General features: G+C 67.0%; 39 protein-coding genes and 2 pseudogenes. 14 read left to right on the top strand and 27 right to left on the bottom strand.

The genetic code is table 11. The annotated features are described in order from the left end of the window. Positions 1-427: 427 nt before the first annotated feature. Both Q0741_RS21565 and Q0741_RS21560 read left to right on the top strand, forming a co-directional pair. Entirely contained in the window at positions 428-1,018 is a 591-nt protein-coding gene (locus Q0741_RS21565; RefSeq protein ID WP_298235242.1) for a TRAP transporter small permease, read from the top strand. After that, complete coding sequence (locus Q0741_RS21560) at positions 1,015-2,295, top strand: TRAP transporter large permease subunit (RefSeq protein WP_298235241.1); 1,281 nt, start codon at positions 1,015-1,017, stop codon at positions 2,293-2,295. The genes Q0741_RS21565 and Q0741_RS21560 overlap by 4 nt, the downstream gene beginning before the upstream one ends. Positions 2,296-2,469: 174 nt before the next feature. Here the strand turns inward: Q0741_RS21560 and Q0741_RS21555 are convergent, their stop codons facing one another. Further along, positions 2,470-3,345 (bottom strand): LysR family transcriptional regulator, encoded by an 876-nt coding sequence (locus Q0741_RS21555; RefSeq protein ID WP_298235240.1) that lies wholly within the window; start codon positions 3,343-3,345, stop codon positions 2,470-2,472. 399 nt (positions 3,346-3,744) lie between these two features. On the opposite strand from Q0741_RS21555, the gene ilvB reads away from it, so the two are divergent. The 4 genes from ilvB (at position 3,745) to Q0741_RS21535 (ending at position 13,183) form a co-directional block, all read left to right on the top strand. Next, positions 3,745-5,517 (top strand): biosynthetic-type acetolactate synthase large subunit, encoded by a 1,773-nt coding sequence (ilvB, locus tag Q0741_RS21550; RefSeq protein WP_298235246.1) that lies wholly within the window; start codon positions 3,745-3,747, stop codon positions 5,515-5,517. 118 nt (positions 5,518-5,635) lie between these two features. Further along, entirely contained in the window at positions 5,636-9,148 is a 3,513-nt protein-coding gene (locus tag Q0741_RS21545; RefSeq protein WP_298235239.1) for an indolepyruvate ferredoxin oxidoreductase family protein, read from the top strand. A 264-nt stretch (positions 9,149-9,412) separates the two neighbouring features. Continuing rightward, a complete protein-coding gene (icmF, locus tag Q0741_RS21540) occupies positions 9,413-12,712 on the top strand; it encodes a fused isobutyryl-CoA mutase/GTPase IcmF (protein WP_298235238.1) in 3,300 nt (1,099 codons plus the stop codon). Between the two features lie 12 nt (positions 12,713-12,724). Beyond that, a complete protein-coding gene (locus Q0741_RS21535; RefSeq protein WP_298235237.1) occupies positions 12,725-13,183 on the top strand; it encodes a hypothetical protein in 459 nt (152 codons plus the stop codon). A 21-nt stretch (positions 13,184-13,204) separates the two neighbouring features. Here the strand turns inward: Q0741_RS21535 and Q0741_RS21530 are convergent, their stop codons facing one another. Together Q0741_RS21530 and Q0741_RS21525 are read right to left on the bottom strand one after the other, a co-directional pair. Further along, the gene (locus tag Q0741_RS21530) at positions 13,205-13,465 is read right to left on the bottom strand and encodes a hypothetical protein (protein WP_298235236.1); all 261 of its coding nucleotides are present in this window, start codon (positions 13,463-13,465) and stop codon (positions 13,205-13,207) included. Positions 13,466-13,752: 287 nt separating this feature from the next. Next, entirely contained in the window at positions 13,753-15,042 is a 1,290-nt protein-coding gene (locus Q0741_RS21525) for a replication initiation protein (protein WP_298235235.1), read from the bottom strand. Positions 15,043-15,581: 539 nt separating this feature from the next. Between Q0741_RS21525 and Q0741_RS21520 the strand changes: the two genes are divergently transcribed. Then, entirely contained in the window at positions 15,582-16,778 is a 1,197-nt protein-coding gene (locus Q0741_RS21520) for a ParA family protein (protein WP_298235234.1), read from the top strand. Then, positions 16,775-17,803, top strand: a complete 1,029-nt coding sequence (locus Q0741_RS21515) for a ParB/RepB/Spo0J family partition protein (RefSeq protein ID WP_298235233.1) — start codon at positions 16,775-16,777, stop codon at positions 17,801-17,803. The genes Q0741_RS21520 and Q0741_RS21515 overlap by 4 nt, the downstream gene beginning before the upstream one ends. A 1,390-nt stretch (positions 17,804-19,193) precedes the next feature. Here the strand turns inward: Q0741_RS21515 and Q0741_RS21510 are convergent. After that, entirely contained in the window at positions 19,194-20,363 is a 1,170-nt protein-coding gene (locus Q0741_RS21510) for a diguanylate cyclase (RefSeq protein WP_298235232.1), read from the bottom strand. A 254-nt stretch (positions 20,364-20,617) separates the two neighbouring features. On the opposite strand from Q0741_RS21510, the pseudogene Q0741_RS21505 reads away from it, so the two are divergent. Continuing rightward, a pseudogene (locus tag Q0741_RS21505) lies at positions 20,618-20,854 on the top strand (helix-turn-helix domain-containing protein); the annotation flags it as partial. Between the two features lie 286 nt (positions 20,855-21,140). Here the strand turns inward: Q0741_RS21505 and Q0741_RS21500 are convergent. Both Q0741_RS21500 and Q0741_RS21495 read right to left on the bottom strand, forming a co-directional pair. Then, a complete protein-coding gene (locus Q0741_RS21500) occupies positions 21,141-22,328 on the bottom strand; it encodes a hypothetical protein (RefSeq protein WP_298235231.1) in 1,188 nt (395 codons plus the stop codon). Positions 22,329-22,340: 12 nt separating this feature from the next. Continuing rightward, on the bottom strand, positions 22,341-23,378 hold the full coding sequence (locus Q0741_RS21495) for a tripartite tricarboxylate transporter substrate binding protein (protein ID WP_298235230.1): 1,038 nt from the start codon (positions 23,376-23,378) through the stop codon (positions 22,341-22,343). A 149-nt stretch (positions 23,379-23,527) separates the two neighbouring features. Between Q0741_RS21495 and Q0741_RS21490 the strand changes: the two are divergent. Then, positions 23,528-23,867 (top strand): annotated as a pseudogene (locus tag Q0741_RS21490) (hypothetical protein); the annotation flags it as partial. Positions 23,868-23,952: 85 nt separating this feature from the next. On the opposite strand, the gene Q0741_RS21485 reads toward Q0741_RS21490, so the two are convergent. The 9 genes from Q0741_RS21485 to Q0741_RS21445 form a co-directional block, all read right to left on the bottom strand. Further along, positions 23,953-24,681: a GntR family transcriptional regulator gene (locus tag Q0741_RS21485; protein WP_298235229.1), complete on the bottom strand. Its 729-nt coding sequence runs from the start codon at positions 24,679-24,681 to the stop codon at positions 23,953-23,955. 129 nt (positions 24,682-24,810) lie between these two features. Beyond that, a complete protein-coding gene (locus Q0741_RS21480) occupies positions 24,811-25,317 on the bottom strand; it encodes a MarR family transcriptional regulator (RefSeq protein ID WP_298235245.1) in 507 nt (168 codons plus the stop codon). 29 nt (positions 25,318-25,346) lie between these two features. Beyond that, positions 25,347-26,549: a Gfo/Idh/MocA family oxidoreductase gene (locus Q0741_RS21475; RefSeq protein WP_298235228.1), complete on the bottom strand. Its 1,203-nt coding sequence runs from the start codon at positions 26,547-26,549 to the stop codon at positions 25,347-25,349. Continuing rightward, positions 26,546-27,520: a PDR/VanB family oxidoreductase gene (locus Q0741_RS21470; protein ID WP_298235227.1), complete on the bottom strand. Its 975-nt coding sequence runs from the start codon at positions 27,518-27,520 to the stop codon at positions 26,546-26,548. The genes Q0741_RS21475 and Q0741_RS21470 overlap by 4 nt, the downstream gene beginning before the upstream one ends. A gap of 18 nt (positions 27,521-27,538) precedes the next feature. Beyond that, positions 27,539-28,402, bottom strand: coding sequence for a carboxylating nicotinate-nucleotide diphosphorylase (gene nadC / locus Q0741_RS21465; RefSeq protein ID WP_298235226.1), 864 nt, complete (start codon positions 28,400-28,402; stop codon positions 27,539-27,541). Between the two features lie 10 nt (positions 28,403-28,412). Then, positions 28,413-29,141, bottom strand: a complete 729-nt coding sequence (locus Q0741_RS21460; RefSeq protein ID WP_298235225.1) for a sulfite exporter TauE/SafE family protein — start codon at positions 29,139-29,141, stop codon at positions 28,413-28,415. A gap of 25 nt (positions 29,142-29,166) precedes the next feature. Next, on the bottom strand, positions 29,167-30,147 hold the full coding sequence (locus Q0741_RS21455) for a tripartite tricarboxylate transporter substrate binding protein (RefSeq protein ID WP_298235224.1): 981 nt from the start codon (positions 30,145-30,147) through the stop codon (positions 29,167-29,169). 84 nt (positions 30,148-30,231) lie between these two features. Then, entirely contained in the window at positions 30,232-31,224 is a 993-nt protein-coding gene (locus tag Q0741_RS21450; RefSeq protein ID WP_298235223.1) for an ABC transporter substrate-binding protein, read from the bottom strand. Between the two features lie 90 nt (positions 31,225-31,314). After that, the gene (locus Q0741_RS21445) at positions 31,315-32,634 is read right to left on the bottom strand and encodes a Rieske 2Fe-2S domain-containing protein (protein ID WP_298235222.1); all 1,320 of its coding nucleotides are present in this window, start codon (positions 32,632-32,634) and stop codon (positions 31,315-31,317) included. 264 nt (positions 32,635-32,898) lie between these two features. Between Q0741_RS21445 and Q0741_RS21440 the strand changes: the two genes are divergently transcribed. Beyond that, positions 32,899-33,387, top strand: coding sequence for a hemerythrin domain-containing protein (locus tag Q0741_RS21440; protein ID WP_298235221.1), 489 nt, complete (start codon positions 32,899-32,901; stop codon positions 33,385-33,387). Positions 33,388-33,402: 15 nt separating this feature from the next. Here Q0741_RS21440 and Q0741_RS21435 read toward each other — a convergent pair whose 3' ends face one another. The 6 genes from Q0741_RS21435 to Q0741_RS21410 form a co-directional block, all read right to left on the bottom strand. Further along, positions 33,403-33,627, bottom strand: coding sequence for a DUF2798 domain-containing protein (locus Q0741_RS21435; protein WP_298235220.1), 225 nt, complete (start codon positions 33,625-33,627; stop codon positions 33,403-33,405). A 350-nt stretch (positions 33,628-33,977) separates the two neighbouring features. Then, the gene (locus Q0741_RS21430; protein WP_298235219.1) at positions 33,978-34,556 is read right to left on the bottom strand and encodes a peroxidase-related enzyme; all 579 of its coding nucleotides are present in this window, start codon (positions 34,554-34,556) and stop codon (positions 33,978-33,980) included. A 143-nt stretch (positions 34,557-34,699) separates the two neighbouring features. Continuing rightward, positions 34,700-36,052: an MFS transporter gene (locus Q0741_RS21425; RefSeq protein ID WP_298235218.1), complete on the bottom strand. Its 1,353-nt coding sequence runs from the start codon at positions 36,050-36,052 to the stop codon at positions 34,700-34,702. A gap of 33 nt (positions 36,053-36,085) precedes the next feature. Continuing rightward, positions 36,086-36,232, bottom strand: coding sequence for a hypothetical protein (locus Q0741_RS21420; RefSeq protein ID WP_298235217.1), 147 nt, complete (start codon positions 36,230-36,232; stop codon positions 36,086-36,088). A gap of 138 nt (positions 36,233-36,370) precedes the next feature. Beyond that, positions 36,371-36,805, bottom strand: coding sequence for a DoxX family protein (locus Q0741_RS21415; RefSeq protein ID WP_298235216.1), 435 nt, complete (start codon positions 36,803-36,805; stop codon positions 36,371-36,373). A 59-nt stretch (positions 36,806-36,864) separates the two neighbouring features. Continuing rightward, complete coding sequence (locus tag Q0741_RS21410; protein WP_298235215.1) at positions 36,865-37,584, bottom strand: pirin family protein; 720 nt, start codon at positions 37,582-37,584, stop codon at positions 36,865-36,867. 141 nt (positions 37,585-37,725) lie between these two features. On the opposite strand from Q0741_RS21410, the gene Q0741_RS21405 reads away from it, so the two are divergent. Then, positions 37,726-38,673 carry a LysR family transcriptional regulator gene (locus Q0741_RS21405; protein WP_298235214.1) on the top strand — a complete coding sequence of 316 codons (948 nt, stop codon included), beginning with the start codon at positions 37,726-37,728 and terminating at the stop codon, positions 38,671-38,673. A gap of 292 nt (positions 38,674-38,965) precedes the next feature. On the opposite strand, the gene ald is transcribed toward Q0741_RS21405, so the two are convergent. The 6 genes from ald to Q0741_RS21375 all read right to left on the bottom strand — a co-directional run bounded on the left by ald (position 38,966) and on the right by Q0741_RS21375 (position 46,107). Further along, positions 38,966-40,081 (bottom strand): alanine dehydrogenase, encoded by a 1,116-nt coding sequence (gene ald / locus Q0741_RS21400; RefSeq protein ID WP_298235213.1) that lies wholly within the window; start codon positions 40,079-40,081, stop codon positions 38,966-38,968. A gap of 166 nt (positions 40,082-40,247) precedes the next feature. Next, positions 40,248-40,472, bottom strand: a complete 225-nt coding sequence (locus tag Q0741_RS21395; protein ID WP_298235212.1) for a formate dehydrogenase subunit delta — start codon at positions 40,470-40,472, stop codon at positions 40,248-40,250. After that, positions 40,469-41,302, bottom strand: coding sequence for a formate dehydrogenase accessory sulfurtransferase FdhD (gene fdhD / locus Q0741_RS21390; RefSeq protein WP_298235211.1), 834 nt, complete (start codon positions 41,300-41,302; stop codon positions 40,469-40,471). Before fdhD ends, Q0741_RS21395 begins: the two co-directional genes overlap by 4 nt. Before the next feature lie 2 nt (positions 41,303-41,304). Beyond that, the gene (gene fdhF / locus Q0741_RS21385) at positions 41,305-44,172 is read right to left on the bottom strand and encodes a formate dehydrogenase subunit alpha (protein ID WP_298235210.1); all 2,868 of its coding nucleotides are present in this window, start codon (positions 44,170-44,172) and stop codon (positions 41,305-41,307) included. A gap of 28 nt (positions 44,173-44,200) precedes the next feature. Then, entirely contained in the window at positions 44,201-45,742 is a 1,542-nt protein-coding gene (locus Q0741_RS21380; protein ID WP_298235209.1) for an NADH-quinone oxidoreductase subunit NuoF, read from the bottom strand. Beyond that, the gene (locus Q0741_RS21375) at positions 45,739-46,107 is read right to left on the bottom strand and encodes an NAD(P)H-dependent oxidoreductase subunit E (RefSeq protein WP_298235244.1); all 369 of its coding nucleotides are present in this window, start codon (positions 46,105-46,107) and stop codon (positions 45,739-45,741) included. Before Q0741_RS21375 ends, Q0741_RS21380 begins: the two co-directional genes overlap by 4 nt. A 518-nt stretch (positions 46,108-46,625) precedes the next feature. Here Q0741_RS21375 and oxlT point away from each other — a divergent pair. Together oxlT and oxc are read left to right on the top strand one after the other, a co-directional pair. Then, on the top strand, positions 46,626-47,912 hold the full coding sequence (gene oxlT / locus Q0741_RS21370) for an oxalate/formate MFS antiporter (RefSeq protein WP_298235243.1): 1,287 nt from the start codon (positions 46,626-46,628) through the stop codon (positions 47,910-47,912). A 262-nt stretch (positions 47,913-48,174) separates the two neighbouring features. Then, positions 48,175-49,558 (top strand): oxalyl-CoA decarboxylase (gene oxc / locus Q0741_RS21365; RefSeq protein ID WP_298235208.1); only part of this gene is annotated, 1,384 nt, incomplete at its 3' end.

Here is a 49,558-nt window from a genome sequence, read left to right as displayed (position 1 = left end):
CGGGACACTCTACAAAATGGCATTTTGAGTTAAATAATTTATTGTGGATGACTTAGCCTGGAAACCACTGTCCAGGGAAGCCCAGCGCGCTGGCGGCTGATGCGCATGCCCAGCAAAAACACGACGCCATGCTGCTTTGCCAGCACATTGAAACCGGACGGTTCATGGGCGCCTGATTCCAAGTCGCGCTTGTTAATGAAGTATTCCGTTCGTCCTGACCCTTCGATACCTCAGGGCAGGGTCCGGCCGGTGGCCGGATCGAAGGATGAACGGCCCCTGTCGGGATGCGGCCATCACAGCCTGTCGGATTCGTACTTCGATGCGCCGTAGGCGCACCCTGCCCTGAGGTATCGAAGGGTCAGTACGAACGGGTCATTTCACGACCGAAATGAACTTGGAATGACAGCTATTAATCAAGGAGACATGAATGAAATGGCTGCTCGACGGTTACTGCCGTCTGCTCAATGGGCTCATCGCACTGGCCCTGGCGGTGATGGTGGTCCTCGTGTTTGGCAACGTGGTGCTGCGTTACGCCTTCAATTCCGGCATCACCGTGAGCGAGGAAGTCTCGCGCTGGCTGTTCGTGTGGCTGACCTTCCTGGGCGCCATCGTGGCGCTGCACCAGCGTGACCACCTGGGCTCGGACATGCTGGTGTCGCGCCTGGGGCCCACGGGCAGGAAGGCGTGCCTGGTGGGCGGCCAGTTGCTGATGCTCTACATCGCCTGGCTGCTGTTCCAGGGCAGCCTCGCGCAAGCGCTGATCAACGCCGACGTGCAGGCACCGGTGACCGGCGCCTCGGTGGCCCTCCTCTACGCCTCGGGCGTGGTGTTCGCCGTCTCGGCAGGCCTGATCATCCTGGACGACCTCTTGCGCGTGCTCATGGGCCGCATGAGCGACGAGGACCTGGCGATGGTGAAGGAGAGCGAGGAAGCGGCGGAGCTCCAAGCGCTGCAGGCCGAGATCAAGTGCGAAAACGAGTTGTTCGGCCAGCACGCCGCGCAGGGGGCCAGCAAATGACCGTCGCCATCTTTCTGGGATCGCTCTTGGGCTCCATGGCGCTGGGCATTCCCATCGCCTTCGCGCTGCTGGCCTGCGGGCTGGCGCTGATGCTGCACCTGGACATGTTCGACGCGCAGATCCTGGCGCAGAACGTGATCAACGGCGCCGACAGTTTTCCATTGCTGGCCGTGCCCTTTTTCATGCTCGCCGGCGAGATCATGAACGTGGGCGGGCTCTCGAAGCGCATCGTGGACCTGGCGCTGGCCTGCGTGGGTCACATCAAGGGCGGGCTGGGCTACGTCACCATCATGGCCGCCATCCTGCTGTCGGCCCTCTCGGGCTCGGCGGTGGCCGATGCCGCGGCGCTCACCGCGCTGCTGCTGCCCATGATGGTCAAAGCCGGCCACGACAAGGCGCGCTCGGGCGGCCTGATTGCCGCCAGCGGCATCATCGGCCCGATCATTCCGCCCTCCATCGGCTTCGTGATCTTCGGCGTGTCGGCCAACGTCTCGATCTCCAAGCTGTTCATGGCCGGCATCTTCCCCGGCATCCTCATCGGCGCGGCGCTGTGGATCACATGGTGGTGGCTGGGCCGGCGCGAACATCTCACGCCCCCGCCGCGCAAGAGCACTGCCGAGATCCTGAAGGCGCTGCGCGACTCGGCCTGGGCGCTGATGCTTCCCGTGATCATCCTGGTGGGGCTGCGCATGGGCGTGTTCACGCCTACCGAGGCCGCCGTGGTGGCCGCGGTGTACGCGCTCTTCGTTGCCACCGTCATCTACCGCGAGCTCAAGTTCAGCCAGCTCACCGCCATCTTCGTGACGGCGGCCAAGACCACCGCGGTGGTGATGTTCCTGGTGGCCGCCGCCATGGTCAGCGCCTGGCTCATCACGGTGGCCGACCTGCCCAGCAAGGTCATCGGCATGCTGGAGCCCTTCATGGACAACCCCACGCTGCTGATGATCGCCATCATGCTGCTGTGCATGGCCGTGGGCACCGCCATGGACATGACGCCCACGATCCTGATCCTCACCCCGGTGCTCATGCCCGTGGTCAAGGCCGCCGGAATCGACCCGGTCTACTTCGGCGTGCTGTTCATCATCAACAACTCCATCGGGCTGATCACGCCGCCCGTGGGCACGGTGCTCAACGTCGTGGCCGGCGTGGGGCGCATCAGGATGGACGCGGTCGCCAAGGGCGTTCTGCCTTTCATGATCGCCGAGTTCATCGTCATGTTCCTGATGGTGTTGTTCCCGCAACTGGTCACCGTCCCGGCCAAGTGGCTGGGAGGCTGATTCATGGCTGCCTATGGCCTGCCCACAGGCAGCCAACGCGTGCGCCCATCGGTGTCGCGCTGTTCCTGGGCCCCGCTGCCGCGCTCCTGTACCCGTGACTGATCGCTCGATCATGGAAAGGCACTCATGACTCATGCCGCCCGCCATCCGCAAGGAAAGGGGCCGCATTGCAAGTCACTTTCTGCTCAGGAACTCCACGAAACGGGCGGCTGGCGCCGGAAGGGGGCCTGCCTTGAGGCAGACGTACATCTGCCGGGTAGCCCACTCATCGCTCAGGTCGATGAGCCGGAGCTTCATGGCTTTCCTGAACGTGTCTACCGACCCTCTGGGCAATATGCCTATGCCCTGGCCCGCGGCAACCAGCCTGCAAACCGCCTCAAAAGACTGAACCTGCACGCGAAGGCGAAGGAATTTCCCGGCAGCCTCGGCGGTTCGCTTCATCGTTCGCGTGATCATCGCCGAGTCATCGAGTCCGACGAAGTCATGGTCAAGCAGATCGACAAAGGCGATGCTGCGCGAGCGCAAGGCGTGATGAACAGGTACGACGACGCAAAGCCGGTCGCTGCCGTAAGGCAAAAACTTCAGATCCGGCTCCGGCGGCGCGGTGACCACGCCGACATCGGCAAGCCCGTTGCGTATGGCATCAATGATGTTCCGGCTCCGGGCTTCCTGGACCTCCAGCTTGATTCCGGGATTGAGCACCGACCACTCCTCCAGTTTCTCGGGAAGGTCCTGGCTCATGGCGGAGATATTGGCCTGCAGCCGTACTCTTCCAACCCCGCCGCCGGCGTAGTCAGATAGATCGGCAAGCATCGCTTCGACGTCAAGCATGAGCACTTTTGCGTGGCGCACCAGCGCTTCGCCTGCAGGCGTAGGCACCACGCCGCTGTGGCGCCGGTCGAACACCGGTGTTCCCAGTTGATCTTCGAGGCCAGTCAGTCTGCGGCTGGCAGCGGACAAGGACATGTGGCACGCGTCCGCAGCCTTGGACAAGCTGCCATAACTTGCCGTTGCCAGAAAGAGCTTGATTGATAAAAGGTCGGGAAGCATGGGGCCGCCTATTGCACATGGAGCACAGCGGCAAATTGCGCTTCCGCATGTTCTGTTCCATGACGGGTCAAAACAGAGGAATCAGGGCCGCAGCGCATGCATTGTCTGAGACCCCATGGGGGTTGCAAGAAGCGCAAGTCCCGCTTGGCAAATTTGCACTTCTGGTGCTGGCCGTCCGTGCCTAGACTGAAAGCAATTTCAGGGATTGCCAGTGGACAGCAAGGCCAGCGTGCTTATCACGATGACGCTTGCGTGCGCCATGCGCCTTGTCCAGCTTCAGCATGGCGAACTGGCCAAACCAACGACAAATCAGAGGCATGCAGAGATTCTTTGGATTCTGCGTGTTGGCTTGCCGAGATCCAGAACCTTTTCTGCACCATGAACTGGAAGGTAGCGGGCATGGAGACATTGCTTGAACAACCCACCCGGCACGCCGAGGCGACCCAGGCTCCTGCCGCACCCGTGACCGGCGCAGCGGTGGTGATCCGCACCCTGATCGAGTTGGGCGTGGACACCGTATTCGGCTACCCCGGCGGGGCCGTATTGCCTCTGTACGATGCGCTGCACGCCGAGCCGCGGCTGCGCCATGTGCTGGTGCGCCATGAGCAAGCCGCCGTGCATGCGGCACAGGGCTATGCGCGCAGCACCGGGCGCACGGGCGTGGTGTTCGTCACCTCCGGTCCGGGCATGAGCAACACCACGACCGGACTGCTGGATGCGTACTGCGACTCGGTGCCGGTGGTCTGCATCAGCGGCCAGGTGGCGACCAGTGCCATCGGCACGGACGCCTTCCAGGAGTGCGACGCGCTGGCCATCTCGCGTTCGGTGACCCGCTGGAACGTGCAGGTGCGAGATCCCGAAGCGCTGCCAGCCACGTTGCGCGAGGCTTTTCGCATCGCCGCAGGCGGGCGCCCCGGCCCGGTGCTGGTGGACCTGCCCAAGGACGTCCAGGCCGCACCGGTGCGACACGGCCTCTCGGCCTTGCCCACCCTCGCGCCCCAGGCGGCGCGGCCACTCCCGGCGGCGGCGCTGGGCGAGGCCGCCGCACTGATTGCCGCGGCGCGCCGGCCGGTGTTCTACGGCGGTGGTGGACTCGTCAACTCGGGGCCGGCAGCCTGCACGGCGTTTACCGAGCTGGTCAGGCACACCGGCGCGCCGTGCACGCTGACGCTGATGGGCCTGGGTGCCTTCCCCGCCTCGGACCCCCAGTGGCTGGGCATGCTCGGAATGCACGGCACGCTGGAAGCCAACCTGGCCATGCACCACGCCGATCTCGTCGTGTGCGTCGGAGCGCGCTTCGACGACCGGGTCACGGGGCATCTGTCGAATTTCTGCCCCGGCGCGAAGTTCATCCACATCGACGTAGACCCGAGCTCGGTCAACAAGGTGGTGCGCGCCGACGTGGCACTGGTGGGCGATGCCCGGACGCTGCTCGAACGGCTGCTGCCGCGGGTGCGGGCAGCCGGGTCACGCCCGCAAGCGCTGGTTGACTGGTGGGCTCGCATCGAAGGCTGGCGCGCACAGCGGTGCTTGGGTTTCAACGACACGCCCGACGCCATCGCGCCGCAAGCACTGATGCGCCGGCTGCAGGCACAACTTGCCGAACGGGACGCCATCGTCTCCACCGACGTCGGGCAGCACCAGATGTGGGCCGCGCAGCACCTGCGCTTCGAGCAGCCGCGGCGCTGGCTGACTTCCGGCGGCGCGGGCACCATGGGCTATGGCTTGCCGGCCGCGATCGGCGCGCAACTCGCGCACCCGGACAAGACCGTGGTGTGCATCAGCGGCGACGCCTCGATCCTGATGAACATCCAGGAGCTCGCCACCGCGCGCCAGCACCGGGCTCCGGTCAAGGTGGTGCTGTGCAACAACGGCTGGATGGGCATGGTGCGGCAGTGGCAGGAACTGGTTCACGGTGGTCGCTACAGCCAAAGCTATAACGAGTCACAGCCTGATTTCGTGGCTCTTGCCACTGCCTTCGGCTGGTCGGCCGCCCGTGTGCAGGAGCGTGCGCAACTGGATGCAGCGCTGCAAATCTGCTTGTCGTCAGAGGGACCGTACTTTCTTGATGTCACGGTCGTGGCAGATGAAAACTGCTTCCCCATGATGCCCGCCGGAAAACCGCACAACGAGATCTGGCTGGGCGCCGGCCGGTGCCATCAAGAACCCTGATGCCCTGACAACGGGTCGGGACAACGCTTCGCGGCCAAAAGCCGCATTTCCGAGGATCCGTGAATGCCTGTTACCGCGGGCCGTGGGACCTCATCTGCCTCCTACGAGGAGACTCTCAATGAGCACCCAAGTAACTTTGGAAGACAAGTACACCGCCACCCATGGACGCGTCTATTTGAGCGGCATCCAGGCGCTTGTCAGGCTGCCCTTGATGCAGCGCCTGCGCGATCAGGCGCAAGGACTGAACACCGCCGGGTTCATCTCCGGTTATCGAGGCTCGCCACTGGGCGGGCTGGATGAGGCCTATTGGAAGGCCGAAAAGCACCTGGCAAGAAGCCACGTCAAGTTCGTCCCGGGAGTCAACGAGGACCTGGCACTGACTGCCGTTTGGGGCAGCCAGCAAGTTCACCTGACCGGAGAAAGCAAGTACGACGGCGTGTTCGGCCTCTGGTATGCGAAAGGCCCAGGGGTTGACCGGTCTGCGGACGTCATGAAACACCTCAGCCACTCCGGCACCTCGCGCCATGGCGGCGTGCTGCTGGTGGCAGGCGATGACCATGGCGCCTATTCCTCCACGCTGCCCCACCAGAGCGACCACATCTTCGCAGCCGCGATGGTTCCCCTGCTCTACCCCTGCAACGTGCAGGAGTACATCGAGCTCGGACTGCATGGCTGGGCGATGTCGCGTTTCTCCGGCTGTGCCGTGGGCTTCAAGGCCTTGGCGGATACGGTGGAATCGTCGGCTTCGATCGAGGCGGATCCCTTTGCGGTCCGGATCAGGCTGCCAAAGGACTTCGTCATGCCGGAGGGAGGACTGAACAACCGGTCGTTCACCGACACCCTTGGCGTGCAGGCGCGCAAGCAGGAAGCGCTGATGCAGGATTACAAGATCTATGCAGCGCTCGCGTATGCACGGGAGAACAAGCTCAACCGGCTGGTCATCGACTCTCCCAATCCGCGGCTGGGCATCGTCGCCTCGGGCAAGAGCTACCTCGACGTGCTGGAGGCGCTTGAGGAACTGGGCATTGACGAAAAGTATGCGGCCGAGCTCGGCATCCGCCTCTTCAAGGTATCCATGCCCTGGCCGCTGGAGCCGGACGGTATCCGTGAGTTCGCAACGGGCCTGGATGAAATCCTGGTCGTCGAGGAAAAGCGCCAGTTGGTCGAGTACCAGTTGAAGGAGCAACTCTACAACTGGCGTGACGATGTGCGCCCCCGGGTGATCGGCAAGTTCGATGAGAAGGGCGAATGGGTTCATCCGCGTGGCGAATGGTTGCTCACGTCCAAGGCGGACTTCTCCGTAGCCCAGATCGCCAGGGTCATCGCTGCGCGTATCGCCCGCTTCCATACGAGCGATCTCATCAAGGCGCGCTTGTCCTTCCTGGAGGCGAAGGAGGCCGTCCTGAATCGGGCCGTCAGCACGCCGACTCGTCCTCCCTACTACTGCTCGGGATGTCCGCACAACTCGTCCACGAAGGTGCCCGAAGGCAGCCTTGCCCTGGCCGGCATTGGCTGCCACGTCATGGCCACTGCCATCTATCCGGAGCACAACAAGACCACGACCCACATGGGGGGCGAGGGAGCGCCATGGATCGGCCAGGCGGCTTTTTCCAAGCGCCCGCACGTGTTCGCCAACCTCGGGGACGGAACGTACTTCCATTCCGGGTATCTGGCCATCCGCGCATCGATCTCGGCGAAGGTCAACATCACCTACAAGATCCTCTACAACGATGCCGTCGCCATGACCGGAGGGCAGCCCGTCGATGGCACAACGAGCGTGTGGATGATCGCCCGCCAGATGGCCGCCGAAGGCGTCAAGCGCATCGCCCTCGTGACCGAAGACCTCTCGCGCTACCGAGACCGGTCGCAGCTGCCGCGGGAAGTGACGCTGCACGACCGCTCCGAGATGGACGCGGTACAAAGGGAATTGCGTGACTTGCCTGGAACGACGGTGCTGATCTACGACCAGACCTGCGCAGCCGAGAAACGCCGCCGGCGCAAGAAGAAGGAGTTTCCCGACCCTGCGCAGCGCCTGTTCATCAACCCGCTCGTGTGCGAGGGATGCGGCGATTGCGGCGCCCAATCCAACTGCACGTCGCTGCTGCCCCTGGAAACGGAGTTCGGACGCAAGCGCGAGATCGATCAAAGCTCTTGCAACAAGGATTACTCCTGCGTCAAAGGCTTCTGCCCCAGCTTCGTCACGGTCGAGGGTGGCAAGCTGCGCAAGAGTGCGCCAACCCGGAAGGCCGCGGCCGACGTCTCGAAACTCAGGGAGCCGGCTCTCCCGGCTCTGGATCAACCGTTCAACATCCTCATCACGGGCATCGGCGGCACCGGCGTCATCACGATTGGTGCGCTGCTGGGCATGGCAGCCCATCTTGAAGGCAAGGGCGTATCCGTTCTGGACATGACCGGGATGTCACAGAAGAACGGCGCAGTGACGTCCCATGTGCGCATCGCCGGCAAGCCCGAGGACGTGTACGCCCAGCGGATCGCGACGGGCGAAGCGGACCTCATCCTGGGCTGCGACATGCTCACGGCTGCCTCGGCTGATGCCATCGCCAAGACCCGGCCGGGCCGCACCAAGGCGGTCGTCAACGCCCATGAGCAACCGCCTGGCCAGTTCGCCAGGAACCCCGACTGGCAGTTCCCGTCCAACGACATTCGGCAGCTGCTGAATGACGCCGTCGGAGGCAGCCTGGAGTTCGTCGACGCCACCAAACTCGCGACCAGCCTGCTCGGCGATGCCATCGGTGCGAACCTCTTCATGCTCGGCTTCGCCTACCAGCGGGGAGCGGTCCCGCTGAAGGCCGAATCGCTGATGCGCGCGATCGAGCTCAACGGCGTCGGCGTCGAGATGAACAAGGCGGCATTCAACTGGGGACGCCAGGCGGCGGTGGACCTTGCTGCCGTGCAATCCATCGCGACACCGGCGCAGCCGGTGGTGCTGCAACTGCCACGAGGCCTGGACGCCCTGGTGAGGCAGCGTTTCGAGTTCCTCAACGACTACCAGAACCAGGCCTACGCCAGGCAGTACGAAGCGTTCGTGCACAAGGTACGCGACGCGGAGCGCGCGGCGGGCCTGGGCGATGCGATGGCAAAGGAGGTTGCTCGCTCACTGTTCAAGCTCATGGCCTACAAGGACGAGTATGAGGTCGCACGCCTGTACACCGACCCGGAGTTCAGAAAGGGACTGGAAAAGACGTTCGAAGGTGATCTCAAGCTCAGCTTCAATCTCGCTCCGCCGTTCCTGAGCAAGCGTGATGCGAGGGGGCACCTCGTCAAGCGCCAGTTCGGGCCGGCCACCATGACCGTCTTCCGCATGCTGGCCAGGCTGAAGGGCCTGCGTGGCACGCCCTTCGATCCGTTCGGTCGAACCGCGGAGCGGCGCATGGAGCGTTCGTTGATCGACGAATATCGCCAGATGATCGAGCTGCTGCTTCCCCGGCTCAAGAAGAGCAATCATCGGTCGGCAATCGACATCGCGCGGCGTGCCGAGCAGATCCGCGGCTTCGGGCACGTGAAGGAAGCCAGTGTCGAACAGTACCGCGCTGCGATCCCGGCGCTGTTGCGGGCATTCGAAAAGAGCACCCAGCCTGAGGCCGTCAGGCAGCAAGTATTGACCGCATGAAGAGGCACGGCCGAGCCTGACTTCAACGTCCGGCTTGGCCGCGGCATCGCGACGACTGCCTTTGCTCCTGAGCTGGCATTCACGCAGCGTCTGGTGCACTCCCTGTGCTTTTCCATGAAAACGCATCTACTTCAACCCGGTTCTGCGGTCGACTCTCCCGGGCGCACAAGCGCAGGGGGTGGCAAAGCGTCGCCCAGCATGGGCTCATTCGCTCTTTCTGGAAGTGCGGACCGGGCAAGACAACGGCTCACACCGAGACCCACCATGACCGATCTTTCCGCTGAAACCAAGGCATTTGCCGGGTACCGTCCGACCAACAAGGTCCGCTTCGTAACCGCCGCTGCGCTGTTCGATGGCCACGATGCGGCCATCAACATCATGCGCCGCATCCTCATGAGCATGGGCGCGGAGGTCATTCACCTGGGCCACAACCGCTCGGTGGACGAGGTGGTCACGGCCGCGCTGCAGGAGGATGCACAGGGCATCGCCATCAGCTCCTACCAGGGCGGCCACGTGGAGTATTTCAAGTACGCGGTGGACCTGCTGCGCCAGCGCGGCGGCGAGCACATCCAGGTTTTCGGTGGCGGCGGCGGCGTGATCGTGCCGGCGGAGATCCGCGAGTTGCAGGACTACGGCGTGGCGCGCATCTACAGCCCCGAGGACGGCCAACGCATGGGCTTGCAAGGGATGATCGGCGAGATGGTGATGCGCTGCGACCACGACCTCGCGGCGCTGGCCCCCAAGTCCGTGGAGGCGATCACGGGCCACGAGGAGGCCGCCTGGCGCGCCCTGGCGCAGCTGATCACGGCGCTGGAGAACGGCAAGGCCGATCCGGCGCTGGTCACGACGCTGCATGAAAGGGCCGTGAACTGCCGCACGCCCGTCATCGGCATCACGGGCACCGGCGGCGCGGGCAAGAGCAGCCTGACCGACGAGCTGATCCGCCGCATCCGCCTGGACCAGGACGATGCGCTGCGCATCGCCGTCATCTCCATCGATCCCTCGCGGCGCAAGAGCGGCGGGGCGCTGCTGGGCGACCGCATCCGCATGAACGCGATCGGGCCATGGCAGCAGGGCGCGCGCGTCTATGTGCGCTCGCTGGCCACTCGCGAGGCCGGCAGCGAGATCAGTGCCGCGCTGCCGGACGTGCTGGCCGCGGTCAAGGTGGCAGGCTTCAATCTCGTCATCGTCGAAACGTCAGGCATCGGCCAGGGCGACGCCGCGATCGTGCCGATGGTGGACGTGCCGATGTACGTGATGACGCCCGAGTTCGGCGCGGCCAGCCAGCTGGAGAAGATCGACATGCTCGACTTCGCCGAGTTCGTGGCCATCAACAAGTTCGACCGCAAGGGCGCGCAGGACGCACTGCGCGACGTGGCCAAGCAGGTGCAGCGCAACCGCCAAGCCTTCGGCAAGCGGCCTGAAGAAATGCCGGTGTACGGCACCATGGCCAGCCGCTTCAACGACGATGGCGTCACGGCGCTGTACCAGGGACTCAAGGCCCGCCTCTCTGAGCTAGGTCTGCAGCTCGGCGATGGCCGGCTGCCGCGCGTGGACACGCGCCACAGCACCCAGCAGGTGCCCATCGTGCCGGGCACGCGCATGCGCTACCTGGCCGACATCGCCGAGGCAGTGCGCAGCTACAAGCGCCACGCGCTGCAGCAGGCTCACATCGCGCGCGAGGCCCAGCAGCTGAGCTCGTCGCTGCGCATGCTGGCCACCGAGTGCGCGGATGTGGACGCTGGCGTCGTTGACGCATCGCTGCAGCGGCTGCTGCAGGATCGCGAGTCGCGCATGGGCCGCCAGGCCCGCAAGCTCCTGGCGCAGTGGCCCGACTTGCAGCGCGCCTACGCCGGCGACGAGTACGTGGTGAAGATCCGCGACAAGGAAATCCGGACCCAACTCACGCACACGTCGCTGTCGGGCAGCAAGATCCGCAAGGTGGCGCTGCCGCGCTACGAGGACCATGGCGAGCAGCTCAAGTGGCTGATGCTGGAGAACGTGCCCGGCAGCTTCCCCTACACCGCGGGCACCTTCGCCTTCAAGCGCGAGGGGGAGGATCCGACGCGCATGTTCGCCGGCGAGGGCGATGCCTTCCGCACCAACCGCCGCTTCAAGCTGGTCTCCGAGGGCATGCCCGCCAAGCGCCTGTCCACGGCTTTCGACTCGGTCACGCTGTACGGCAACGACCCGGATCTTCGTCCCGACATCTACGGCAAGGTGGGCAACTCCGGTGTCTCGATCGCGACGCTGGAGGACATGAAGGTGCTGTACTCGGGCTTCGACCTGTGCAACCCGAGCACCTCGGTGTCGATGACCATCAACGGCCCGGCGCCGACGATCCTGGCCATGTTCATGAACACGGCCATCGACCAGCAGATCGACAAGTTCGCGGCGGACAACGGCCGCGACGCGACCGACGACGAGCTCCGGAAAATCCGTGAATGGGCACTGGCCAACGTGCGCGGCACGGTGCAGGCCGACATCCTCAAGGAGGACCAGGGGCAGAACACCTGCATCTTCTCCACCGAGTTCAGCCTCAAGGTCATGGGCGACATCGCCTCGTACTTCGTGCACCACCAGGTGCGCAACTTCTACTCGGTATCGATCTCGGGCTACCACATCGCCGAGGCCGGCGCGAACCCCATCAGCCAGCTCGCCTTCACGCTGTCCAACGGCTTCACCTTCGTGGAAGCGTACCTGGCGCGCGGCATGCACATCGACGACTTCGCACCCAACCTGAGCTTCTTCTTCAGCAACGGCATGGACCCGGAGTACACCGTGCTGGGCCGCGTGGCGCGGCGCATCTGGGCCGTGGCCATGCGCGACCGCTACGGCGCCAACGAACGCAGCCAGAAGCTCAAGTACCACGTGCAGACCAGCGGGCGCAGCCTGCACGCGCAGGAGATCGCGTTCAACGACATCCGCACCACGCTGCAGGCGCTGATCGCGATCTACGACAACTGCAACTCGCTGCACACCAACGCCTACGACGAGGCCATCACCACGCCCACCGAGGAGAGCGTGCGCCGCGCGATGGCGATCCAGCTGATCATCAACCGCGAGTGGGGCCTGGCCAAGAACGAGAACCCCAACCAGGGTGCTTTCATCATCGACGAGCTCACCGAGCTTGTCGAGGAGGCGGTGCTCAAGGAGTTCGAGAAGATCTCCGAGCGCGGCGGCGTGCTGGGCGCCATGGAGACGGGCTACCAGCGCAGCCAGATCCAGGAGGAGAGCATGCATTACGAGATGCTCAAGCACACGGGCGAGTACCCGATCATCGGCGTGAACACCTTCCGCAACCCCCATGGCGATGCGGTACCGGAGCAAATCGAGCTGGCGCGTTCCACCGACGCGGAGAAGCAGAGCCAGCTCACGCGGCTGCGCGACTTCCACGAGCAGCATGCCCACGAGTCGGGCCCCATGCTCCAGCGGCTGCAGCAGGCCGTCATGGACAACGGCAACGTCTTCGAGGTGCTGATGGATGCGGTGCGGGTGTGCTCGCTCGGCCAGATCACCGACGCGCTGTTCGAAGTCGGCGGCCAGTACCGTCGCAGCATGTGAGGGAGGGGCTCCATGGCAAGGCAAGCCATCCGCGAGCTGAAGCAAAGCCTCCATGCCGGCATGGCCGCGTGTGCCAGCGAAGAGCAGCGCTCGCATGCCAAGGACGCCTCGCTGTCGCTGCTGGAGCGCAGCGTGCGCATGAGGCACCGCCGGTTGGCCGTCATCCGCCTCCATGCGGCCGTGTCCACGGGGGCGGCCGTGCTCAGCATCCCGGGCTACACCGTGCTCAAGGGCGCTCGGGTCGCGGCTCTGGATGACTGGCTGAGCCGAGCCAATGCCACGCTGCCGCCCACCGTGCAGGCGCTGACGATACTGGAGGGTCCTTCCTTTGACACCGCACCGCTCCTTGACGCCTTTGGCCGCTTCGTGGCTGGCGTAGAAACCCAACAGCGGCCTCAGCCGTTCTCGGCCCAAGCGCAGTCCGCCGCCGGCTCTTCGAGTGCTGCGCCGAAGACCGCCGGGACACTATAGGAGGCCCCAGGACCAGCCCTGTCAGGGTGCCCGGTCGATTCGTCCCGTAGAAGCGCGGGCGGCAGAATCGGTGTGTACCGATGCGTCCTCATCCAGCTTCAAGGCAGGCCGCGGCCAGGACGGGAGCGGTGTCTCGGCCGGCGTGGCGACGCGCGGGGCCTGCGCAGGGCCGAGGTCAACGGTGGCTGTCAATGGCAGTTGCAGCGCCCAACCCGTGCCTGCCGCCGCAGCCACCATCATCAGCGCCAGGCCCAGCGCGCACAGCTTCGCTTTCGTGTCCATGGCCAACTCCTTGAGGCGTTGCAGTGGTCTGGCGATGCGACCGGTGTGACTTGCCGCATCGATCAAGCACGGCTGAGTGGCGACCCGCATCGCAACGGTTCAAGAAAGATGGGCTTCGCTGGCCGCCTGATGGTCACGCGTCCCGGCGCGGCCCTGCCCCGCTGGACGTTCAGCGAGTTGCTCGCCGCCCGAACGACCGAGGCAGCCTGGCGCGAGCCCGGGCCCCCGCATCGAGCACGGCCTTCAGCTTCGTCGCGCTGCAGCGCCGCCGAGGCCCGCCGTCCCCGTCAGCGGTGCGACGCGAAATACTTCTCCAGCCGAGCCAGCACCACGGGCGACTTCCAGTCGCCGTCCGCGATGCGACGCAGCAGCGCGGGGGTGGCCACGCCCTTGTCCACCACCTCGTCGCGCAGCCGCTGCAGCCACTGCTTCTGCTGCTCGGTCGGCAACGCCTCGAAGTCGCGGCGCAACTGCTCGCGCTCCAGCTCCTGGGCCGGATCGGGTACAGGCACGCTGGGCACCGGCGCTGGTGCTGCAGCTGCCTGGGCCGGCGCCGATGAGCGACGCTTGGCAGCCTTGCGGGCGCCCTCCCCTGCCACGCCTTCCAACACCCACTTCAAGTGAGCCAGCGCGTTGGTGCCGGGCTCCTGCCGCAACTGCCTGGCCACCACGTCCAGCGCGCGCAGCACCGGCGCTTCGCCATAGCGGTCCACCAGCGCGTCGTAGTCCAGTTCGCGGATGCCCAGCGCCAGCGCCTGCTCCACCGGCGTCAGGTCCACCGGCTCGATGTCGCCCTGGTCCAGCTTGAAGTCGGGCTTGGGGCGAACCGTGAACTGCAGGTCCACGACCGCCCCGCCCTCACGGTGCTCGATGAGCTCGATCTCGATCTCGGTGTGCTCGTTGATCTGTGCGAGAGCCGGCTTGAGCAGTTCGCTCTTGAACTTGCGGTACTCGCGGTCGCCCGTCACCTCGTGCCCGCGCAGCACCGGAACCCACCAGTTCCACGGCTTGCGCAGCGTGCGCCCCGCTCCCTGGTAGCGCACGCAGACCTCGTACAACGCCACCGCGGCGTGCGTGCCCAGCCGGGCCATGGTCGTGAGGTTGATCTGCGCGTACAGCCGTGGGTTGAGGATCTGCTCCTCGATCGTCGGCGGGTAGAACCAGGTCACCCAGTTCTCGCGCCCGCGCTGGTAGCAGCGGACCTCGGCCAGCAGAGGAAAGATGCGGACCTCGCTGAGCGAAACGTCGTCAGGGTGCTCGCCGGGCAATCCTTCGCCCGCCTTGAGCGGGCGCCACTCGCAGCGCGTGGACATCATCTCGGTGAGGTAGCGGCGCATGATGCCCGCCTCGTTGCTGCCCTTGTCCAGCACCCGCAGCAGCACCTTGAGCTTGGCCTGGTAACCACGCTTGCCCACCTCCCCCTGCCGCTGGGCCACGCGGCCCATCACGTTGTAGAGCTTGCGGCCCCCGGCCGTGAGCCGGCCATTGAGAGGAATCATCGCCAGCGTCGCCACGGGCTTGCGATAGATGTCGCTGCGCTCTTGCGGCGCCTCGGGCAACGGCAGGGGCGTGTCCATGCCGGGCAGTATATGTATGTCCGGAACCTCCCGGACAAGCCGTAAACCCGGGTGGTGCACGCTGCACTGCGGCGTGACGGGTCAAAAGTGCGGACACCTACCAGCCTGCGGCACGCCTTCAGGCAGTGGGCATCCCACGACCAACCGGCCTGCTGTTGCCACTGATAGCCGTTGACTTATCCACAACGGCGGCCTCGTGCAGGTTCGGGGGTGAGTCAAAAGTGCGGACGCGATGAGTCAAAAGTGCGGACGGCGAGAGTCATTTGTGCGGACGCCTTTAGTCAAAAGTGCGGACACCTTGATTTCGTAAGTCGTTGTCATACATTGAGAAAAATGAGTTATCCACAGCCCTAAATGTATTGAATAAGGCTTGAATAAAACTGAAGCTGCGCTTGAAAAAAGTCTGAAATTCTCAAGCCGAAAACACTGCACGCGCAGCTTGCGCTGCGACGCAGACGCCGAATTCATAACAAGACTAGATAAATCACGTCAGCACCTACAATCTTTCGGATCATCAATAAACTCCGAGGAGGTCCAGCTTGAACGCTACGCTGCTTGAACAACCCGGCCTCAGTCTGGAGGACATCGACGTCCAGGCCGAGCGCGTGCAGGCCATCCTGTCGCAGGTACGCAGCACGATGCTGTCGCCGACCTCGCGCAAGGAGGCGCCGCGCTTCACGGCCTCGCAACTGGCCGAGCTCTCGGGACTGGGACGCAACCGGTTCGACGCCAGGATCAAGAAGGGCGATCTGCCTGTGGGCACTCTGTCGCCCAGCGGTGCCCGGCGCGAGTTCTCGCTGGCTGAGGCGCGCCAGTGGGTGCGGGCCACGCGCAGCGGCGACATGCGCCCTCCCCTGGCCACGGCCTGCACGCTGTGCATCGGCAACTTCAAGGGCGGCGTTAGCAAGACGACCACCGCCGCGACGTTGGCGCAGGGTCTCACGCTGGCTGGCCACCGGGTGCTGCTGGTCGACTGCGATCCCCAGGGCAGTCTGACCACTCTCTTCGGCATCCTGCCGGACTCCGAGGTGGCGCCCGAGGACACGTTGCTGCCGCTGTTCAACGGTGACCAGGACGACGTGGGCTATGCGATCCGACCGACGTACTGGGACGGCATCGACCTGATCGCCGCGGCGCCGGTGCTGTTTGGCGCGGAGTTCGCGTTGCCGGCGCGGCAGATGAGCGACCAGGCCTTCGAGTTTTGGCGCGTGATGGACCTGGCGCTGGACAACGCCCGGGACACCTACGACTTCATCATCGTCGACACGCCGCCCTCGCTGTCCTACGTCACGATCAATGCGCTCATGGCGGCCGACGGGATCGTGATGCCGCTGCCGCCTTCGGCTCTGGACTTCGCGAGCTCGGCGCAGTTCTGGAACCTGTTCAGCGACCTCACCGGCACGCTGGTGCGTGCGCGTGGTGGTTCCAAGCGCTTCGCTTTCGTGAACGTGCTGCTGACCAAGGTGGAGAGCACCGACGCCAGCGCGATCCTCGTCAAGAAGTGGCTCAGCGCGGCCTACGCCGACAAGCTGCTGCAGATCGAGATTCCCAAGACTGCTGCGGCCATCGCCAGCTCGGCCGAGTTCGGCACGGTCTACGACCAGCTCAAGAACACGCCCTCGGCCCGCACCTTGAAACGCGCCACGGATGCCTTTGACCGCTTGGTGGACCTCATCGAGGACCAAGCGCAGATGTTCTGGTCGAACCAAACCGAGCGGCTGGGGAGCGCGCAATGAGCACGAAGCGGCGCGAGAAGGTGGGCGAGAACATCGCCTTCGTCATTCCCGAGGCGCGGCCAAAGACGGCCGAGGCGGCTCCGGAGCCGGCGGCGCCGCAGCCCGCGGCCAAGACCGGCGTGGGCTACACCACCGCGGCGATCTTCAACACGAATGCGTTGCGCGGGAAGGCCGACGAGCTCCAGCGCGAGGTGGACTCCCTCAAGGCCCGCACGCAGGAGCTGGAGAGCGACCGCGGCGCGCAGCTGTTGGATGCGGCGCGCATCGTGCCGAGCCGCTGGGCCAACCGCGCCGACGCGTCGTTCTCGGACCAGGAGTTCCTGGCACTCAAGGCCGAGATCCAGGACGCCGGTGGCAACGTGCAGCCGATCATGGTGCGGCCGATGGAAGGCGAGGGCGAACGCTACGAGCTGGTGTTTGGGCACCGCCGCCACCGCGCCTGCCTCGACCTGGGCCTGCCGGTGCTGGCCGTCATCAAGCCGCTGGGCGACCGGGAGCTGTTCGCTCACATGGAGCGCGAGAACCGCCACCGCAAGAACCTCTCGCCCTACGAACAGGGACAGATGTACCGGCGGGCGCTGGCGGAGGGTCTGTTCCCGTCGATGCGGGCACTGGCGGCGGACATCGGCCGCGGCTCCACGGACGTGAGCGAGGCGGTGCGCATCGCCGAGCTGCCCCAGGCCGTGCTCGACGCTTTCCCGTCACCCAACGACATCCAGTTTCGCTGGGCCAAGGCGCTGTCCGACGTGTGCCAGCGCGACTCCGTGGGCGTGAAGGCACGGGCCCGGGAGCTGCGCGCCGAGCGGCTCCCGGCGGCCGCGGTGTTCAAGGCGCTGATCGGTGCCCAGGAGGGGCGGGGTGCAAGACGGTCTTGCACGCAGGAGCGCCAGCTTGCACTCAGGGAAGGGCGGCATGCCGCAATCCGCAATGACGGCAGGCACGTCGTCATCGAGCTGGACCCGGCGTTGTTGCCGGCCGAACGCTGGGAAGCGTTCGAACAGGTGCTGCGCCAGTTCGTCGGTTGACAAGCGGCAACGGCGCTGCCGCAGCACCGCGCCTTGCCTGGCGCAAAGCTCCCCTGGATAGGCATTGAAACAGTGGTGCAAGACCGTCTTGCACCCCGGAAGGCACGAGTTGGTACTTGCGCCAAGGCGCCAGGGAGCGACCCGCCAGGATGACAAACGGCTGCGCGTCGAGCCCGCTTGGGCCTGCGCCCGGCTGCCGGCCGAGCGACGGAGTGCTCTCGAAGAGCATCCCCACCACCTGCAAGGATGACGGTCGGGCAGACGCCGCAAGACCGGGTGCAAGACGGTCTTGCACCCTGGCACCCAGGCCGGCCCCATCCGAGGTGCCGAGTGACGAGGCTCATCAACGGCAGACGGGTGGGTGCCGAGCTGGAGTCACAACCGTCGAAGCTGCCGACCAAGCAGTGCGACGCCGTCAAGGAGTGCCTGCTCCAGCCGTTGATCCGTCGGCGCTGTGCGCCGTGTCCCGCAGGGTGCAAGACGGTCTTGCACCGCAGCATCCACGCTGGCGTCCGGTCCGGCCTTAGGGAGAGGCCGCTGTCCATGCTGTCGGCCGTCCTGCAAGACCGTCTTGCACCACGCCGCCCGCACCAAGGCTTGGGCTGGGCGCGAGAGGACGGTCCGTGTGGATGGCCGACGCATGCAGATCAGCCTCGACCGAAACTCGGAACATCTTGCGGCCAAGCAGCGAGATGTGCCCGGGAAACGGCTGTGCCGGCTGTTGGACTGGCGGTGTTGCGCGTGGTGTCGCGCGCGCTGCAAGACCGTCTTGCACCGTCCGATGTCCATCGGCACAAAGATCCGCTTGTCGATGCGCGCCCCGATGCTGCAACAAGCCAGATCGCACAGGACGTCGCTGCACGACCTGCCACGCCTGCAGGACTCCTTTCCGTTCCTGACCCAGGCGCATGTGGGGGCCGCGCGTGTCTACAGCGAGGCTCACCCGCGCCGTGGTTGGCCCCGCCGTCTGGGCGAGCCCAATCCGGATGCCGTGCGTCGAAGCGGCAGGGCCACTGCCGCCCCGCTCGCAAGTCCTTGTCGCTTCTCGCAAGGCCTCCACCATGCCCTGAAAGGCAGGAATTGGCCTTCAAAAACCGCCCTTGGATTAGTGCCCTTATCACTGACCTAAATCCAGCGCCCGGGCCCGCTGCTGCCCCGGCTTCCGCTACGCTGCCCAGCACACGTGCGCGACACCATCGCGCCAAGGAGCCTGCGAAGAGGCGCCGTATCCGCTCCATGACTGAAGGCCATGACTGCTACCAGAACGCCTTGGCCGACCGGACCTTCCGGCCGGAGGCAAGTGACGTGAGGCGAGCAGGCAGACCGAAACCTGCCCGGTAGCCAACCAGGTGAGACAACGCGGGGGGCCAATTACCGTGTCGCCCGCCATTCAAGCCCAGAGCTCGTCGTTCTGCGGCGTTGCACGGATCTGCATCCCCACAATCCGGTCTCTCGTTTCCTTGGCAACGTACAGCCGGGCGTCCGCACGGGCCAGCAAGTCGTCAAGGTCGTAACCCCCGTCGTCGTCGCCTGCGCAGGCCACGCCGGCACTGAAGGTCACACGCGGCACACCGTCGTCATCCGCACGGGCCAATGACTGCCGCAGCCGCTTGACCACGCGCACGGCTTCTGCACAAGCCGTGTCCGGCATCACAAACAAGAACTCCTCGCCGCCCCAGCGGCCGAGCAAATCTCCCGCGCGCAACAAGGTGCGCGAGCGCTGCGTGAAGCGTTTCAGCACGTCGTCGCCAGCGGCGTGCCCATGGCGGTCGTTGATACGTTTGAAGTGGTCCAGGTCGCACAGCGCCACCGACACAGGTGCGCCGCAGCGCACCGCGCGGGCAAGTTCGCGCTGGAGCTGCGGTAACAGGCCGTGGCGGTTGAGCGTACCGGTGAGCGCGTCCGTCACTGCCGTCAGCGTCAGATGCTCGCGCAACTCCTCCTGCAGCCACAGGACGAACGCCGACGTGGCCAGCAACATCATCAGCATGCCAAAGACAAGCCCTTGCGATGCCTGCTGCGATACCTGCGCACTGGACGACAGCTCCGACAAATTGAACGCACAGGCCACTAACAAGGCACCCATGACCAGGCGAACGCCCCAAAAGCGCCGGGCTCGAAGCAGCGACGCAAAGGTCAGTAGATCCAGCACGATCAGTACCCCGTGCTGCAAAGTCAAAGGCCGAGCGACTTCCCCGAGCACCCCACAAACCATCGCGAACATCACGCCCAGTGCACCGGCCATGCTCAGTGCCGTGATTGGGGAGCAGCCGGGACGTTGATGACACCGGACGGCCAACAAGTGCAGCGTCACGCCGATGACCATAAGCGCCGAAGCCAGCGTTTCGGGGAGGCGCTGGAAGGGCCCTGCATCTACGAACGTGCCGGCCAGCATCGGCAGGGACGTCCCAACCAACAGCAGGATGTCCCCAGCGAGCCAGAACTCCAAGCCGCGCGCGGCCGGGCCCAGCCCGACCCGCGTCGTCAACACCACCATCAACAGCGCCAGCGCGTACAGCGCATTGGTGACCAGGATGGTCGAAGGATCGAGATGCAGCATGGCTATCGTTTCGACCGACAAGGGGCAGGCTTGACCGTCGTTCGCGCCTTTTGTGCAGTCCAACACGGGACATCGCCATATCGCTATTGATGAGGGGTCTGGCCCGTGGCTCAATCTCCTGAACTTCGTTTCGAATATTTCGTTTATTGAGGGCACCCCGGTGCAGTGGTCCACTGCCGCCAGGCTTGAAGCCTTCCGGAAACCACCGTGCATACCCCCATCGCCAGCCACCCGCTGCCCTCAGCTGGTTGGCTGTGCTCACCGAGATCGGCTCGGGCAACGCGGTGGGCATCATCCCGATCCATGCCGAGCTCACCTCGCAGGAGGCGGCCGACATGCTGGGCGTCTCGCGGCCATACCTCGTGCGGCTGCTGGAGCAGGGCGACATCCCGTTTCACAAGGTCGGCACCCACCGGCGCGTGCGCTACCAGGACCTCATGGCCTACAAGGCCCGCATCGATGCGCAGCGCCTGGGGCGGGGCCACGACTGAATGGGTTCGCACTTCACCGTCATCCACGACGCCTGCGTGCTCTTTACAGCGCCGTTTGCGGGAGAGCCCGAAAAGGCTTTGCCGGAGATGATCGCCAATCACGCCCTGAGCACGGTGTGCCGGTGCTGATCCTGCGCTGGGTTGGAGGGAAACGGCGTAGCCAGGCCTACGGTTGTGGCAGTGGCGTGGGCGGGGGGCAACCGCGACAAGAGCGCCGCATGGAGCGAGCGCCAAGAACTACGGGAAACAGGGGCAAGTTCACTGAACTCTTGCCCCCGCTTGTGGTTCAGAGGCCAGCTTCCAGCAGTTCCACCGGATCGCCATAGCGCTTTGCCATCTCGACCACGGCCGGGTCGCGCAGCGCAACGAGGAACCCGTTTTCAATGATGGGCTCGCCACCGGCCGTGACCGTCATGTCCAGGCCGATCAGGTCCTGATGGATGGGAGGCTCTTCCCAATCAGGCAAGACCTTGCGGATGTAATCGCTCGCCTTGGGCAGATCGATACCGAAATGCAGCGCGCCGGGCGCGTTGGAGCCGGCGGGATACACCGTATAGCGCGGGGCCTTCGGGTTGAAGCCGCAACCGCCGCCCTCGATGAGCTTCGATCCCAGGCACATTTCCCGCAGTATCTCGGCATCGCGGCTTTCGCCTTGCACCTGCGTGACCAGCTTGTTCTTGAACGTGAAGCGGATGATCTCCTCGAAGGGCCGCTCGAAGCCAACCGCCCATTGCGGGCACAGCACGCCTTCGATCATTACCGGGGCATCGGGATCGTTGCCGTTGGCGGTGCTGTCCCAGAAATTCGGGCCATGGGTCGGGAGGTAGTGCACATAGCAACCCGGCTCGTCGGCAAACATCTTGCCGCACCAGCGGTTGCCCTTGAACATCGCCTCGCGCATTTCCTTCGTGTAGTAAATGACGAGGTCGGAGCCGCGCTGATCGGTGAATCGAAGTTCGAAGTCACGCCCCTTGGGGAAACGCCGCTCCGTGGCGCGGATGATTTCGCCCACCAGCTCGACAGGGAAGCGCGCTTGCGGCGTATGCAGCAGGTCCAGGTCGCGGAAGTAGGTGATCTTCACCCAGCGCTGGCCGCGCTTGCGCATCGCGACGTTGAACGGGTCCTCGATCGAGCAAAACCAGGTCGAGACAACGAAGTCCGCGCTTTGAACCAGGGGCTTGACCTCCTCCGGGACCCCTGGCAGCCGGGTGTCGGCGGCCATGTACTGGGTGACGGTGGCACCGCGCGCGCGCGCGATGCCGGTCACGGCATCCACCACCCGCGGGTCCAGCAGCGGGTCGGTGAGCATCAGCACCTTTTCTCCGGGACGGATCGCGAAGACGCGCGTGAACTGCTCCATCGCCTGGAACCAGTGCTTGGTTTCCGTCAGGGAGGCGCGCACCGGCGTCGGCATTCCGACGTAGGCAATGGAATCGTCAGGCTTGGACTGGTGCATGGTCGTGATGTTCTTCATGAGTCAACTGGGTCAGCTTTCGATGGTGGCCCCGGAGCGCTTGACCACGGCCCCCCACCTGTCGATCTCGGCCTTGACGAAACGGCTCATTTCCTCGGGCGTGGTGGGCGCCGCCACCGCACCCCGCTCCAGCAGTTGCTGTCGCGTCTCCTGATCGGTCAGCACCTTGCGGATCGCCGCCTGGAGCTTGGCCACGATGGGTGCGGGCGTACCTTTGGGCACGAAAATCCCGTCCCAGGCGCTGACGTCGAAGCCGGGTACGCCGGATTCGGCAATCGTGGGAACGTTGGGCATGTTGGGCAGGCGCTGCGCCGTACTGACGGCCAGTGCCCGCAAACGTCCCGACTGGACCTGGGGCCCGGTGTTGGGCATCACGTCGATCATCACGTCGACCTGGCCGCCGAGCAGGTCGGTGATGGCCGGTGCCCCGCCGCGGTACGGCACATGCACCATCGACACGCCCGCGGACGACTTCAACAGCTCGGTCGCCAGATGCGAGGTGGTGCCGTTGCCGGCCGAAGCGTAGGTGTACTTGCCGGGCTTGGATTTCAGCAGTGCCAGCAATTCCTGAAATGTCGACACGTTCATTTCAGGCCGCACGGTCACCAGCGCCGCGATCTTGGAAAGTCCCGAAACCGGCTCGAAGTCGTGCAAAGGATCGAAGCCGGTGCGCTTGTAGAGCGCGTGGTTGATCGCGAAAGTACCGTTGGTGCCGTAGAGCAGGGTATAGCCGTCGTTCGGCGCCCTGGTCGCGGCTTGGGAACCCACGTTGCCGCCGGCGCCGGCGATGTTCTCGATGACGATCGTCTGGCCCAGTTCCTTGGCGACCCTGGTCATCACCAGCCTCGCCAGCGTGTCGCCGCCACCGCCCGCGGGGAAAGGCACGATCAGCCTGATGGGCTTGCTCGGGTAGCTCTCGGCCGCCCATCCCGCCGGCATGACCGCGCCGGTGCCCAGCAAGGCCATAGCGAGGTTCTTGACGAAAGTCCGGCGTGAACGCGTACCAAGCAGCTGCTCTTGCGCACTGCCGCGCGGCTTGTTGTCCTTCACTTGCTGTCTCCTGTGCTGTGCGCCTGATGTCATGCATCAATGCATGCATTGTTGATCAAGTTTTGCGATACATCAACATCATCGTCATTTTTTGCATGCATTTCGCAGGCTTGAGCGGTACAGCGTCATGGCAGCCGTACTCCGGCCCGGGCAAGGTCGATATGAGCTGCACCGCCGTGGCGTGGTCGGGCCGGGCCGCCTTCGAGGAAGCCTGCATGCGGCCCGCGGACATCCGCTACGCCTCCATTTACGACAGCTTCACCATCACGGTGCTGCTGCAACGGGAGGACCTGGGGTTCTGCGAGAAAGGGCAGGGCGGCCAGTTCGTGGCCGACGGGCAGCTCATCGCCGGCGTCGGCCGGTTGGCCGTGAATACCGGCGGTGGTAGCCTGTGCAACGACCACCCGGCCAACCGCGGCCGACCGGCCTGGCTTGGCGCGGCAGGCCGCTCATTCCATTGTTCTTGGAAGTGAAGTAACCCGTTCGAGCTGAGCCCTTCGACAAGCTCGGGGCGAACGGGGTTTATTTCACTCTCGAAGCTGAACGGGTATCGGGCCTGCGCGCGCTGCGCGGGTCACGCCAGCATGGGCTGCGGCACCGCGTCAGCGGCCCACTGGGTGCCTTTCATGGCATTGACCAGGATGCGCTTGTTGTCACGGCTGCGCCGCGCATGCTCGCGCATCAGGGCCTCGGCCCTCGCGCCCTCCCGGGCCTCGATGGCCTGGACGATGTCCTCGTGGTCGAACTGCGCCCTTTGCAGGAACGGCAATTCAATGGACAGCTGGCCGCTGGTACCCAGCACACCCGGTCCGGCCAAAGGTGTCTTGGCAACATGTTCCAGCGTCGAGATCAGCACCGGGTTGCCCGCTGCCTGGATCAGGAGCCGGTGGAAACGTGCATTCACCGTCGCCCAGCTCGCCGTGTCCAACGCGTCCCTTGTACCGGCGCCCGCCTTCACGATCTCGCGGCCCTGCTGGATGCAGTCGCGCAGCTCGGCCAGCGTCTGCGGCAACGCGCCTTGCTCGGCCAGCAGGCGTACCGCCATGCCCTCGAGCGTGCCCCGGACATCGATCGCCATGGCAACTTCATCCAGCGTCACCTGCCGGACCCGGAAGCCCCTGCGGGGCAGCCGCTCCAGCAGCCCCTCTTTTTCGAGTTCACCGAGCGCCAGGCGCAACGGCGTGCGCGACACGCCCAGCTCGGCCGAGCACTGGACTTCCAGGACGCGTTCGCCCGGCTGCAGCACGCCGCCGAGGATCCGGCGCCGCAGCTCCGCAGTGACCCGTTCGATTTGAGATGCCATGCACGCATTATCGCCCTCCGACAGGTGGGTTCATTAGCGCCATGGCAGTGGTGCATGCATTGGAGAGGCCAGCCCCGCACGGGCTTCGGCGCGTGGGGTCAGCTGAGCGGCGGCTGTTCCCGGCGGTCTCTACAAGGACTCCGCTTCGTCTTGCGCCAGGTTGTCGATCATGGCCAGCAGCACCCGCCGCGTGGTGGCCACGTCGGCCTCGGACACGCCCCGCGTTGCGATGGCGTTCACCTCTTCGGCCAGTGGAACGAGTTGCCGCTTGAGCTTGCGCCCTTGCGGCGTGAGAAACACGTAGACGTTCTTGCGGTTGTCGGGCCGCTGCTCCAGGCGGACGTAGCCCAGGGCCTCCATGGCGCGCAGTGCCGTGAACGTGGTCGGTTCGGCCACGCCGGCCTCGATGCTGAGCTCGCGCTTGGTCAGGCCGTCGCGCTCCCAAAGGATGCGCAGGAAGGTCCAGTGCCCCAGCGCCACGCCATGGCGCGCCAGCCGCTGCTGCAGCGTGCGCAGAAACGAGCGCGTGGCGTCCTTGACCAGGTGCGCCATGCGGTCGTGCGGCACGCCCTCGCGCCAATGGCGCAGGATGCGGCTGGCGGCTTCGGTGTCTCTGGAGGCGGAAGCTTTGGGCACGGCAGCGACAGCGGGCGTGGAGGATGCTTTCATTCTCGCAAAGCCACCTGATGCCGCAGTTCCACGTCGCGGCCTTCCCGGGCGGAGCTCAGCAGTGCCAGGCAGATCTCCAGCGTGGCCCGAGCCCAGGGACCGTCGTGCAGCGGCTTGGTGCCGTGCAGCACCGCGTCCACCAGCTCGTCGATCACCTCGAAGCGCGGCACCGCCGGGGCTGGCAGCTCGATGCGTTCGCGACGGTGGTCGCCATAGACCCACACCGCATCGGGCAGGGGACGCAGGTCACCGTGCTCGCAGCTCACGATCACCGGCCCGAAATGCTGGTGCGCCGGTGCCGCGGTGCCGGGCGCCGCCGGTTTCCACGCGGGGCCGCCGTAAGTGCCGGCGGCCTTGAGCTGCGCCTCGTCCTCGGCGGATGCCACGCTGGCGAGCCGGCGCCGAGCCTGGCCATAGGCTTGCGCGTCCTTCGGGCTGCCCATCTCGCCGGTCCAGCCGCACCACTCGTCGCTGTCGAAACGTCCATAGCCGCTGTAGTTGAGGCTGGCAAAGGCGCCGTCCTCGAACCACAGCAGGGCGGTGTAGGCGCCCTCGGTGGGCCGCGCCGGATCCCACTGGCCCATCACGGCGCGAACCCGCGTGGCGCGGCTGCCCGCCAGCAGCCGCACGACGTCCACCTGGTGCGCCGCCTGGCTGAACACCACGCCGCCGCCGGCCTCGGTCTGCAGTTCCTCGGGCCGGCGCGGCCGGTAGAGGAAGTCCGTGTAGTTCAGCGCCTGGATCATGCGCACGCGGCCCAGCTCGCCAGCCTCGATCATCTTCCGCGCGATCAGGTAAGGCGTGTCGAAGCTGTGGCAGTGGCCGACGATCAGGTGCACGCCGGCCGCGGCGCAGGCCTGCACCATGTCGTCGCATTCGGACAGCGTGATGGCCATGGGCTTCTCGACCAGCACGTGCTTGCCGTGCGCCGCGGCGACACGGGTGTGTGCCGCATGGAACTGGTGCGGGCTGGCGATGTAGAGGGCATCCAGGCCCGGCTGCGCCGCCAGGGCCTCGATGTCCTCGAACACCGGGGCCTGGAAGTCCTGCGCGAACTGCTGGCGCGCAGCCTCGCGCGGGTCGCAGGCCGCGGCCAGCTCGATGCGGTCGTCGGCCAGGAAGGTGGGCAGCATCAGCGAGAAGGCGCGTCCCAGGCCGGCCACCCCCAGGCGCAGCTTGCGCTTCGGTTGCGTGCTCACAGGTCGATCACCAGCTCGCCGCCCTTGGCGCGGGAGACGCAGATCATGATCTGGCTCTCCATCTCCTCGGGCATCAGCACCATGTCGCGGTGGTCCGCCTCGCCGGAGACCAGCTTGGTGCGGCAGGTGCCGCAGGTGCCGCTCTCGCAGGAGGAGGGCACGTTGCAGCCGTGGTCGCGCAGCACCGACAGGATCGTCTGGCCCACGGGCACCTCGAAGCGCTGCCCGGTCTTGGCTACCGTGACGGCGAAGGGCTGGTCGTCGGGGCGCACGCCGCCGCCCTCGTTGAAGCTCTCGAAGTGCACGTTCTTGCCCGACCAGTGCCCGGCCATGTCGCGCACCGCGTCCATCAGGCCGCGCGGGCCGCAGCAGTAGACGTGGGTGCCGGGGGTGGGCCGCTCCAGCACCGGCCACAGGTCCAGCGAGTTGTCCGGATCGCCATGGTCATGGTGGATCACGACCTTGCCCTTGTACTCGGGCGCGCTCAGCTCCTCCAGGAACGCCGTGCTCTCGGCCGAGCGGCTGAGGTAGTAGAGCTTCCACGGCGCCGGGGGCAGTTCGCCGAAGCTGCGGATCATCGACAGGATGGGCGTGATGCCGATGCCGCCGGCAATGAAGATGTGGCGCTTGGCGTCCTCGACCAGCGGGAAGGCGTTGTCCGGCAGCGAGGTGGGCAGCGTGTCGCCTTCCTTGGCCTCGTCGCACAGGCTCATGGAACCGCCCTGGCCCTGGGCGTCGCGCTTGACGGTGATGACGTAGCGGTGGCGCTCGGCCGGGTCGTTGCACAGCGAGTACTTGCGCAGCAGCCCGTTGGGCACCTGCACCTTGACGTGCGAGCCCGGCGTGAAGGCCGGCAGCTCGGAGCCATCGGGCTGCACCAGCTCGAAGCTGCGGATGCCCTCGGCGGCATCGATGATGCGGGCGATGCGCAACGGCATCTGCGTGTCGGCGTGGGTCTGGATGGCGGTCATGATCGGGTCCTTGGCGAATCAGGCGGTGAGGACGCGCAGGGACAGGTCCACCGCCCGCACGTCCTTGGTGAGCTTGCCGCTGGAGATGCGGTCCACGCCGGTGGCGGCGATGCGGCGGATGGAGTCCAGGTCCACGCCGCCGGAGACCTCCAGCACCGCGCGCCCGGCGTTGAGCGCGCAAGCTTTTTCCATGTGCTCGAAGCTGAAGTCGTCCAGCAGCACGTTCCTCGCGCCCGCCTCCAGCGCCTGCCGCAGCTCGTCCAGGCTTTCCACCTCGATCTGCACGTCCACGCCGGCGTTGAGCGCGAAGGCGGCTTCCAGCGCGGGGCGGATGCCGCCGGCCGCGGCGATGTGGTTCTCCTTGATCAGGATGCCGTCCCACAGCGCCATGCGGTGGTTGTGGCCGCCGCCCACGCGCACGGCGTACTTCTGCGCCTGGCGCAGCCCGGGCAGCGTCTTGCGCGTGTCCAGCACCTTGCAGCCGCGCGGGTTGGGCGACAGGCCCTGGATGGCCTCCACGTACTGGCGCGTGACGGTGGCCACGGCCGAGAGCGTCTGCAGGAAGTTCAGCGCCGGGCGCTCGGCCGAGAGCAACGCGCGCGCGTCGGCCTCGATGCTCACCACCACCGTGCCGCGCTCCACGCGCTGCCCTTCCTGCGCCGTCCAGTCCAGCCGGGCCGCGGGGTCGAGTGCCTTGACGCAGGCGTCGAACCAGGGGCGGCCGGCAATCACCGCGCCTTCCTTGGCCGCGACCTGCGCCCGCACGCGCTGGCCCGCGGGCACGAGCTGCGCGGTCCAGTCGCAGCGGCCGATGTCTTCCATCAGCGCATCGCGCACGTTGCGCGCCAGTGCCGCTTCAAGGGTTTCGTTGGCTTCAAACATGTGCGTATTCCTATTTCAGGGCCAGCGTCACGGCCACCGCCGCCAGGAAGGCCAGCAGCACGCGCCGGAACCAGACCTCGCTGAGGTGCAGGCGCAACCGCTTGCCCAGCGTGAGGCCGCAGGCCACGGGTGCCAGTGCCAGCGTGGACAGCGCGAGGTCCGCGCCACCGAGGCGTCCATGCGCGGCCATCGAGGCGTAGAGCGGGATGGACGAGCCCAGGTAGATCAGGCTGATGCTGCCGATGAAGGCCTCGCGCGGCAGCCGCAGGCTCGTCAGGTAGCTGATGATCAGCGGCCCCGTGAGCGAGGACACGCCGCCCATCGCGCCCGAGAGCGCGCCGATGCCGGCGCTCCACCAGCGCTCGCGCGCGGGAGGCACGTGCAGGCGCAGGGGCAGGCACAGCAGCACCACGGCCAGCAGCACGACCGCGCCCAGCACGGCGTTGAGCGTGCGCGGCGACAGCGCCAGCGTCATGGGCACCGTCAGCAGCGTGGCCACGAGCTGCGTGGCGATGAGCGGCAGGAAGCGGCGCAGGCCCTGCACGTCACCGCTGTCGAAGGCCTGCCAGGCGTTGGACACCAGCACCGGCATCGCCACCAGGGCGATGGCCTGCGTGGCCGGCATGAACAGCGACAGCAGCGGCACGGCCACCAGCGGCAGCCCGATGCCCAGCGTGCCCTTGACCATGCCGCCGGCCAGGAACACCGCTGCAGCCGTCGCCATCTCCGGCCCCGTCATGGCGCGTGCTTTCTCATGCCCGTGCTTATTCGGGCCTGAGGTTGGCGCGCTTGGCCGCTGCCGTCAGGCGCTCGCCTTCGCTCTTGAGCGCGCTGGCCAGCTGCTCGGCCGAGCCGCCCACCGGATCGACGCCGGCGGCCTGCAGCTGCTCGACGACCTCCGGCTGCTTCACGATCTTGGCGATCTCGGCCGCGATGCGGTCCGTGATGTCCTTGGGCGTGCCCGCGCGGGCCAGCACCGCCACGTTGAAGGCGAAGTCGAAGCCGGGCGCCTTCTCGGCCAGCGTCGGCACGTCAGGCGCCAGCGGCGAGCGCTTGAGCGAGTTGATGGCGATCAGCCGGGCCTTGTCCGACTTGACGAAGCCCATCAGCGAGGGCGGCGACGCGAAGGCCATGTCCACTTCGCCGCCGATCATGGCGGGGATCGAGTTGGCGCTGCCCTTGAAGGGGATGTGGGCGATGTCCAGGCCCAGCGCTTCCTTCATCGCCTCGGCCGTGAGGTGGTGGATGCCACCGATGCCCGAGGAGCCGTAGTTGAGCTTGCCCGGCTTGGCCTTGGCCAACGCGATGAGCTCGTCCAGCGTCTTGGCCGGCACCCCGGCGTTGACGGCCAGGAACAACGGCGCCTTGCCCACGAGCGACACTGGTGCAAAGTCCTTCTGGACGTTGTAGGTGACGCTCTTGTTGATCAACGGCGAGATCGTCAACAGCGGTCCGTCGGTCAGCAGCAGGTTGTATCCGTCGGCGGGCGACTGCGTGATGACGGAGGCGGAGATCGATCCGCCGGCGCCCGGCTTGTTCTCCACGAACACCGTCTGGCCCAGTGCCTTGCCCAGATGCACCGACAGGGCGCGTGCCACCGTGTCGGGCAGCCCGCCAGGCGAGTAGGGCACGATCAGCCGGATCGGCTTGGAGGGGAAGGGCTGTGCCAGCACCGGCGACAGCGCCGTGCAGGCCAGGAAGGCCACGGCGGTACCCGCCAACTTCCGGCAAAACATGCGTCTCATGAGGAACTCCTTGGAAGGGCAGCCGCGGGCAAGGAAAGATGCGGCTGCCTCGGGCGCCGTGCCATGGGCTCGGCGAGGTCGGGCTCAGATGCTGTAGCTCTCGTAGGTGGACGGATGGAAGATCTCTTCCACCGCCATCAGCCGGGCGGACAGGCCCTGCGCGTGGTGGTGGCGCACGAAGGTCTCCAGCGTCTTGCGTGCCGGCGCCACGCCGTAGGACCAGTAGTCCTCGCCCATGGTCTCGCGCGCGGCCTTGAGTTGCTCCTCCACGAAGGGCAGCGTGACCTTGGTGGCGGAGGTGTCCGACAGCAGCTCCAGCGCGGCGGCCTTGGACTGCGTGAAGGCCTTGAACACGGCGCCCGGCAGCCAGGGATGCGCGGCGGCCAGCTCCTTGCGGATGCCCACCACGTGCATGATCGGGAACACGCCCGTGCGCCGGTAGTAGTCCTTGGCCACCGCGGTCGGGTCGTCGAAGAGCCAGCCGATGTTCGGGTTGCGCTTGAGGATGTGCGCGCTGGGCGGGCGCGGGCCGATGAAGCCGTCGATCTCGCCCTGGTCCAGCAGCTCGGAGATGGTCGTGCCCGCGGGCGCCTCCTCGATGCGCACGCCGGGAGGCAGCTGCAGCTTGATCTTCTCCGGACGGCCGGGCATGTCGATGCCGCCGCGCACCCAGGTCACGTCCTCGGGCGCGACGCCGAAGTCGTCCTGCAGGATCGAGCGGGCCCAGACGTTGGCCGTGAGCTGGTACTCGGGCAGGCCCACGCGGCGGCCCTTGAGGTCCTCGGGCCGCCGGATGCGGTCCTTGCGCACGTAGATCGAGGTGTGGCGGAAGGCCCGCGACAGGAACACCGGCACCGCGATGTAGGGACACTCGCCCTTGGAGTGCTTGACCAGGTAACTGGAGAAGCTCAGCTCGGTGATGTCGAAGTCCTGGCTGCGCATGGCGCGAAAGAACATCTCCTCCGGGCTGAGCAGCATGTAGACCGGATCCACCCCGTCGATCTGCACGCGGCCGTCGAACAGCGCGCGGGTGCGGTCGTAGTCGCCCATGGCGACGGAGAGTTGAAGCTTGGACATGAGGAAATCAGGTTGCAGGGAGGGCCTTGGCCGGACGCGGCGGGCGTCCGGCCAGGTGCGGTGGATGCAGGGCAGGGCTGGGCTGGGCGCTCAGGCCTTCACGGAGTAGGACGGTTCCAGCTCGGGATGCTCGTGGCCATCGGGCCAGACGTAGGCCACATCGAAGCTGCGCCAGTCGGTGGTCTTGGGCACGATCGCCTGGTAGGCGCACACCTCCTGGGGGATGGCCTTGTCGCCGGTGCCGATCGCGGTTTCGCCGCTCTGGAAGGCGCGCACCGCATCGAGCATCTGCTTGCGGAACTCGACGATGGCCAGGTCGCTGGCGCCCAGCCGGTCGTTGGTGCGGTCGGCGATGGGGCCCATCGTGATCCACATCGCCACGTCCTGGTTGGGGAAGCCGGTGATGCCGGTGAAGTTGCCCGCCTTCATTGCCTGGCGGTCCTGCCAGAAGCGGTTGTCCTGGTTGCGCAGCGGCCGGTAGTACTGATCAAGGTCGACACCCACCGTCTGGCGCAGGAACTTGCGCCAGGTTTCGGTCTCGGGCGTTTGCGACGGATGGCCCCAGGCGATGAAGTAGAAGGCCGTGCTCGTGTCGTCGCAGGGCACGTTGATGTTGGCGACGTTGTAGAGGTTGTTGGGCGGGATCAGCGCGGTGGCCGGCGCCACGAACACCGTGGAGCGCACGTAGTCGTGCGTGGCGGCATCCTTGATCGGGCGACGGATGGCGGCGTAGCGGAAACCGTACTCGCCGCGCTGCACCTGCAGGCGCGGCGCCTTGTCGGTGGAGGGGCGCAGCCAGGCGTTGGCCGTGGCCTTGGCGCCGTCCACGCGCGCGGGCACCATGTCCGAGCTGTGCAGGCTGGAGCTGTGCGCCGAGTCGATCGCGCCTTCGAGGATCTGCGCCCAGTTGCACGGCAGGATGGCCTTGGCGATCGACACCCGGGCCTCCGCCGTAGGCGCCCAGCGCGGCGGCACGAACTCGGGCACCGCGTCCTGCGGCCCCATGTACGTCCAGACCATCCCGCCCCATTCCTTGACCGGATAGGCCTTGTGCTTGACCTTCTCGGCCATGCCGCTGGCCGCCGGCTCCGACACCATCTCCAGCACGTTGCCCTCGACGTCCATCTTCCAGCCGTGGTAGAGGCAGCGCAGGCCGCCCTCCTCGTTGCGGCCGTACACGAGCGAGGCGCGGCGGTGCGGGCAGTACTCGTCCATCACGCCCACGCGGCCGTCGCTGTCGCGAAACACCACCAGGTCCTCGCCGAACACGCGGGCCTTCACGGGCGTGCCGTCGGCCTCGGCCACCTCCTCGATCAGGCACACCGGCGTCCAGTGCCGGCGCATGAGCTGGCCCATGGGCGCGTCACCCTCGACGCGGCACAGCAGTTCGTTCTCTTCGCGGGTCAACATGAATAGGCTCCTAAGTCAAAAAAAGGCCGAATGCCCAGGTGATGCACTATTGATCCAGAGCAAATGTTTAGGCGACTAAGCTTAGTCTAGATCAAGGACGGAGCGTTTGCAGCCCTGCCGGACTAGAAGAAACCCTTGGATGGCCGCAGTGCGGCAGCATGGAAAGACCCCGGGCGGTCCAACGGAAACAGAAAATTAGTCGGCTAAGATAAAATGGCCGCCCCGGCGGCAGGTTGCCTGCTGCCTTGCCATGAAAGGTCCGCCATGCAAAGCGAACGAGACAGCGACCCGATGGTCTGGAGCGATGCCTTCGTGCTGGGCTTCGGCCCGATGGACGAGGTGCACGAGGAGTTCGTGGACCTCGTCGGTGCGATGCAGAAGGCGCGGGACGAGGAGCTGGAGGCCTTGCTGGAGGCCTTCGCCAAGCACGCGCAGGCGCACTTCGATGCCGAGAACGCGTGGATGGTGGAGACGGATTTCCCGGCCCGCGAGTGCCACATCGACGAGCATGCGGCGGTCATGCGCTCGGTTCATCAGGTGCGTGAGCGCCTGGCCGCGGGTGACTACGCACTGGTGCGGCGCCTGGCCGACGAGTTGGCCTCTTGGTTCCCCGGCCATGCCGATTACCTGGACTCCGCGCTGGCGCACTGGATGTGCAAGCGCCGCCTGGGTGGCAAGCCCGTGGTCCTGCGCCGCGATCTCAAGCCGGCGGCGCTGCGCGGCGACGACACGCCCGCCGCCCTGCGGGCCTGAGCGCCGCCGCCGGCATCAGCCCTTGCGCGCCTGCTGGGATGCGGGCGCAACGGTCCACGCGACCAGCCGGAGCACCAGGGGCCGGGCAGCCATCACGCCCATGAAACCCACCGGCAGGGCCAGGGCGTAGGCCCTGAGCACACGCAGCAGGTAGCCGTCGCCCAGCCCGGTGTTGATGGCGGTGAGCGCCAGGCTCATCAGGAAGGCCACGATGCCGGCCATGTAGAAGGAAAACGCCACGGGAGCCAGGCGGCTTGGAAGACGCCATGCGCCGTGGCGCGGCGAGTCGGGAGAGTTTTGTGCAGCCATGGGCGCGCGTTATAGCCTGTGGGTGAAGCCCGTGCAGATTCAACACGGTGGATCTGCAATCTGCCGCGCTCCAGTCGTACCTCACTCTGGGAACATGACGCTCCGCTTGGGAAGCGCATTGCGCAAGGCGGTCGAACGGGTCGCAAAGTGGACCTGCATCGTCGCGGGCGCGGGCGTGCTTGGAACCTGGTCCTCGGTAAGCCTTGGCTCCAAGTCCGGCGGGGTGCCTGCAAATGAATCGGGTCGGCCTTCAAAATCCGCCTTATACAGCGCGCATTGCCTCAGCGGCCCAGCGAGTAGAACTCGGCGTTGGGACGCATGTTCGACACATTGGCCATGCGATTGGACATGCCGAAGAATGCCGAAATGCCGGCGATGTCCCAGATGTCTTCCTCGGTAAATCCATGGGCCTTGAGTGTTTCGAAATCGGATTCGCCTACCAGGTGGGCGGTCTGCGAAACCTTCATCGCGAAATCCAGCATGGCCTTCTGGCGGTCGGTGATGTCAGCCTTGCGGTAGTTCGTCGCGACCTGATCCGCGATGAGCGGGTTCTTGGCCCGGATACGCAGTATGGCCCCGTGTGCGATCACGCAATACTGGCATTGGTTGGCGTTGCTCGTCGCCACCACGATCATTTCCCGCTCCGCTTTGGACAAGTTGCCGGGCTTGTCCATCAACGCGTCGTGATAGGCGAAGAAAGCGCGGAATTCATCGGGCCTGTGGGCGAGCGCCAGGAACACATTGGGAATGAAGCCGGATTTTTCCTGGACGGCCAGGATTCGTTCCCGAATATCCTCGGGCAGGTCTTTCAGCTCAGGGACCGGAAAACGGCTCACTGCGGCCGAGTTTGCTTGCGTCATGCCTCTCTCCTTCGTATGAAAAATAAGTTGTTGCCAGGCGCTGCCGGTATTCCGTTGTCGATGGAGGTCCACGGCGATGCGGCCGCGCACTTCGCCGCTCAGCAGTTTGCTGGCAAGCCTTCTTGGGACGTTAGACCGATTGTCTAGTCGAGCGCGCGCTGCCTCGATTCGATGTCCACCAGCCAGATCGCCATGGCCGCTGCCGCCAGGAAGGACGACAGCAGCACCAGGGCCAGCGTGAAGTGGCTTGCCATGACCGGCGCGACGATGGCCGGGGCGAAGAGCCCACCGAAGCGGGCCATCGCGCCGGCGGTGCCCATGCCGCTGGCCCGCAGGTCGGTCGGATAGACCTCGGGCGTGAACGCATAGAGCGCCCCCCAGGTGCCCAGCAGCGAGAAGCTCATCAGCAGCGTGGAGCCGATGACGACGGCTGGCGAAGGGTCGAGGCTGTAGAGCAGGCAGCCCACCGCGCTCAACAGCAGGAAGCCGATCAGCGTGGGCTTGCGGCCCCAGCGCTCCACGCCGTAGGCCGAGAGCGCAAACCCCGGCAGTTGCACCAGAGCCAGCAGGATCAGGAAGACCTGCCCGCGCATGAAGCCAAAGCCTTCGCCCGCCAGCTTCACGGGGAGGTAGACGAAGACGCCGTAGTACGCGATCGAGATCAGCATCCAGGCGGCCAGCAGGCAGAGGCTGCGGCGCCGGTATCCGGCCGCGAAGAGCGCAAAGACCGCATGGCGCTCTCCCTGTTGCGGCTCCAGGGGGCCGATTTCCACTGAAACCCGATTGGCGACCGCCACGCGCTGAAGCACCGCGCGCGCCTGGGCCGAGCGCCCCGACTTGGTCAGGTAGTGGGGCGATTCCGGGATGAAGAAGCGAAAGACCACGCCCACCAGCGCCGGGATGCCGGTCACGAAGAAGATCAGCCGCCAGGCGTCGTTGCCGTGCGAAACGGCGACCAGGGCGAGGAGGGCGAGCAGGATCGTGCCGACGGCCCAGAAGGACTCCAGCATCACCAGCCAGCGGCCCCGCCGGTCGGAGGGCAGGAACTCGGCCATCATCGTGTAGTCCACGGGCAGGGTGCCACCAACGCCGATGCCGGTGAAAAAGCGCAGGACCAGCAGCCACTGGAAGCTGGGCGCGAAGGCGGACGCGACACCGCAGACCGCGTCAACGATCACCGCCATCATCAGCACGGGCCGACGGCCGATCCGGTCCGCCAGGCGGCCGAACACGAAGGCGCCAACGAGCATGCCGATGAAGAACAGCGTCCCGGTCTGCAGCGCCATGGGCACGGCCATGCCGAAGGTCGCGGCGATGGAAGGCGCCGTGAACCCGATCGAGAGCACCTGCATCGCATCCGCGAGCCAGACCAGGCCAAAGATGGCAAAGAGCCGGTACTGGAATCGACCTACGCCGGCCGCCCGGAGGCCTTGTTCAACCGTGATGGCCGCAGATGCGGGACTGGTCGTTTCGACGGTGGCGGATGGTGCGGGCATGGGCCTCCCGTCTTCAGGAAGCCCGCCGTTCGGCTAGAACGAACTTCGTGCCATGGCGGCGCGAATCCTCTTGCGCATGTCCTCGGGCTGGCTTGCCAGCCATTGGCGGAACGCCCGGTGCACGCGCCAGCGGATGTCGAGCAGACCGACAAAAGTGGTAAGGAGCAGGAAATCTTGCATTTGCTGCACCGTAGGAGCCGAAGTCCAGCGCTCGCGGCAACCGAGGTGCCATGCCGCCGCGCGCTCCCCCCGGCCTCAAGGCGGCCAGCGGAACGTCACTTGACGGCGACGTTCCGTGACCGCCGCGCCGCGCCGCGCTCAGGCCCGGGCCAGGCGGGCGGTGCCGCGCGCCAGGCGCGCATCCAGGCTCAGCGCGCCGGCGCCGAAGGCCGCGGCCAGGAACAGGCCGCCGGCGATGGCCAGATTCTTCATGAACATGAGCTGCTGCACGTAGGCCTGCTCGGCCGGGGCGGACCAGTACGCGTGGAACAGCACGCCGGCCGCCAGCGTGAAGACGCCCAGCGCCAGCGCCGCCCAGCGCGCCTTGAAGCCCACCGCCAGCGCCAGGCCGCCGCCCAGCTCCAGCAGCCCCGCACCCAGCGCCAGCAGCACGGGCAGCGGCAGCCCGGCGCTGGCGATGTAGTCGGCGGTGCCCTGCAGGCCCGTGAGCTTGGCAAAGCCCGAGGTGACGAAGATCAGCGCCAGCAGCACGCGGCCGGCGGGGACGAGGAACTTGTTCAGCGAAGCGTTCATGGCGGTTCTCCTGGAAAACGGGTGAGTGGGTGGATGGGGATGAGTGGCCCGGGCGCTGGTCAGCGCGCGAGGTCGAACACCAGCACTTCGGCGCCGCGGCCTTGGCTCAGCTCGAGCTGCGATTCGCCGTCGAGCATCGCGGCGTCGCCGGCGCCCAGGCGCTGGCCGTTGACCTCGATCTCGCCGCGGGCGACGTGCACGTAGGCCAGGCGCTGCGGGTCCAGCGCCTTGGTGGCGCGCTCCTCGCCGTCGAACAGCCCGGCCTCGATCTGGGCATCGGCGTTCATGGACAGCGCGCCCTCGGCGCCGTGGCCGGACACGATGGGCGTGAGCCGGCCGCGGCGCTGCGCGGGGTCGAAGTGCTTTTGCTCGTAGCCGGGCGCGATGCCGCGCTGGCGCGGCAGGATCCAGATCTGCAGGAAGTGGGTGCTGCGGTCCTGGGCGTGGTTGAACTCGCTGTGCAGCACGCCCGTGCCCGCGCTCATGCGCTGCACGTCGCCCGGGCGGATGACGCCGCTGGCGCCACCCGCGCGGCCGTTGCCCATGCTGTCCTGGTGCGCCAGCTCGCCGTCGAGCACGTAGCTGACGATCTCCATGTCACGGTGGCCGTGCGTGCCGAAGCCCTGTCCGGCGGCGACGCGGTCCTCGTTGATGACGCGCAGGTTCCCGAAGCCCATGTGGGCCGGGTCGAAGTACTCGGCGAAGGAGAAGCTGTGGCGGCTGTCGAGCCAGCCGTGGTGGGCGTGGCCCCGGTCGGACGACTTGCGCAGCGTGATCATGGCGGGTCCTTTCTTTCGATGGTTTCGAATCAGCTTTGGATGCCGTTTCTCAGCGACATGACGTCATTTTTAGGCGCCGCATCAAGCCATGTTGCGAGTGTTTTCGACGTTTATGATCGATGCCATCGAAAAAGGAACGCCATGGGCAAGCTGACGCTGGAGAGCCTGGAACTGATCGACGCCATCGACCGCCGCGGCTCCTTCAGTGCCGCCGGCGAGGAACTGCACAAGGTGCCGTCCACCATCTCCTACACGGTGGCCCGGATGGAGGAGGACCTGAAGGTGTCGCTCTTCCGCCGCAACGGGCCGCGCATCGAGATCACCGAGGCGGGGCGCGAGCTGCTGCGCGAGGGCCGGCTGCTGCTGCAGGCGGCGGCCGACCTGGAATGCCGGGTGCAGCGCGTGGCCTCGGGCTGGGAGAGCAGCCTGCAGCTGGCGCTGGACGCGCTGGTTCCGACGGAGACGCTGGCGCCCGCCATCGCCGCCTTCCACGAGGTGGCCGATGCCACGCGGCTGCGCGTCGTGGAGGAGGCCATCACCGGCACCTGGGAGTCGCTGCTCGACGGGCGCAGCGATCTGGCGCTGACGGTGGGGCCGGGCCCGGCCGGCGGCGGCTACCTGGCGCGGGAGGTGGCGCAGGTCGAGTTCTGTTTCTGCGTGGCGCCGTTCCACCCGCTGGCCCGGGAAGCCGAGCCGCTGAGCGAGGCGCAGGTGCGCGCGCACCGGGCGGTGGCCGTGGCCGACTCGGCGCGGCGGCTGCCGCTGCGCAGCGCGGGGCTGCTCAGCGGCCAGCGCACGATCACCGTGCCGAACCTGCGCGCGAAGCTGCGGCTGCAGGCCGAGGGCATCGGCGTGGGCTACCTGCCGACGCTCTGTGCCCAGGGACTGCTCGATGCCGGCGTGCTGGTGCGCAAGCGCGTGGAGCGCGAGCGCGAACCCGAAAAGCTCAGTGTTGCGTGGCGCGTCGGTGCCCAGGGCAAGGCGCTGGCATGGTGGATCGAGCGGCTGACCGATTCGGAGGTGTGCGAAGGCCTCCTGGAAAGCGCCCGGAGGCTTTATGCGTCGGGAGCGTCCACGGGCAGCCGCTGAGGCGGCTCGTGCGGGAGATGGGCCTGGAGCCGAGCGCGGCGCCTGGCAGGCCCAAAACAACATACCGGTTCTTGTCTACCCACCAAGCTCTTCTGTCGCTGATTTTGGCCGGTGTGAGGGAGAGGAAGAGAAAAACAGCTGGATTGAAGAAGTGAGTGGGGGCAGGGACGTGATGGAAATTTCGCGTATGTTGTCTTAAGAATTCCACCGACCTGCTGCGATCAGCAGTCGCGTTTGCTCAGCGTGGCGGTCGGCCTCGGTGAGCGCCCCACCCCCAAGCCAGCCGTCCCGATCAGTCCTCCAGCATCCCCTGCGGTGGGTGATAGGGCTGCCCCAAGCTGCTGGCGACCTCGCGGCAGGTGAGCTTGCCGGCGGCGACGTTGAGGCCGTGGAGCAGGTGGACGTCCTCCCGCAGCGCGCGCTGCCAGCCCTTGTCCGCCAAGGCCATCACGTAGGGCAGCGTGGCGTGGTTGAGCGCGTGCGCCGAGGTCAGCGGCACCGCGCCGGGCATGTTCGTCACGCAGTAGTGGACGACGCCATCGACGACGTAGGTGGGGTCGGTGTGCGTGGTGGGCCTGGAGGTTTCGAAACACCCGCCCTGGTCGATGGCCACGTCAACCACCACCGAACCGGGCTGCATGCCTGCCAGCAGCTCGCGCGACACCAGCCGCGGCGCCGCCGCACCGGGTACCAGCACGGCGCCGATCACCACGTCCGCCGAGCGCACGTGGGCTTCCACGTTGTCCCGGTTGGAGAACACGGTCAGCACGCGGGCGCCGAAGCGCTGCTCGATGCGGCGCAGCGCCTGCAGGCTGCGGTCGATCACCACCACCTGCGCCCCGGAGCCGACGGCCATGAGCGTGGCGTTGCTGCCGACCACGCCGGCGCCCAGTACCACCAGCTTGGCGGCGGCCACGCCCGGCACGCCGCCCAGCAGCATGCCCCGGCCGCCCTGGGCGCGCTCCAGGCAGCGGGCGGCCGCCTGTACCGACATGCGCCCGGCCACCTCCGACATCGGCGCCAGCAGGGGCAGACCCCCGCCCGGCGCCGTCACCGTCTCGTAGGCGATGCAGATGGCACCGCTGTCGAGCAGCTCCTGGCACTGCTGCGGATCGGCGGCCAGGTGCAAGTAGGTGAAGAGCACCTGGCCCGGCCGCAAGCGCGCCCGCTCCGGCGCCTGCGGCTCCTTGACCTTGACGATCATGTCCGCGCTCGCGAAGACCTCCTCGGCCGTCCCGATCCGAGCTCCCGCCTGCGCATACGCCGCGTCGCCGGCGCCGATGCCCGCACCCGCGTCGTGCTCGACCAGGACCTGGTGGCCCGCGGCCACGAGCTCGCGCACCGACGAGGGCGTGAGGCCGACGCGGTACTCGTGGTCCTTGATCTCCTTGGGTACGCCGATGAGCATGGAGGGCTCTCCCTGGGCATCCGATGGCTCACACCAAGGTCGTGGTGCCGCCCTTGGTGGTTGCGAAAGCTCCTCAGGGCTTCCGCCAGTCATCTTCCTTGTAGCCCAGGGTTCGAGTCCCTGACGCCGCTGAGGCGGTGTGCTCTGCGGGCGGACTCAACGCCGCTCAAAGCACCTCGGCCCGGTGCTGCCTCAGGGCCTGCACGACGATCGGCGACAGCCCCGCCCCCTGTTCGAGCTGGAGGTGCTCGTAGAGGCCGCGCCGCATGCGCGGCTCCCAGTAGCGCTGGATGTGGGCCGCGAGGTCGCGGCGCGCTTCCTCGGCATCGGGCCACGCGGCGAAGAACTCGCCGATGCTGTTGGCCATCTGGATCAGGCGTTCGGTGTTCATGCGGCAAGCGGCTCCATGGTCAGTCGTTCGGTGGCGCTGTAGGCGACCCAGTCCAGCCCGCGCGCGAAGCCGATCAGGCACAGGTCGGCCGCCTGCGCCGTGCGCACGGCCAGCGCGGTGGGCGCGGAAATGGCGGCCAGCGCGCCCACGCCGGCCCGCACGGTCTTCTGGACCATCTCGTAGCTCGCGCGGCTGGTCACGGCAAAGAAGCCCCGCGTGGCATCCGCATGCATGCGCGCCAGCGCGCCGATGAGCTTGTCCAGGGCGTTGTGCCGGCCCACGTCCTCGCGCAGCAGCAGCACTTCACCGTCCGTGCCGCACCAGGCCGCCGCGTGCGTCGCCCCGGTGGCCGACTGCAGCAGCTGCCGCGCACGCATCCCGTCCAGCGCGCGCGACAGCGCCGAGGCTTCCAGCAGCACCGGCGCCACGCGCTGCTCGCAGCGCGGCAGCGCCTGCTCCAGGCTCTGCAGCCCGCACAGTCCGCAGCCGGTGCGGCCGGCCAGCGTGCGCCGCCGCTCCTTCAGCCGCGCCAGGCAGCGGCTGGCGATCTCGACGTGCAGCACGATGCCTTGCTCAACCATCTCGACCTCGACGTCGCGCAGGTCCTCGGCCCGGTCCACCAGGCCCTCGCTGAGCGAGAAGCCGTAAGCGAAGTCCTCCAGGTCCAGCGGCGTGGCCAGCATCACCGCATGCGACAGGCCGTTGTACTGCAGCGCCACCGGCACCTCGTCGGCCACGTCGTCACCGGTCTCGCGCGGCACGCCGCCCAGGCAGCGCAGGGTCTGCAGGCGCCGTGCGCCCGGGCGGGCCGCCATGGGCAGGATGTCCATGTTCACTTCCCTTCCACGCCGGCTTCGGCGCCCTCGCGGCGGCGCTCCAGCATGTCGAGCTGGTGGCGGTTGAACTGCGTGTAGCCGCGCTGCCACTCGGAAGGCTGGCTGACCTTGCTGACCTGCACCGCCGTCACCTTGTACTCGGGGCAGTTGGTGGCCCAGTCGGAGCTGTCGGTGGTGATCACGTTGGCGCCCGATTCCGGGAAGTGGAAGGTGGTGTAGACCACGCCCGGCGCCATGCGCTCGCTCAGGCGGGCGCGCAGCACCGTCTCGCCGGCACGGCTGCCGATGCCCACCCAGTCGCCTTCGGCGATGCCGCGCTCCTCGGCGTCGTGCGGATGGATCTCCAGCCGGTCCTCGTCATGCCAGCGGTTGTTGGGCGTGCGCCGGGTCTGCGCGCCGACGTTGTACTGGCTGAGGATGCGCCCGGTGGTGAGCACCAGCGGGAAGCGCTTCGTGACCTTCTCGGGCGTGGCGACGTACTGGGTGACCATGAAACGGCCCTTGCCCCGCACGAAGCCCTCGACGTGCATGGTGGGCGTGCCGGCCTCGTCGGTGTCCTCGTTGCACGGCCACTGCACGCTGCCCAGCCGCTCCAGCTTGGCGTAGCTCACGCCGCGGAAGCTGGGCGTGAGCAGCGCGATCTCGTCCATGACGTCCGAGGGATGCCGGTAGTGCATCGGGTAGCCCAGCGCCTCGGCCAGCTTGAGCGTCACCTCCCAGTCGGCCAGGCCGCCCAGCGGCTTCATCACCTTGCGCACGCGCGAGATGCGCCGCTCGGCATTGGTGAAGGTGCCGTCCTTCTCCAGGAAGCTGGAGCCGGGCAGGAACACGTGCGCGTACTTGGCCGTCTCGTTCAGGAAGATGTCCTGCACCACCAGGCATTCCAGCCGCGACAGCGCCTCGGTCACGTGCTGCGTGTCGGGGTCGGACTGCACGATGTCCTCGCCCTGCACGTACAGCCCCTTGAAGCTGCCTTCCAGCGCGGCATCGAACATGTTCGGAATGCGCAGCCCCGGCTCGGCCGACAGCGTCACGCCCCAGGCGGCCTCGAAATCGGCGCGCACGCTGCCGTCGGACACGTGCCGGTAGCCCGGCAGCTCGTGCGGGAAGCTGCCCATGTCGCAGGAGCCCTGCACGTTGTTCTGCCCGCGCAGCGGGTTCACGCCCACGCCGTCGCGGCCGATGTTGCCGGTGGCCATCGCCAGGTTGGCGATGCCCATCACCATGGTCGAGCCCTGGGCGTGCTCGGTGACGCCCAGGCCGTAGTAGATGGCCGCGTTGCCGCCGGTGGCGTACAGCCGCGCCGCCCCGCGCACCTCCCGCGCCGGCACGCCGGTGACGGCCTCCGTGGCCTCGGGCGAGTTGTCCGCCCGCGCCACGAACTCGCGCCACTGCTGGAAGCTGCGGTCGTCGCAGCGCTCGGCAATGAACCTCTCGTCGAGCAGGCCCTCGGTGACGATCACGTGCGCCAGCGCCGTCACCAGCGCGACGTTGGTGCCCGGGCGCAGCTGCAGGTAGTAATCGGCCTTGACGTGCGGCGAGGCCACGAGGTCGATGCGGCGCGGGTCCACCACGATGAGCCGGGCGCCCTGGCGGATGCGCTTCTTCATGCGCGAGGCGAAGACCGGGTGCGCGTCCGTCGGGTTGGCGCCGATCACCATGATCACGTCCGACTGCTCGACCGAGCGGAAGGTCTGCGTGCCGGCCGAGGTGCCGAAGGTCTGTCCCAGTCCGTAGCCGGTGGGCGAGTGGCAGACGCGGGCGCAGGTATCGACGTTGTTGTTGCCGAAGGCCGCGCGGATGAGCTTCTGCACCAGGTACGTCTCTTCATTGGTGCAGCGCGAGGAGGTGATGCCCCCCACCGCGTCCAGGCCGTGCTCGGCCTGGATGCGCTTGAAGCCGGCGGCCGCGTGGGCAATGGCCTCGTCCCAGCTCACCTCGCGCCACGGGTCGGTGATGCGCTCGCGGATCATGGGTTTACTAATGCGGTCCTTGTGCGTGGCGTAGCCCCAGGCGAAGCGGCCCTTGACGCAGGAATGGCCGTCGTTGGCCTGGCCGTCCTTCCACGGCGTCATGCGCACCACCTGCTCGCCCTTCACCTCGGCCTTGAAGCCGCAGCCCACGCCGCAGTAGGCGCAGGTGGTGACGACGCTCTTGGTGGGCATGCCCAGCGAGACGACGCTCTTGTCCTGCAGCGTCCCGGTGGGGCAGGCCTGCACGCAGGCGCCGCAGCTCACGCACTCGCTGTCCATGAAGGCCTGGTCCTGGCCCGGCGAGACGCGGCTGTCGAAGCCGCGCCCGGAGATCGTCAGGGCGAAGGTGCCCTGCGTCTCCTCGCAGGCGCGCACGCAACGGTTGCAGACGATGCACTTGCTCGGGTCGTAAGTGAAATACGGGTTGGACTCGTCCTTGCACGCGCCCAGGTGGTTCTTGCCTTCAAGGCCGTAGCGCACGTTGCGCAGGCCCACCGCGCCGGCCATGTCCTGCAGCTCGCAGTCGCCGTTGGCGGCGCAGGTGAGGCAGTCCAGCGGGTGGTCGGAGATGTAGAGCTCCATCACGTCGTGGCGCAGCTTCGAGAGCTTGTCGCTCTGCGTGCGCACCTTCATGCCGGCCTCGGCCGGCGTGGTGCACGAGGCCGGAAAGCCGCGCCGGCCGTCGATCTCCACCAGGCACAGCCGGCAGGAGCCGAAGGGCTCCAGGCTGTCGGTGGCGCACAGCTTGGGCACGGAAATGCCGGCCTCGATGGCCGCCCGCATCAGCGAGGTGCCGGCCGGCACGGTGACGGCCTGGCCGTCGATCTCCAGCGTGACCTGCTGGTCCGCGGCACGCTTGGGCGTGCCGTAGTCGGTGTCGTCGAAAGGCATCGCTTGGCTCCCGGGTGTTCAGTCGCGTTCAGGCCGCCTGCTCGTCGTCGCCGAGCAGGCCGAAGTCTTGCGGGTAGTGGTTCAGGGCCGACAGCACGGGGTAGGGCGTCATGCCTCCCATGGCGCACAGGCTGCCGGCCAGCATGGTGTCGCACAGGTCGCGCAACAGCCGCACCTGCTGCGGCCGGTTGTGGTTGAGCACGATACGGTCGATGACCTCCACGCCGCGGGTGGAGCCGATGCGGCAGGGCGTGCACTTGCCGCAGGACTCCGCCGCGCAGAACTCCATGGCAAAGCGCGCCATCTGCGCCATGTCCACCGTGTCGTCGTGCACCACCACGCCGCCGTGGCCCAGCACCAGGCCCTGCGCCGCATAGGCGTCGTAGTCCAGCGGCAGCTCCCATTGCGCTTCAGGCACGTAGGCGCCCAGCGGGCCACCGACCTGGATCGCCTTGACGGGGCGGCCATTGGCCGTGCCGCCGCCGATGTCGAACACCAGTTCGCGCAGCGTCAGCCCGAAAGGCAGCTCGAACAGCCCGCCGCGCTTGACGTTGCCCGCCAGCTGGAAGGGCAGCGTGCCGCGCGAGCGGCCGGCGCCGAAGTCGCGGTAGAAGTCCGCGCCGCGCTCCAGGATGGTCGGCACCGCGGCGAAGGTCAGCACGTTGTTGATGACCGTGGGCCGTCCGAACAAGCCCTGGACGGCGGGCAGCGGCGGTTTCGCACGCACGATGCCGCGCTTGCCTTCCAGGCTCTCCAGCATCGCGGTCTCCTCGCCGCAGACATAGGAGCCGCCGCCCACGCGCACCTCGATGTCGAAGGCCGGGCCGGTACCCAGCAGCGCCGCGCCCAGCACGCCGGCCTGGCGCGCGGCACGCAGCGCCGATTCGAAGGCCGCGATGGCGTGCGGGTACTCCGAGCGGATGTAGATGAAGCCCTTGGAGGCGCCCACCGCCAGGGCGGCGATGGCCATGCCTTCGATCAGCAGGTACGGGTCGCCCTCCATCAGCATGCGGTCGGCAAAGGTGCCCGAGTCGCCCTCGTCGGCGTTGCAGACGACGTACTTGCGGTCGGCCGCCGCCTGGGCCACGGTGCGCCACTTGATGCCGGCCGGGAAGGCGGCGCCGCCGCGGCCGCGCAGGCCGGAGTCGAGCACCTGCTGCACGATCGCTTCCGGCGCCAGTGCCAGCGCCGCCCGCAAGCCGTTCCAGGGCACGGGCGCCAGCGGATCGTCCAGGCCGCAACGGGCGAAGGTCAGCCGCTGCTGGCGCCTGAACTGGGCAATGTCCTCCACCGGGCCCAGGCGCAGCGGGTGCGCGCCGCCTTGCAGCCACCGCGCCTCGAACAGCGAGCGCACGTCCTGCACGCGCACCGGGCCGTAGGCGATGCGCCCTTGCGGGGTCTGCACCTCCACCAGCGGCTCCAGCCACAGCAGCCCGCGCGAGCCGTTGCGCACGATGCTCACAGGCGCCTGGGCGCCGTCGGCATGGGCCGCGATGGCGGCGGCCACGAGGTCGGCATCGGCGGCCAGCGCCGCCGCGTCCCGGGAGACGTAGACGGTGGTGGCGTTCATCGTGCCCCTCCCACGTCGTCGAGCAGGTCGTCCAGCCGCTGGGCCGTCATGCGTCCATAGGGCTGGCCCTCCAGCATCACGGCCGGCGCCATGGCGCACAGCCCCAGGCAGTACACCGCCTCGACGCCACAGCCGCCCGCCGCGTGCGCATGGCGCAGCAGCTGCTCGCCCCCGACGCTGCGGCAGGCCTCGGCACGGCACACCTGCAGCACCGGGCGCTTGGCCGGCTGGGTGCGGAAGTGGTGGTAGTAGGTGAGCACGCCGTGCACCTCGGCGCGCGACAGGTTCAGGCCCTGGGCGATCTGCGCCACCGCCTGCTCCGGCACGTGGCCCAGCGCGTCCTGCACGCCGTGCAGCACCGGCATCAGCGGGCCGTCGAGATGGCCGCGCTCGGAGAGGACCCGACCGACGGCTTGCCGGTCGTACGAATCGGTGTGTTTCATGCGGTGTACCCGTGGTGGCCTGTGTCGCGGCCGACTATCCGGGGCACACCCAAATTGCGCCGTTGACAGCGGTCAAGATTCCGAAATCCAGGGGAAAGTACCAACTCCGGCGTCAGCATGCGCCAATTTCACCAACCGTTTCTCGCGCAACTTCAATGCGAAAAACAACCGTGCCTTATGTAATCCTGGTCCAACACCTCTTCTTTATGGACCCGCGAAACGACGGGTCTTGGTACTTCCCCGCAAGTTGCCCGGCAGACCTTAGAAACCTAGGGAAAGCGCTTATCCGGATTTCTCGGTTATTGACCGCAGTCAATCGTTTTCGAGGGGTGCCCGCTCGACATTGGGCCCGCCACCAACGGCCCCAATACCGAGGAGTGCAACCCATGAACCCGCAACACCAGGCTTCAGTAGCCTCTGCCGAAATCCCGCGCGGCCCGATGTTCCGATGGGGACAGCTGCTGATAGGCGTCCTGTGCATGGCGATGATCGCCAACCTGCAATACGGATGGACCTTGTTCGTCAACCCGATATCCGACAAGTACGGCTGGTCCCGGGCAGCCATCCAGATCGCCTTCACCATCTTCGTCCTGACCGAAACCTGGCTGGTGCCCGTCGAGGGTTACCTGGTTGACAAGTTCGGCCCCCGGCCGGTCGTCCTTGGCGGCGGCCTGCTGTGCGGCCTGGGCTGGGTCATGAACTCCTATGCCGACAGCCTCACGCTGCTGTACGTCGCAGCGGCGGTCAGCGGCGTCGGTGCTGGTGCCGTGTACGGCACCTGCGTCGGCAACGCGCTCAAGTGGTTCCCCGACCGCCGAGGACTGGCGGCGGGCATCACGGCCGCGGGCTTTGGCGCCGGCTCGGCGCTGACCATCCTGCCCATCACGGCGATGATCAAGTCCAGCGGCTACGAGGATGCGTTTTTCTACTTCGGCATCGGCCAGGGCCTGATCGTGATGATCGCGGCGCTGGCCCTGCTCGACCCGAACAAGGTCATGAAGCACATGAAGACCGCGGCGACGTCGCTGCAGCAGTCGCGTCGCGACTACGCGCCCACCGAGGTCCTGCGCAAGCCAGTGTTCTGGGTGATGTACCTGATGTTCGTGATGGTCGCGGCCGGCGGCCTGATGGCGACCGCGCAGCTCGCGCCGATCGCCAAGGACTTCAAGATCGCCGACGTACCGGTGAGCATCATGGGCCTGGCGCTGCCGGCGCTGACCTTCGCCATGGCCATCGACCGCGTGCTCAACGGCCTGACGCGCCCGTTCTTCGGCTGGGTCTCGGACAAGATCGGCCGCGAGCAGACCATGTTCGTCGCCTTTGCCGTCGAGGCCGCATGCATCTATGGCCTGTACCAGTTCGGCCACAACCCGCTGGCCTTCGTGCTGCTCACCGGCCTGGTGTTCTTCGCCTGGGGTGAGATCTACAGCCTGTTCCCCTCCACCTGCGCCGACACCTTCGGCTCCAAGTTCGCCGCCTCCAACGCCGGCATGCTCTACACCGCCAAGGGTACGGCCTCGCTGCTGGTGCCCCTGTCCAGCGTGCTGGTGACCTCCAGCGGCACCTGGGAGACGGTGTTCACCGTGGCTGCCGTGATGAACGCCATTGCCGCGCTGATGGCTTGGTTCGTGCTGCGCCCGATGCGCCGCGCGTTCATCGAGCGTGCCCGCCAGGACGCGGCAGTGCAACAGGCCAAGGACGGCAAGTCCTACGCCGGCGCGGCCTGAGGCTCCAGGCACCACGCGCGTATCCGCCGGCCCTGACGGTCCGGCAAGGACGGGGTTGCGCCCCTGGATGCCGGGTTATCCCGGCATCCAGGGCGTCCAGCCACCCCTGAAAGTTGCAAACACAACGGTGCGTTCAATTTTCGAAAATTGACCGCAGTCAATGGAACAAAACGGGACACCGGGCGAAAGTTTGCACAAGCCCGGTCCTGATCCCAGATCCACGGCGACATCGCAAAGCCACCATCGAAGCACGAGGAACCACATGTCTATCGTCAGCGAAAAGTCCCCGGCCACCCGCGTGGCAGCCCTGGCCACCGGCACGGTGGAGCTGAACGAAGCGCCCAGCGGGCAAGAGCAGGAGCAGCAGCTCACCGACGGCTTCCATCTCGTCATCGACGCGCTGAAGCTCAACGGCATCGACACCATCTACGGCCTGCCCGGCATTCCCATCACCGACCTGACCCGCCTGGCCCAGGCCGAGGGCCTGCGCGTCATCTCCTTCCGCCACGAGCAGAACGCCGGCCACGCCGCCGCCGCCGCGGGCTTCCTGACGCAGAAGCCGGGCATCTGCCTCACCGTCTCGGCGCCCGGCTTCCTCAACGGCCTGACCGCGCTGGCCAACGCCACCACGAACTGCTTCCCGATGATCCTGATCAGCGGCTCCAGCGAGCGCGAGATCGTGGACCTGCAGCAGGGCGACTACGAGGAGATGGACCAGCTCAACGCCGCCAAGCCCTTCTGCAAGGCCGCCTTCCGCGTGCTGCACGCGCAGGACATCGGCATCGGCATCGCGCGCGCCATCCGCGCCGCGGTGTCCGGCCGTCCTGGCGGCGTGTACCTGGACCTGCCGGCCAAGTTGTTCTCGCAGACCATGGAGGCCGAGGCCGGCCGCCGCTCGCTGGTCGAGGTGCGCGACCCGGCGCCGCGCCAGCTGCCTGCGCCCGACACCGTGGCGCGCGCGCTGGAACTGCTCAAGGGCGCCAAGCGGCCGCTGATCCTGCTGGGCAAGGGCGCGGCCTATGCCCAGGCCGATGCCCAGATCCGCCAGCTCATCGAGCGCACCGGCATCCCGTACCTGCCGATGTCCATGGCCAAGGGCCTGCTGCCCGACACGCACGTGCAGTCGGCCGCCGCGGCGCGCTCCTACGTGCTGGCCGAGGCCGACGTGGTGATGCTGGTGGGCGCGCGGCTGAACTGGCTGCTGTCGCACGGCAAGGGCAAGACCTGGGGCGCCGAGCCGAAGAAGTTCATCCAGATCGACATCTCGCCCACCGAGATCGACTCCAACGTGCCCATCACCGCGCCGCTGATCGGCGACATCGGCTCCTGCGTCTCGGCGCTGCTGGAGGGCGTCGGCGCCGGCTGGCAGAAGCCGCCGTCGGAGTGGACCAGCGCCATCGCGCAGCGCAAGGACAAGAACCTGTCCAAGATGGCGCAGACGCTGGAGGCCCCCACCACGGGACCGATGAACTTCCACAGCGCGCTGGGCGTGATCCGCAAGGTGGTGCAGGAGCGCCCGGACGCGATGGTGGTCAACGAGGGCGCCAACACGCTGGACTTCGCCCGCAGCATCGTGGACATGTACGAGCCCCGCAAGCGCCTGGACGTCGGCACCTGGGGCGTGATGGGCATCGGCATGGGCTTCG

This window comes from uncultured Azohydromonas sp. (assembly GCF_937926365.1).
Taxonomy (GTDB): domain Bacteria; phylum Pseudomonadota; class Gammaproteobacteria; order Burkholderiales; family Burkholderiaceae_C; genus Azohydromonas.
This window is presented reverse-complemented; position numbering and strand designations above follow the sequence as displayed.

Coding starts and splice junctions, on each gene's coding strand:
- Q0741_RS21565 (WP_298235242.1), top strand. CDS start 428: ATGAAATGGCTGCTCGACGGTTACTGCCGTCTGCTCAATGGGCTCATC.
- Q0741_RS21560 (WP_298235241.1), top strand. CDS start 1,015: ATGACCGTCGCCATCTTTCTGGGATCGCTCTTGGGCTCCATGGCGCTG.
- Q0741_RS21555 (WP_298235240.1), bottom strand. CDS start 3,345: ATGCTTCCCGACCTTTTATCAATCAAGCTCTTTCTGGCAACGGCAAGT.
- ilvB (WP_298235246.1), top strand. CDS start 3,745: ATGGAGACATTGCTTGAACAACCCACCCGGCACGCCGAGGCGACCCAG.
- Q0741_RS21545 (WP_298235239.1), top strand. CDS start 5,636: ATGAGCACCCAAGTAACTTTGGAAGACAAGTACACCGCCACCCATGGA.
- icmF (WP_298235238.1), top strand. CDS start 9,413: ATGACCGATCTTTCCGCTGAAACCAAGGCATTTGCCGGGTACCGTCCG.
- Q0741_RS21535 (WP_298235237.1), top strand. CDS start 12,725: ATGGCAAGGCAAGCCATCCGCGAGCTGAAGCAAAGCCTCCATGCCGGC.
- Q0741_RS21530 (WP_298235236.1), bottom strand. CDS start 13,465: ATGGACACGAAAGCGAAGCTGTGCGCGCTGGGCCTGGCGCTGATGATG.
- Q0741_RS21525 (WP_298235235.1), bottom strand. CDS start 15,042: ATGGACACGCCCCTGCCGTTGCCCGAGGCGCCGCAAGAGCGCAGCGAC.
- Q0741_RS21515 (WP_298235233.1), top strand. CDS start 16,775: ATGAGCACGAAGCGGCGCGAGAAGGTGGGCGAGAACATCGCCTTCGTC.
- Q0741_RS21510 (WP_298235232.1), bottom strand. CDS start 20,363: ATGCTGCATCTCGATCCTTCGACCATCCTGGTCACCAATGCGCTGTAC.
- Q0741_RS21500 (WP_298235231.1), bottom strand. CDS start 22,328: ATGAAGAACATCACGACCATGCACCAGTCCAAGCCTGACGATTCCATT.
- Q0741_RS21485 (WP_298235229.1), bottom strand. CDS start 24,681: ATGGCATCTCAAATCGAACGGGTCACTGCGGAGCTGCGGCGCCGGATC.
- Q0741_RS21470 (WP_298235227.1), bottom strand. CDS start 27,520: ATGACCGCCATCCAGACCCACGCCGACACGCAGATGCCGTTGCGCATC.
- nadC (WP_298235226.1), bottom strand. CDS start 28,402: ATGTTTGAAGCCAACGAAACCCTTGAAGCGGCACTGGCGCGCAACGTG.
- Q0741_RS21460 (WP_298235225.1), bottom strand. CDS start 29,141: ATGACGGGGCCGGAGATGGCGACGGCTGCAGCGGTGTTCCTGGCCGGC.
- Q0741_RS21455 (WP_298235224.1), bottom strand. CDS start 30,147: ATGAGACGCATGTTTTGCCGGAAGTTGGCGGGTACCGCCGTGGCCTTC.
- Q0741_RS21450 (WP_298235223.1), bottom strand. CDS start 31,224: ATGTCCAAGCTTCAACTCTCCGTCGCCATGGGCGACTACGACCGCACC.
- Q0741_RS21445 (WP_298235222.1), bottom strand. CDS start 32,634: ATGTTGACCCGCGAAGAGAACGAACTGCTGTGCCGCGTCGAGGGTGAC.
- Q0741_RS21440 (WP_298235221.1), top strand. CDS start 32,899: ATGCAAAGCGAACGAGACAGCGACCCGATGGTCTGGAGCGATGCCTTC.
- Q0741_RS21430 (WP_298235219.1), bottom strand. CDS start 34,556: ATGACGCAAGCAAACTCGGCCGCAGTGAGCCGTTTTCCGGTCCCTGAG.
- Q0741_RS21425 (WP_298235218.1), bottom strand. CDS start 36,052: ATGCCCGCACCATCCGCCACCGTCGAAACGACCAGTCCCGCATCTGCG.
- Q0741_RS21420 (WP_298235217.1), bottom strand. CDS start 36,232: ATGCAAGATTTCCTGCTCCTTACCACTTTTGTCGGTCTGCTCGACATC.
- Q0741_RS21415 (WP_298235216.1), bottom strand. CDS start 36,805: ATGAACGCTTCGCTGAACAAGTTCCTCGTCCCCGCCGGCCGCGTGCTG.
- Q0741_RS21410 (WP_298235215.1), bottom strand. CDS start 37,584: ATGATCACGCTGCGCAAGTCGTCCGACCGGGGCCACGCCCACCACGGC.
- Q0741_RS21405 (WP_298235214.1), top strand. CDS start 37,726: ATGGGCAAGCTGACGCTGGAGAGCCTGGAACTGATCGACGCCATCGAC.
- ald (WP_298235213.1), bottom strand. CDS start 40,081: ATGCTCATCGGCGTACCCAAGGAGATCAAGGACCACGAGTACCGCGTC.
- Q0741_RS21395 (WP_298235212.1), bottom strand. CDS start 40,472: ATGAACACCGAACGCCTGATCCAGATGGCCAACAGCATCGGCGAGTTC.
- fdhD (WP_298235211.1), bottom strand. CDS start 41,302: ATGGACATCCTGCCCATGGCGGCCCGCCCGGGCGCACGGCGCCTGCAG.
- fdhF (WP_298235210.1), bottom strand. CDS start 44,172: ATGCCTTTCGACGACACCGACTACGGCACGCCCAAGCGTGCCGCGGAC.
- Q0741_RS21380 (WP_298235209.1), bottom strand. CDS start 45,742: ATGAACGCCACCACCGTCTACGTCTCCCGGGACGCGGCGGCGCTGGCC.
- Q0741_RS21375 (WP_298235244.1), bottom strand. CDS start 46,107: ATGCCGGTGCTGCACGGCGTGCAGGACGCGCTGGGCCACGTGCCGGAG.
- oxlT (WP_298235243.1), top strand. CDS start 46,626: ATGTTCCGATGGGGACAGCTGCTGATAGGCGTCCTGTGCATGGCGATG.